This is a genomic window from Solitalea agri (assembly GCF_023914155.1).
GTDB classification, from domain to species: Bacteria; Bacteroidota; Bacteroidia; order Sphingobacteriales; family Sphingobacteriaceae; genus Solitalea; species Solitalea agri.
Map to the genome: position 1 here is coordinate 1 of NZ_JAMWYS010000003.1, position 57,671 is coordinate 57,671.

Genomic DNA, 57,671 nt, shown 5'->3' on the forward strand with positions numbered 1-57,671 from the left:
CTGTATTTTCCTCAAAATACATACTTATAAACTATAGGTAAAACTTATTTTTACACAGCCTCGCAAACGCGTGCGAAATATTGCATTGAGTTTTTATCCCGATTCTGTCACTCCAACAACACTATATCAACCACTGCTTTCCCCTGCATAATCAATTGCCGAACTGAAATAATATTGATACGGTTCTGTTACAATCAAAGCTTTCACTGGATTTTGATGCGCATAATCCAATTTTTGTTATATCTAAACTGTTTATATTTCAAATAACTTAAGCAGCAAAGTCTCTCAATTAGAGACTTTGCTAAACTTTAACTCATTTTAAAATACTTTTTTACATATTATTTATCACTAGGTTAAAAAATACAGCAAAATCATAGACATTATGAAAGCTATAAATCCACCTATTACAAAAGAAACTACCCAATAACTTTTATATCGTGCATTTTCATTACTATACCTCTTAATAATATCCAAAAATTTATTAGGACGTTCAATATTAAAGTATAATAGTATATAAATTAATAATGCTACTGCTAATAATAGTGGCATTGTCATTCCAATAATAGTTTTTGGAACATATTTATTTAAATTAACCAATCTTAGGAAAACAAGAGGACTTAAGAAATAAAAAAACAAAGAAGCAGAGACCATTAATACAGCAGAGACTATTGAATTCTCATATGGTTTTCCTCTTTTTAAAAAGAAGTGAAACAAATAAAAACAACTATATTTAATAAAGTTCATAAAATATTAGTTATAAATGGTTTGATTTAGGTATTCATTTTTTAAACCATCTAAAGCACCTGACATGTCTGCTACAGCGTAGATTCCTACCCCAACCATAAAGACTGGATTTACAATTGTTACAGCAGAGAAAAACACCCCTACACCAAAGTCTACCAAATCCCTTGTTTTTATTTCCTGTCCAGTTAAAGCTTTTGAAGCGAGAGCCGCACCACTAACTACAACTCCAGCCCAACCAAGTTTTTGAGAAAATTTTCCAAAACTACCATCAAAAATCTTTTTTGCAGCATATGCATCCGCAAGATTTAAAGTACGTCTAAAAGTTTGCCCAATTTCGTTATAAGTTGCAATTTGAACTCCACTTGCTATTAGACCGGTGGTGCCCAACAAAGCATTTGTAAAATTGACAAGGCCATTTATGTCGACTCCCTCGTAAGCATTATCGGTAACTAAGTTAAAAGTAGTATATAATAGCTCCCCATTTGTATCATACTGTTCTGTTTTTAATATATAATCATTCGCCCTTTTATTACTTTCAAACTCTGCAATAGCTTTTTCATGAATTAACTTCTCTCCTAAATCTAAGAATGACCTGGTTTCTCCATTTCCAAAGTCAACTCCAGCACCTAATTTCCTTAGTTTAGCCATGCGCATTAACAAGGAGTTGGATAGTCCACCGCCACTAGAACCCGATCCTTCTAATACTTCATTCATATAACGCCCAGTATCTCCAAACACCATAAACATCTCCTAGGAAATATACCCCGGAAATGCCCCAGCGAATAAGTCCTCCAAATGTTCCAATAGCTCCCATTGTCACATCAAGAGCAGCTTTACCTGTTACCCCCCAAGCTCGTGCGCGTTTGCAACGCGTGCGAAATAACTCCTTGAGTTTTTAACTCAATTCTACCCTTATTGATTTTATATTTATCAATCATCGGCAATAGGCAATTACCTTCGAGGTGGTTTTGTTGTTTTTACCCATCTTCAATAACAATTTAACAACATTGGTTATTTTCAGACTAAACATTCCCTTGTCGCGACAGCCACCGAAAAAAGTCGTTTAAAGCCATTCTCAAAAACTAATTTATTACAGAAATTAGAAAGAAAGAACGACTAAAATGAAAACAATTTTTGAACAGTCAACAAGAGATGAATTGATAAACAGAATAAATGCTATCAATGAGTACAGTACTCCTCAATGGGGTAAGATGAATGTTTATCAGATGTTTAAACACTGTACATTAGTTGAGGAAATGTTTTTACGCAACAAATACTATAAACGTGTTTTAATTGGACGAATTATTGGCCAAAAAGCGTTAAAGAACATGCTGAAAGATGACCAACCAATGATGCAGAATGCTCCTACGGCTGCAGATTTTAAAGTAATTGAAATTCAAGGAAATACTGAAGAAGAAAGAACCAAGTGGATCTCACTCATTAAAGAGTATGAACATTTTTCAAACCCCTTCTATGTGCATTGGTTCTTCGGAAAAATGACGCGGGAACAAATTGGATATTTTGTTTATAAACACTCTGATCATCATTTAAGACAGTTCAATAGTTGATTTAGAAATTTTCCTATCTGAATGCTATAACAATAACCTTACATAACTAACATAATTATCTACCATTACAATTTTATATTTTTGCTTCGCTCAATTTACTTCATTGATCATAAGAGGTAATTCAGCAATAACATTTATAAATAGTCCTTCATGAAAAAAATAACTTCTTTATTAACAGTTTGTATTATGCTTGCCTTGATTTCTTGTGGCAGCCAAAAGAAAAAAGAGCAGGAACAAGAAAAAAATCTTTTTTCTGAAAGTATGGCACTTCACGATGAGGTAATGCCTAAACAGGAAGAGCTTTTTTCGCTAAAAAACAAGATCAACACTTTAGGTACTAAGATGGACAGCCTGAAAAAGGCTAATCCAACACTCGATACTTCAGCATTAAGAACAACGATTACCGGAATATCCGCTAAAATTGATACCGCCAGCAATCACATGTCTGATTGGATGCATAATTTCACAAGCGACCTCGATGAAAAGTTTCAAAATAAATCGCACGAAGAAATTATGAACTACCTTAAAAAAGGTAAAGAAGACATCGAAAAAGTAAAACAAGAGTTTAATCAGTCAATTTCAGAAGCAAAACAATTCATAGATGAGCAAAAAATTAAATAACCTTTTCCTGCTAACTTTTTTTGCCTTATTATCAACTACAATTGCATGTAATACCAGCAATGAAAAGCTTCCTATTTTGGGTCGTCGTGAAGCAGTGAAAAAAGTAGTGAATGGCAAAGAGGTTATCGACACAGTTTATCAAAGTATTCAATCATTTCGTTTTGTAAACCAAGACAGCCAATGGGTTAGCAATGATACGTTTAAAGATAAAATCTATGTAGCTGACTTTTTCTTTACGTCGTGCCCTACAATTTGCCCTATCATGAAGAAGAATATGTTGGTGGTGTACAACAAGCTCAAAGGAAACCCTCATTTCGGTATTATCTCACACAGCATTGATCCTCGCCATGATTCGGTATCTGTATTGAAAAAATTTGCTCACAAGTTAGGGGTTGACGATACACAATGGAACTTTGTAACCGGAAACCGTGACTCTATTTATGCTTTGGCAGAAAACAGTTATTTAACTGTTGCCAAAGAAGATCAGAACGCTCCTGGAGGTATTGTGCATCAAGGCGCCTTTATCCTAATCGATAAAAATCGTCATATCAGAGGGGTTTATAATGGTACAAATACGGATGAAGTTGAAAAGATGATTCTCGACATTGAAAATCTTTTAAACGAAGACGAGAAAAAGTAGAACACTTCTGTTAAAATTTAAACTCCCGATGAAGAAAACAGCTTTTGTAGTACTGCTTTTATCAGCCTTTGTCGCTGGATTGGTAGCCTGTTCCAACCCTAAAGAGATAAAAGAAAAACAATATTATTCGGAAGGGTTGTATTTATACCAGAAATATTGCCAGAATTGTCATATGGATAACGGTCAGGGTTTAGGTCAGCTGATTCCACCTTTGGCTGCCTCTGATTATTTACAACAAAATACTTCAGAACTGGCCTGCATAATCAAAAACGGAAAAAAGGGTAAGATAACCGTTAATGGAAAAGAGTATGAAGGAATAATGCCCGCTAACAACTTAAGCACCATTGAGATAGCCGAAATTATCACCTACATTACTAATACATGGGGCAATAAACTTCCAACGTATTCTATAAAACAAGTGGAAGAAGACTTAAAAAAGTGCCCTTAATTTATAATTTTGCAATGCAAACTGGTCTGTCGCTAGTTCCCTTCTGATAACTATCGGAATGGGAAGAGAGGAAAGTCCGGGCAACATAGAGCATCCTGCTTCCTAACGGGAAGGACTTATCCTGACTAATAATCAGGATAGGGACAGAAAGTGCCACAGAGAATATACCGCCTTGTCCCGATAGCTATCGGGACGGGGTAAGGGTGAAAACGTGAGGTAAGAGCTCACGGCTTTGTCGGGCGATCGGCATCGCGGTAAACCTCAGGAGTTGAAAGACCAAATAAATCTCGATCTAGGAATTGCTCGTTCCTTGATGCTTTTAGCATCTGTCGGGAAGGGTAGGTTGCTAGAGCCAATTGGCGACGATTGGCCCAGATAAATGACAGATAATTCCGAAATGTATTTCGGAAGAAACAGAACCCGGCTTACACGTTTGCATTTTTTTATTTAAAACCCCACAATTATTATTTTGAATAGTTGTGGGGTTTTTTATATTTACCGTATGGCAAAACTACTAATCGTTGACGATGAGCGCAGTATACGTAATACCTTGCGCGAAATTCTTGAGTATGAGAACTACGAAGTTGATGATACCGACAACGGTATAACTGCCCTCGATCTAATTGCTAAAAACAACTATGACCTGGTTCTGTGTGACATCAAGATGAACAAAATGGACGGGTTGGAAGTGTTAACACGCTCTCAACAAACTAATCCCGATCTACCTTTTATCATGATTTCTGGGCACGGCACTGTGGAAACAGCTGTTGAAGCAAGTAAAAAAGGGGCCTTCGATTTTATCTCTAAACCTCCTGACCTTAACCGGTTACTTATTACAGTTAGAAATGCACTTGACCGTGGAGCCTTAGCCACAGAAACCCGGGTATTAAAGAAAAAAGTTTCTAAAACCCGCGAAATCCTGGGCTTTTCTCCTGCTATCCAAAAAATCAAAGAAACTATTGAAAGAGTTGCCCCTACAGATGCCCGTGTCTTAGTTACGGGTCCCAATGGTAGTGGTAAAGAGTTGGTAGCTCGCTGGGTCCATGAAAAAAGCAATCGCTCTGGCAGTGCAATTATTGAAGTTAACTGTGCTGCTATTCCGTCTGAACTGATAGAAAGCGAATTATTTGGTCACGAAAAAGGATCCTTTACTTCTGCTATTAAGCAACGTATCGGAAAGTTTGAGTCAGCGCATGGCGGAACACTTTTCCTGGACGAGATTGGTGATATGAGCCTCTCTGCGCAGGCCAAAGTGTTAAGGGCCTTACAGGAAAATAAAATTACCCGAGTAGGTGGCGAACGTGAAATTGAAGTGGATGTACGTGTAATTGCAGCAACCAACAAAGACCTTTTGAAAGAAATAGAAAAAGGCAATTTTCGTCTAGATCTTTATCACCGCTTAAGTGTAATTATTATCAATGTACCCCCATTAAAAGAGCGTAAAGGTGATATAAGTTTAATTGCAGAAAATTTCCTTGAAGAAATATGTGATGATTACGGAATGCCGGTTAAACAGCTAACTAAAGAAGCGTTAAAAGCTTTGGAAAGTTTGGAATGGTCCGGTAATATCCGTGAACTGCATAATATGATTGAGCGATTAATAATTATGAGTGATAAGGTAATCACGGATAAAGAAGTGCATCTTTTTTCTCACTCTCCTCAATCATCGGGAACAAAAGAGAAAGGTTTTGATTTTGAAAACTTTACCAAATTTCAGGAATTTAAAGACCATATCGAAAAGCAATTTATCAAGCATAAATTGGAAAAAAACAACTGGAATGTATCAAAAACTGCTGATGAAATAGATATACAACGAAGTCATTTGTATAGTAAAATAGAAAAATTCGGCCTTAAGCGGGAAGAAATTGGTGTTAATTGATTATCGATTTTCTAATTACTTAAATTAAAAAGCAGGGTAAATCTCTGCTTTTTTAATTACAAATCATCAATGTTTAGTTAGCACTATTGCTATTTTAGCAAAATAACAACCTTTTTCCTACAAATAATCAAAACAACCTAAAGGGTTAATTTTACAGCTCGATTTTTTAATGTTTAATAACTATTTTAAACTTTTAATTAAAAAAATTAAAAAAATTTGAAGTATAGCATAAAAATTAGCAATAATTCACAATAATACATTGCCATTTTGATATTCTTTTAATCGAAAGAAAAAGACATTCGCATTTCTCAATCTTATCTCCTAAAAAGCTTTTCGTCAACCATCTTTAAAAAAATAATTTTGCACTGATTAATGGCATATACATTGTGTCTCATTTTTGTTCTAAAAAGTTTTCAGATGGTCAACTTTTTACTGATTATCTGATATGAGTTCACCTTGCAACAACCTAATCCCTTAAAACTTTAGAATTATGTGTGGAATTATCGCTTATGTTGGACGCCAACAGGCACTACCTATTTTAATCAATGGTCTTAAACGCCTTGAATATCGTGGTTATGACAGCGCAGGCGTTGCTGTAATGAATCCGAATTTAACTATTTACAAGAAAAAAGGTAAAGTAATTAATCTTGAAGAGCACGCCTTAAATAATAAAATTGATAGTACAATCGGTATGGGGCATACTCGTTGGGCTACCCATGGAGAACCTTGTGACCGTAACTCACACCCTCATCTTTCGAATAAAAAGGATTTGGCCATTATTCATAACGGTATCATCGAAAACTATGCAACCTTAAAACAAGAATTACTAAGTAAAGGTCATGTTTTTGAAAGCGACACAGATAGCGAAGTGTTGATTCACTTCATTGAAGATATACAGGAAAACCTTGGATGCGCTTTAGAAGAGGCTGTTCGCATTGCTTTAACCAGAGTAACCGGCGCATATGCAATTGTGGTAATGTCTCAAAAGAATCCGGACATGCTAATTGCCGCCCGTAAAAGTTCACCATTAATTGTTGGTGTTGGAAAAGACGAATTCTTCCTGGCTTCTGATGCTACACCCATTATTCAATACACTAAACAGGTCGTATACCTTAAAGACTATGAAGTTGCTGTTATTAAGAACGGAAAACTTACTATTACTGATCTTCAAAACAATATACATGATGCATATATCAAAGAACTTGATATAGAATTAGCTGCAATTGAAAAAGGAAATTTTGAGCATTATATGCTGAAAGAAATCTTCGAGCAACCAAAAACAATTCTTGATTGTTTACGTGGTCGTTTATTGGCTGAAGAAGGTAAAGTTCGTTTAGGTGGTTTACGTGAGTACATTGATCAGTTATGTAATGCGAAACGCATCATTATTATAGCCTGTGGTACCTCTTTAAATGCAGGAATGGTTGCACGATACCTGTTCCAGGAAATCTGCAGAATTCCGGTTGAAGTGGAATATGCCTCTGAATTTAGATATGGCAGCCCGGTGGTTCGTGATGGTGATGTGGTAATTGCAATTTCGCAATCGGGTGAGACAGCTGATACACTTGTTGCTATTGAAAAAGCGAAGGAAATGGGCGCTATAATTTTAGGTATTTGTAATGTGGTAGGATCGTCAATCCCTCGCGCCTCTCATGCGGGTGTTTACACACATGCTGGAGCTGAAATTGGTGTTGCTAGTACAAAAGCGTTTACTGCTCAGCTTACAGTATTATATCTGATCGCCCTACAGGTTGCTAAAGAAAAAGGAACGCTGGATAACGATCGTTTCCGATTGTTATTAAATGAATTAGATAAAATTCCGGCAAAGGTTCAAACAATCTTAGACAATTCATATCTAACTCAATCACTGGCAAGTTTATATCTCGATGCTCAGAATATGATTTACCTTGGTCGTGGCTATAACTTCCCTATTGCCTTGGAAGGTGCATTAAAGATCAAGGAGATTAGTTACATTCATGCCGAAGGTTACCCGGCTGCTGAAATGAAACACGGTCCTATTGCTTTGATTGATGAGGAAATGCCAGTAGTATTCATAGCTACTAAAGACCACACTTATGAAAAGATCGTTTCTAACATTCAGGAAGTTAAGGCTCGAAAAGGAAAAGTGATTGCAATTGTAACTGAAGGTGATGAAATGGTTAAATCATTGGCAGATCATGTATTTGAAATTCCAGAAACTGATGAAATTTTAACTCCATTATTATCGGTAATTCCATTACAATTATTTGCTTATTATACAGGTGTATTGAGAGGATGTAATGTTGATCAGCCTCGAAATCTAGCTAAATCAGTAACCGTAGAATAAAAAACAGCTCTCTACTATGGCTTTGATCAGAAAAGATTCCATGCTGCAGCTTGGGCATAATTTCATTTCCGGTTCCCAGATTCCCGATGGAAAGGACGAGTACTACATTCGTTTTCAACAATCGGGAGGACAAAAATACCGTCAGCTTCGTCGCGATGAAATCCAACTGTTACAGGCTAATAATAATTTGTCCGACGATTGGACAAATATCTGGGTGACCAATAAGTTCAATCCTAGTTATGTACGCAACTGCAATTTCTATGGATTGATTCGAATTGGTGATCTGGAAGAATACTTTCTCGAATATCACGATATGCGTTACCCGGTTGGATTATATAATTCAACCATTGTTTCTTGTGATCTGGGCAACAACGTTTCCTTGAACAATGTCAGTTATGTTTCACATTACATTATAGGTAATGAAAGCATTTTATTCAATGTTCATGAACTGCAGGTTTCCAATCATGCCAAATTCGGCAATGGAATCGTAAAAGAAAGTGAAGATGAATCTATACGCATATGGCTGGAAATCTGCAATGAAAACGGGGGTCGAAAAATTCTACCTTTCGATGGCATGCTAACTAGTGATGCATTTTTATGGTCGAAATATAGAGACGATGAAGAGCTGATGCAGAAGTTGTTGGAAATTACACAGAATCAGTTTCCTTCAAATCGTGGCTATTATGGAACCATAGGTGAACAATGTGTTATCAAAAACTGCCAGATCATAAAAGACGTAATAGTTGGTGATGGAGCCTATATTAAAGGAGCAAATAAACTTAAAAACCTTACTATCAACAGTAACTTCGAAAGTTGTACCCAAATTGGTGAAGGTGTAGAATTGGTAAATGGTATAATAGGTTACGGTTGCAAAATATTTTATGGTGTTAAAGCTGTACGTTTCTCATTAGGAAATAACTCTTCGCTTAAATATGGTGCTCGTCTGATCAATTCAGTTTTAGGAGAAAACTCCACCATTTCATGTTGTGAGGTTTTGAATTGTTTGATCTACCCTGGACATGAACAACACCACAATAACTCATTTTTAATTGCGGCAACAGTTTTAGGTCAGAGTAATATTGCAGCGGGTGCCACCATTGGCTCTAACCATAACTCAAGAGCAAATGATGGAGAGATTGTTGCAGGCAGAGGCTTTTGGCCAGGCTTATGTGTTAGTTTAAAACATAACAGTAAGTTTGCGTCGTTTACACTTTTAGCAAAAGGTTCATATCCGGCTGAACTAAATATAGCACTCCCTTTCTCATTAGTCACAATTAATGAACGTGATCATTTGCTTCAAATAATTCCGGCTTATTGGTGGATGTATAATATGTATGCATTGGCCCGTAACTCATGGAAATATTTAGCGCGTGATGCCCGCAAAATTAAATACCAGGAATTTGAATTCGACTACCTCGCTCCTGATACCATCGAAGAAATTTTTACGGCGATAGAGCAACTTGAAATTTGGACAGGCATGGATCAATCTCGCAAAAAAGAGCTAAATGGCCAGGCGGGAAGTCCATTGAAAGAGATTGGCCGTTCATTCCTGTTAAATGCAGGTAAGAAGCTTAGTCAGATTGAAGTTTTAGGTGGAACGATTGAAGCTAGTAGTCGTAAGTCGATCATATTAAAACCAGGAGAAGCATACAGCTCGTATAGGGAAATGGTTCATTATTTTGCAATAAAAACATTGATACAATTTTCACGAACACATAAGCTTAGCAATTTGCAACAAATTATAGCACGCCTAGGTGAAACTAAACGTTGCAAATGGATAAATATGGGAGGACAACTAATAGCTGAGCACGATCTTTTGGAACTTAAAAACAAGATTAAAGAGGGTTCCATAAACAGTTGGAACAAGATCCATGATCATTATAATTATCTTCAACGATATTATGAACAGCGAAAAGCCGAGTATGCACTTGCTGCATTAAAAGATCTGCACCAGGTATATTCACTTGAACAAATTGAAAATAAATGGAACAGCTGGTTGGATTGGGCCATTGAAATTGCTGAAAAAGTTAAAGATCGGACGTTTGATTCACGCAACAAGGATTATATAAATGAATTCAGAAAACTACCATACGATAATGAAAAAGAGATGGAAATGGTGGTTGGAAGCATAAATGATAATGAGTTCATTAAAACAGTCCAAAACAATTATGTAAAATTTCTTGGACATGTTACTGAATACAAACTTGCGGTAAACGTTCTATAGTAATTGATTAAATATTAGACAGGCTGCGAAAATATGCGTTAAAAGCGTATTTTTGCAGCCTGTTGTTTTTTGGCGTATTTATAGACTTTAAAAAGCTTCCAAAACATAACAGTTGACTTTTAAATAACTTTTGAGTGAAGAACATTCGTAACTTCTGTATTATTGCCCATATTGATCATGGTAAAAGTACCCTGGCTGATCGTTTATTAGAATACACCAAAACCATCAGCGAGCGTGATGCCCAGGCACAGTTGCTCGATAATATGGATTTAGAAAGAGAACGTGGAATTACCATTAAAAGCCATGCAATTCAAATGGAATATAAAGTGGCAGGAGAAAATTATATCTTCAATTTGATTGATACTCCGGGCCACGTGGATTTTTCGTATGAAGTTTCTCGCTCAATTGCAGCCTGTGAAGGTGCTTTATTAATTGTAGATGCATCACAAGGAATTCAAGCCCAAACAATCTCAAATCTTTACTTAGCGCTAGAACATGATCTTCATATTATTCCTATTTTGAATAAAATGGATCTTCCTGGCGCCATGCCTGAAGAAGTTAAAGACCAAATTGTTGACTTAATTGGTTGTGATCGTGATGAAATTATTCCGGCTTCTGGTAAAACAGGATTAGGTGTTGATAAAATTATTGAAGCAATCGTTGAACGTATTCCTGCTCCTGTTGGTAATCCTGATGGTCCGCTTCAAGCCTTGATTTTTGATTCAGTTTTTAACTCATTCCGTGGTATTATCGCTTACTTTAAAGTACTCAACGGAGAAATTCGTAAAAACGATAAAGTAAAATTTGTTGCTACCGGTAAAGAATATATCGCTGACGAAGTTGGTACTTTAAAATTAAACCAAGAACCGAAGAGCGTTATTAAAACCGGGGATGTAGGTTATATCATTTCGGGTATTAAAGAAGCTCGAGAGGTGAAAGTTGGTGATACGATTACCAAAGTTGATAACCCGGGGGAAGCAATCATCGGTTTTGAAGAAGTAAAACCAATGGTATTTGCCGGCATTTACCCGGTTGATACTGAAGATTTTGAAGAGCTCCGAGAAGCAATGCACAAGCTTCAGTTAAATGATGCGTCCATTGTTTTCGAGCCTGAATCTTCAGCAGCCCTTGGATTTGGTTTCCGTTGTGGTTTCTTAGGAATGCTACACATGGAAATTATCCAGGAACGCTTAGAACGTGAATTCGGAATGACCGTAATCACCACAGTTCCCAACGTATCTTATAAAGCCTACATGACAAAAGGGAAAGAAGAAATTATTGTAAATAACCCTTCTGACCTGCCTGATCCGAGTAAGCTTGACCTTATTGAAGAGCCTTATATCAAAGCCAATATTATTACAAAATCCGACTTTGTTGGGCCTGTTTTATCGCTTTGTATTCAAAAGAGAGGAACAATTGTAAATCAGTCGTATTTGACCTCTGATCGTGTTGAATTGGTGTTTGAAATGCCTATGGGCGAAATTGTATTTGATTTCTATGACAAATTAAAAACAATTTCTAAAGGTTACGCCTCTTTCGATTATCATCAAATTGGTTATCGCCAGTCTGATTTAGTAAGAATGGACATTCGACTTAACGGTGATCCGGTTGATGCGTTATCGTCACTAATTCACCGAAGCAATGCGTATAACTTTGGTAAAAAGATTTGCGAAAAGTTAAAAGAGTTATTACCTCGTCAACAATTCGAAATTGCTATTCAGGCTTCAATTGGAGCTAAGGTTATTGCTCGCGAAACCGTAAAAGCAATGCGTAAGGATGTAACAGCTAAGTGTTACGGTGGTGATATTTCGCGGAAACGTAAACTATTGGAGAAACAAAAAGAAGGTAAGAAACGTATGCGCCAAGTTGGTTCAGTAGAAATTCCACAATCGGCGTTTATGGCAGTACTTAAATTAGATTAACCCCCTTACCCCCTAAAGGGGGAATTTAGGGTATTTATAACGATATAGAAAAGTCCCCTTTAGGGGATTTAGGGGTTCAAGAAATGCAATTACTCGACGGAAAATTAGTTTCTGAAAAACTAAAAAATGATATAGCTGCAGAAGCGGCTGATTTTACTGGAAAAACTGGTCGCCAACCTCATTTGGTTGCCGTTTTAGTAGGTAATGATGGAGCCAGCGAAACTTATGTTGCCAGCAAAATGAAGAACTGTGAAAAGGTTGGTTTTAAATCAACTCTGGTTCGATATGATGCTACTATTTCAGAAGCTGAATTACTAAAGAAAATTGATGAGTTGAACAATGACCAGGGTGTTGATGGTTTCATTGTTCAGTTACCATTACCTAAACATATCGACGCAGAAAAGGTTACAGAAGCCATTGATCACCGCAAAGATGTTGACGGCTTCCACCCTATTAACTTAGGTCGTATGCAGCGTAATTTACCTGCCTTTATTCCGGCAACGCCATACGGAATCTTATTAATGCTTCAGGAATATGGAATTGATACTACAGGTAAGTACTGTGTTGTAATTGGTCGCAGTAATATAGTAGGTTCACCTATGAGCATTTTAATGGCGCGTAACACTACACCAGGTAACTGTACCGTGACCATGGTGCATAGTAAAACTCCTGATATTACCGAATACACCAAAAAAGCAGATATTTTAATTGCTGCAATTGGTAAAGCCGAGTTTGTTACCGCTGATATGGTGAAAGAGGGAGCAATTGTAATTGATGTGGGAATAAATCGCGTTGAATCAAGTGAAACCAAATCAGGGTTTAAATTAAAAGGTGATGTTAAATTTGATGAAGTAGCTCCTAAAGCTTCTTTTATTACCCCGGTCCCCGGCGGTGTTGGTTTAATGACCATTGTGAGCTTACTGAAAAACACTTTGGCTGCCGCAAAAAAAGAGATCTATCAATAAAAATTGATTAAAAAAATAAACTGGAAAGCTGTGTTGTTAATAACTTCACAGCTTTTTTGTTTTATGAAAAACATCTTAGATAAGATCATCTGATTGTAATATCCCTACCTACTTTATAGAGAGATAGCTTCTGTATGGCCAAACATTCTTATCTTTGCGGCTCAAAAAAATTAAGGCATGTCGGTACTGGTACCAGAAGATGGAACATTATTACCCTTGATGGAGGAATTTTATACCATCCAGGGAGAAGGATTTAACACCGGAAAAGCGGCGTATTTTATACGTTTGGGCGGTTGCGACGTGGGTTGCCATTGGTGCGATGTAAAGGAATCATGGGATGCTGAACTTCACCCTTTAACCAAAGCTGATGTAATTGTGGACCATGCCTCCCAATATCCTTCAAAAGCAGTGGTTGTTACTGGAGGAGAGCCATTAATCTATAACCTGGAATACCTTACTAAAGAACTTCAAAATAAAGGAATCAAAACTTTTATAGAAACTTCAGGAGCTTACCCTCTTTCGGGAAGCTGGGATTGGATTTGCCTTTCGCCAAAAAAATTCAAAGCTCCCCGTCCAGATATTTTACCTGTGGCAGATGAACTAAAGGTAATTGTTTTTAATAAATCAGATTTTGAATGGGCAGAGCAATATGCTTTACAGGTATCAGAAAAATGTAAACTATATCTTCAGCCCGAGTGGAGTAAAGCCAAAGAAATGACCCCTCTTATTGTGGAATATGTAATGGCCAATCCGAAATGGGAAATTTCACTTCAAACGCATAAATATCTGAATATCCCATAAGTAATTAATAGTTACTTCTATAGAGTTTAACCACATTTTAAAAGCTTTAATTTCAATTTAAGTTTTAAAAGTTTTATCTTGTAACAACTTATTGACAAATGAAGCTTGAAACACATAAGTTGAAGCTATACTTAGCCGTATTCTTGTGCTTTGCTCAAATGATTGTAAATGCACAGGTTAAGTATTCAACCCAATCAAAACAAGCCATTAAATTTTACGAAGAGTCAGATACTTATCTGAATTCGAAAAACTATAATGGAGCCATAGAGGTTTTAAATAAAGCCATTGCTGCAGACAAATCATTTATCGATGCTTACCAGCGCTTAGGAGATATCTACCGCGTTATAAAGAATTATGAAAAAGCTAGGGAAAACTATCTGCAAGTAATAACCCTTTTTCCCGACTTTGCAAAGCAGGATTATTATTTTCTGGGAGAAATTGAAGTTAAAAAAGGCAATTACAGCTATGCTAAGAAATATCTTGAAAAATTCATGATGTATGCTGATAAACCTCAGCAATTCATCCCTCAGGCAAAGAAATACCAGGCAGATTGTAAATTCGCAATTGAAGCCCTAAAACATCCGGTACCTTTTACCCCTAAAAACTTAGGCGGAGCAATCAACACTAATGCAGACGAATACCTTCCTAGCCTAACAGCTGATGGCAAACAAATGATTTTTACCCGTAAAGCTAACAACAATGAAGACTTTTATACAAGCACATTCATAAACGATCAATGGACATCTGCAGTTAAGCTAAGTGGTAATATTAATACCCCATATCTAAACGAAGGAGCACAAAGCTTATCCTCTGACGGGCAATACCTTTTATTGACCATATGTAATGCTCCCGGAAGTTATGGTCGCTGCGACCTTTATTATTCTCGATTGGAAGGCACAGAATGGGCTGCGCCTGTAAATATTGGCGCACCCGTAAATACAGGAGCATGGGAATCACAGCCCTGCCTGGCCCCCGATGGAAGAACCCTTTATTTTGCCAGTGATCGTAAAGGAGGTTTAGGTAAGATAGATATTTGGAAATCGTATTTACAAGACAACGGCACCTGGAGTGAGCCAGAGAATTTAGGGCCGAATATCAACACTACAGAGGATGAGCAATCGCCATTTATTCACCCAGATAATGAAACACTTTATTTTAGCTCAAATGGCTGGCCGGGAATGGGTAACAGCGATATTTATATATCACGGAAAGATGAAAACGGCGCTTGGACGCTGGCTGAAAACGTGGGCTATCCTATAAATACCAATATGGATGATTTTTGTCTTGTTGTAACTGGCAATGGCAATAAAGGATACTTTTCTACTAATAATACTGCTGGAAAAGCCGGGCATGATCTTTACTCATTTGATATTCCTCAAAAATTAAAGCCTAAAGCATTAACTTTTATAAAAGGTTTTGTGTTTGATGAAAAGACAAAAGAAAAGTTAGATGCAGTTGTTGAAGTTCAGAATCTCAAAACAAGTAAAACAGTTTACCGATCTGTTTCAAATTCCGAATCTGGACAATTTTATGCTAGTTTACCACAAGGAAATCAATATGCAGTTAATGTTTCGCGTGAAGGTTATTTATTTTACTCCGGATATTTCTCAACGGTAGACGCCGATAACACAAATGTGGTTTGCTTAAAAGCTCCTTTGAAAGAAATTGCAGTTGGTGAAAAAATAGTACTGAAGAACATTTTTTTTGAAACAAATTCATTCAAATTAAGTTCTGAATCAATGATTGAATTACAAAAGGTAGTTGCTTTTATGAAGAGTAATGCACAAGTGGCAATTGAAATCTCTGGATATACTGATAATGTTGGCGATGATCAATCAAACCTGCTTCTATCAGAAAACAGAGCTAAAGTTGTTTATGGCTATTTATTGCGTTCAATACCTAATCCAAAACGGTTTACGTATAAAGGTTTTGGCGAAAACCAGCCAATAGATTCAAATGAAACACCGCAAGGAAAAGCCAATAACCGAAGAACAGAATTGAAAATAACTAGTATTCAATAACTTACACTAAAAATGTCAAACCAAAACTACTCAAATCACGCCCAATTGGTTAAAGGGTATCATGGATTATTATTTTTTCTCTTACTGGCCGGATTTATTGGCTCAATCATAAATCTGATAGAGTCATTTAATTCAAACGGAAATCTTTATAGTGCCTCATTAATTCTGTTACTATTCGTTTGTTCTTTTTTAGCTTTTTACTATTTAAGAGTATTCGCCCTACGTGCCCAAGATAGAGCTATTAGAGCAGAAGAAAACCTTCGCTATTTCGTTCTAACAGGCAAATTGTTGGATAATAAACTTCGTATGGGACAAATTATTGCACTTCGTTTTGCTCCTGATGATGAATTGATTGAATTGGCGAAAAGAGCTGTAAATGAAAAATTAAGCAATAAGCAGATTAAACAATCAATTAAAAACTGGAAAGCAGATTTTAACAGAGTTTAACATAAATGAAGGATAAAAAATTGATCGTTTTATTTGATGGCGTTTGCAACTTATGTAATAAATCGGTGCAGTTTATTATTAAAAATGACCCAAAAGGTAAATTTATGTTTGCTGCTCTACAATCAAATGCTGGGAAAAATTTGCTCAAAGAATTTAACCTTGATCAACAAGATTTAAACTCATTCATTTTGATAGATAATAACAAACCCCGATTGAGATCAACCGGGGTTTGTTATGTATTTAAAAATCTTAACGGATTTTTCCCTTTGCTCTATGTCCTTATAATTGTTCCAAAGGTTATTCGCGATTGGATCTATAATAAAATAGCCCAAAGCAGGTATAATTTATTTGGGAAGCAAGAACAATGCATGATTCCAACACCTGAATTAGCATCAAGGTTTATTAGTTAATTTCCAAGCTCTGATAAAAACTTGATTCGCATTAATTGAATCTCTTCTCTTGAATAATCATCCTCTCCTAATTCAGCAATTGCTAACTCAATCGAATCTTCCTCAGCTGTTTTAAAATAATCAAACACCTCATCCTGCCGTTCTTCATCAATTACATCATCGATGTAATAATCCAAATTGAGTTTTGTTCCTGATAACACTATACTCTCGATTTCCTGAATCAAACCCTGCATTCCCAATCCTTTTGATGAAGCAATATCGTCAAGAGGGATTTGCCTGTCTATGTTTTGGATAATGGATACTTTTAAACTTGATTTGTTTACGGTTGACTTAACCACCATATCTTGCGGGCGATCAATGTCATTATCTTCTACATATTGCTTGATCAAAGCCACAAATGGGGCACCGTAACGAATAGCTTTACCGTTACCAACCCCCGAAATTTGCTTCAATTCATCAAGATTTACAGGATATTGACTCGCCATTTCCTCCAAAGACGGATCCTGAAAAATAACAAATGGAGGAATATTCTTTTGCTTAGCTGTTTTTTTGCGAAGATCTTTCAGGTAACCAAGTAAAGTATCATCTAATGCACCTCCTCCGGCTTTGACCTCATTATCATCAGTAGCTTGAATCTTATCAAAATCATTATTTAAGATGAATTTTATTGAATAAGGCGCTTCGATAAACGATTTACCAAACTTAGTTAGCTTTAAAATACCATAGCTGTCGATATCTTTTAGTAAAAAGTTATGAATCACCGCTTGTCTAACCACCGATTTCCAGACTAAAACTCCCCGATCTTTTCCCGTGGCAAACTCTTCAAGTTTATCGTGACTAAAAGTGTTCATTTCAGCGTCTTCAAGACCAGCAAGAATGTTCACAATATGCTCGGCGTCAAAATTCTCTTTGAGTTTTTGAATAAGCTTTAATAATGTAAGAAGATCCTGTTCTGCTTCGAATCTTTCTTTCGGATGCCGACAGTTATCACACATGTTTGAACAACCGCTTTCATTAAAACTTTCTCCAAAATAATGAAGTATCTGTTTTCTCCTACATACTGAAGATTCGGCGTAGTCAATTACTTCATTCAATATTTGGGTGCCAATTTCGCGTTCCGAAACCGGCTTGTCTTTCATAAATTTGGCCAGCTTGTCGATATCTTTCTGATCGTAAAATGCAATACAATTACCTTCACCACCATCACGACCAGCTCGTCCTGTTTCCTGATAATAACCCTCCATGCTCTTAGGCATATCGTAGTGAATCACGAAACGAACATCGGGCTTATCGATTCCCATCCCAAAAGCGATTGTTGCAACAATCACTTGCACATCTTCCATTAAAAACTTGTCCTGTGTGGTAGCTCGTGTATTTGCATCTAATCCAGCGTGATAAGGAAGGGAAGGTATTCCGTTTATATTGAGTGTTTCTGCAACTTCTTCAACCTTTTTCCTACTGAGGCAATAAATAATACCACCTTTACCGTTTTGGGCTCGGATATATTTAATAATCTCTTTTAATTCATTCTTTTTAGGACGAATTTCATAATAAAGATTAGAGCGATTAAAAGAAGATTTAAAAACTACTGCATTTTGCATTTGCAGGTTTTTCTGTATGTCTTGCTGAACCTTAGGAGTTGCCGTAGCAGTTAAAGCAATGATTGGAATATTCTCACCTAATTGTCCGATAATTTGGCGAATTTTGCGGTATTCAGGTCTGAAATCATGACCCCATTCAGAAATACAGTGAGCTTCATCAACTGCGACAAAAGAAACTTTAATATCCCTTAAGAAATCAATATTATCTTGTTTTGAAAGAGATTCAGGGGCAACGTACAACAATTTTGTCTCACCAGATAAAACATCTTGTTTTACCTTGGCGGTTTCAGTTTTATTTAAAGATGAATTTAAAAAATGAGCAATGGTATCTGAACTTCCAAAAGCGCGCAGTTGGTCAACCTGGTTTTTCATTAATGCTATTAACGGCGATATTACGATGGCTGTGCCATCGCTCATTAACGCGGGTAGTTGGTAGCACATTGACTTACCCCCACCAGTAGGCATAATCACGAATGTATCATTCCCTGAAAGTATGCTGGTGATGATTGCTTCCTGCTCTCCTTTAAATTTTTCAAACCCAAAAAAATTCTGCAAGTTATCAAACAGCGACTTTTTAACCTCCATTATTCGAGAAAAAGTTAAGTAATATTATGGTTTGGATTAGTTTGCTAAATTAAAAATAACATAATTTTGCACATAATAAAACATCCCAATAGTTAAATCTTTAAACAATTGCAAGTATCGGATTCGGTTAAATGAATGCTTCAGATCGAAGCGGATGCTTTATTGATCCACAAACTTACACAAATAACAACTTCGAAACAATCCTTAATATCATTCTAACGTCATAAGATCATTCTGTGTTAATAACTAATGAGTTAGCATTAAATCTGTTGCTTTCAGTCAAATTAACAATTTCACAAAATCATCTAATATTCTGACTAAAAGATTAGTAAAACAAACCGCATTCAGGCCATTTCAATCTAGTAGATTTAAATATTTTGAATTATAAGAAGCTATACTTTATTATTTGGTAGAATAATGAAAACTTTTCTAACTTGCGCGCCATTGCAACTATGGTTTGCCTGATATACCATTGAAATTATTTCAAAATGGATATGCTGATTAACTATACAAACAATATTCTCACTAATTGATAATAAATAGCAGATACGTTTCTACTTACTCATCTTATGAAAGAAGGAATAGAGATCTGCCTTAAAATAGAATGGCAAATAGTAATCATTACATTGTAATTATGGCTGGCGGCGTTGGGAGCCGATTTTGGCCTGTTAGCAGAAGCAATTATCCTAAGCAGTTTATTGATATTCTCGGAACTGGTCAAACCTTAATTCAACAAACATTTAACCGGTTTAAAGAGATTTGCCCACCAGAAAACATCTATTTTGTTACCAATGAAAGCTACCGCTCCTTAATTAAAGAACAAATACCAGAAGCTATTAATGATAATATATTGGGCGAACCTGTAATGCGAAATACCGCACCATGTATAGCCTACGCTTGTCATAAAATTGCAAAGAAAAACCCTGATGCATGTATTGTAGTCGCACCTTCTGATCATTTAATATTACAAGAAGAAGCCTTTAAAGATGCTATTCGCGAATCTTTAAAATTAACTGAAGCAAACAATTTTCTGGTTACGTTAGGTATTGTTCCGAGCAGACCAGATACCGGATATGGTTATATTCAACACACTAGCACAAAGGTTGGTGAAAACTTCTATAAGGTAAAAACCTTTACCGAGAAACCAGACCTTGATCTTGCTAAAACATTTATTGCCAGTGGTGATTTTCTTTGGAATGCAGGCATTTTTGTTTGGAATGCAACTACCATTTTGAAAGCTTTTGAAAAGCATTTGCCCGAGGTAAATGAGATTTTTGCTGAAGGAAAAATATTTCTTAACACCAGTAAAGAACAGGATTTTATTAAAACAGCTTATACTCGCTGCAAAAATATATCTATCGATTATGGCGTGATGGAAAAAGCTGAAAATGTTTATGTACGACCAAGTGATTTTGGATGGAGTGACTTGGGTACCTGGGCATCAGTATATGAGGTAAAGAAAGAGAAAGATTATGTGGGCAATGTTGTTATTGATTCGAACAAGGTGATTATGTATGACTCTGCAAACTGTATAGTGAGAACACCAACTGATAAATTGGTGGTACTGCAAGGTTTGGATGGTTATATTGTTGTTGAATCTAACAATGTATTGATGATCTGCAAAAAATCAGAAGAACAGGAAGTAAAACAAATTGTTGCCGATATAAAGCAAAAATATGGAGAAAAATATCTCTAATAGCTAGCAAAAATTTTTCTAACCAAACAGCCGTTCAAATTATTTTTGAACGGCTGTTTGGTTTATATTCAGTTTGATATTAATTACATGTCAAATTTATCAAGCAGTTTAAGTAATGTGGCAAAGTCTTTCGGGTAATCAGCCTTTACTGTTAATATTTCGCCATTTAACAGCTTAAAGCTTACTTCATAGGCATGTAAAGCAAAACGGCGAATTAAAGGCTGCTCTACTTCATCTTTTGCCAACCTATAACCTTTTTTAAATTTCGAAAGCATAGGATATTTCCCCCCATACATTTCGTCAGCCACAATAGAGGCACGCTGGGTAGCCAAATGAATCCGGATTTGGTGCATACGTCCCGTTTTTGGAAGGCACTCAACCAAGGTGAAGTGCTTATAAAATTTTATAGCAGTAAAAACTGTTTCAGCTCTTTTACCTTCATATTTATCAATTACCACATTGCCTTTCCCAAGGTTAGCAATAGGAAGATCAACCAGCTTATTATCAAACGCATGAGTACCATCAATTACGGCATGATAAATCTTTTTCACTTCCCGATGTTCAAACTGCATTGATATTGAACGATATGCTTCAGGGGTTTTAGCAAAAATCAATGCGCCAGAAGTCTCTTTATCCAATCTGTGACAAATTTGCGCATCGTCCCAATATCCTTTGGCCATACGCAACATATTGATTTCGCCTCCTGTGCGTTCATCAACAGAAGCTACTAGCGGTGGTTTATTGATCACTATTACTTCGTCGTTTTCAAATAATATCAGGTCTTTAAAAGAAGGTATTTTCATGCAATAACTGTCGGTATTTTATATTTTTAAGCCGACAAAAGTACTAAAAAAGAAAATAGCTATCAGCACTTGACTTTTAGCTATTAGCAGAAGTGTTTAGAAAAAACTAATTCATGATTTCTTTTAACCCTTTCTTAGGGTAAAGCCAAAAGTAGTTCCAACACCAACGCTGCTCCTTACATTAATCGTTTGATTATGGGCTTCAATAATGTGCTTTACAATCGCCAGTCCAAGGCCTGTTCCGCCTTCCATTCTAGACCGACTTCTATCCACACGATAAAAACGCTCAAATAATCGAGCTAAATGCTCTGGCTCAACTCCTATCCCATTATCAGTAATTTCAACTAAAATGTTTTCATCCATATCATACAAACCAACGGTGGTAAAGCCTCCATTGTTACCATACTTAATTGAATTTGAAATTAGGTTAACGAGTACCTGACGAATACGGGATTTATCAGCTTCAACGATAAATGGAACATCTGAACCATCTTTAAAGCCAAAAGAGATGTTTTTATCATGGGCCATAAACTCCATCGAATCCAACACATCCTTCACTAAATCATAAATATCAAATGTTTCAGTTTCCATAGTCAGATAACCTGATTCAAGCTGGGATATTGATTCAAGATCTTCAACTAAAGCGGCTAAGCGATCAGTACTACGGGCTGCTTTGGATAGAAAATGAAGATTAACCTCCGGATCCTCCATGGCTCCATCCAATAAGGTGTTAATATACCCCTGGATATTAAAAATTGGCGTTTTAAGCTCGTGAGAAACATTCCCTAAAAATTCCTTCCTGAATGTTTCGTTCTGTCGAAGCTGTTCAATTTCAACTGCTTGATCTTGTGCCCAATCTAAAACATCTTTCGTAACACCAGCTATTGGATCATCACCCGAACTAAATAATGGAGGAAAAATGGGGTCGCTTTTACCAGTTTTTAAATGATGGATATTTTTATAGATCAGCTTAATCTTTCGATAAATGAAAAACTCTAAAGCGTATAAAGTAAGTACAAAGGATACGCCGAAGTTTAGTACTATTTCAATAATTACTTCAAGAAATGCTGATTTAAATAGTAGAGATATAAGTCCAACAACACACGATAAAATGGTAGCTGTTAAAAATGCGATGATACGAGGCGTTGGGTTTTTTATCATAGTTCAAATTTGTATCCTACCCCTTTTACGGTGGTTACGTATGAATCGCCTAACTTTTCTCGTAATTTTCTAATATGCACATCTATGGTACGATTTGTAACCACAACCGAGTCTTCCCAGATGTTTTTAAGAATAATTTCACGGGTATACACCTTGCCTGGTTTAGATGCCAAAAGGTATAAAAGTTCGAACTCTTTTTTTGCAAGAATAATTTTTTTCCCTTGTTGATAAACCACAAAGGCTTCACGATCAATTACGAGGTCACCAATTTCAAGCTTGTTTTCGTAATTCTCATCAGAATATACATTGCGACGTAAAATGGCATTAATACGGCTTATCAGTGCTCTTGGTTTAATTGGTTTAGCTATGTAATCGTCGGCACCAACATTAAATCCTGCAATTTCTGAATACTCTTCGCTACGGGCAGTTAAGAACACCATGAAGGTATTTTTAAACTCCGGCATGCTACGCATTAATCGGCAGGCTTCAATTCCATCCATTTTAGGCATCATTATATCCAAAATAATCAAATCGGGCATTACCTTTTTGGCAGTAGTTACGGCTTCTTGCCCGTTATTAGCTAAAAATACCTGGTATCCTTCTTTCTTTAAATTGTATTCAATTAATTCTAAAATATCTGGTTCGTCGTCAACAATTAGAATTTTCTGTTTCGGTGTTGTCATATCTGAATTTTCCATAAAAGTAAATTGCTAATTGAATGAATTTGTTAATCCTATATTAAGAATTTGTTAAGAAGTAAAAAAGAGTTAATATCAGATAGTTGTTAATTGAACAATTTCTTAAAAAAATCTTCCAATTGGTCTCCATGCAGGTTTTTAGCAATGATCTTACCTTCCTTATCCAATAAAAAATTAGAAGGAATAGCATCTACACCGTAAGATACAAGCGGTTCTGACTGCCATTTCTTCAAATCCGATACCTGAACCCAGTTCATTTGGTGGTCAGAAATGGCTTTCACCCAACGGTTCCTGTCATTATCGAGTGAAACACCATAAATTTCAAGACCTTTGGAATGATAAAACGAGTATAGTTTTTTCAGTTCAGGTATTTCTTCTATACACGGTTGACACCATGACGCCCAAAAGTCAATCAAAACATATTTTCCTTTTAATGATGACAAATCCACTTTATTTCCATTGATGTCAGCAAGCTGAATTTCAGGAGCCATAAAGCCTTCATTATTACCTATAGGCATCCCATTAGCGGCTCTCAACACAGTATCCTTTTCCTGTTTACCAGAAAATGAACAAGAACATAATAAGAACGATGAAATAATTAGCAGTGAAACAACAAAGCGCATGGGTCAAAAATAAAAAGACTTTCTGAGGTTTTATTCTCAGAAAGTCCTTTATCATTAAAAACAATTTTATTTATGCCTTTCAAGTCGATCAATTATCAATTGATTTGCCGATTTCGGATCAATTTTTCCTTTTGAAAGCTTCATCACATCACCCATAAACATTCCTATCAAATTCCTTTTGCCTTTATGATATTCTTTCACTTTATCAGGATATTTAGTAATAACCTGATCTATAAAACCGATCAATTCATCATCATCGCCTTCAATAAATACGCCTAGCTCATGGGCAAGTTGATCAATATCTTTTTCCGGGTGTTTTAATAACTCTGGAAAAACCTGCTGGTTTGCCACTGAGTTATTGATTCGTCCAGCATCAATTAAATTAATGATTGCCGCCAATTTACTAGGCTTTAGGATGAATTTATTAATTTCTATTCCCTGATCATTTAAGTATGATTTAACAGCTCCCATTATCCAGTTTGCTGCCGATTTATAATTTTCGGTGAATTTTATGACCTCTTCAAAATATTGAGCCAAGTATTTGTTGTCTGTTAAAACAATGGCATCATATTCAGGAAGGCCAAAATCTGTGGTATATTTTCTAATTAATTGTTCTGGCAATGCGGGCAATGCAGCTTTTACTCCATCAATATAACTATCTGTTAAAACTACTGGCAATAAATCAGGTTCAGGAAAATATCGGTAATCATTTGCCATCTCCTTGGTTCGCAACACAGATGTAACGCCGGTACTGGCATCAAAATTCAATGTATTCTGACTAATAGTACCTCCGGCCTCTAAAACATCAATTTGCCGTTTAAATTCGTACTCGATCGCTCGCTGAACATTTTTTATTGAGTTCATGTTCTTAACTTCACAACGAGTGCCATATACATTGCTTCCTTTAAGCCTTACAGAGATATTTGCATCACATCGCATACTGCCTTCTTCCATGTTACCATCGCATATATCCAGATAACGTAACAGTTTGCGCATTTCAGTAAGGTATAGTACAGCTTGCTCCGAACTGCGCATATCAGGTTCCGAAACAATTTCCAATAAAGGCACTCCTGCCCGGTTCAAATCAATACATGAATTAAAAGGATCCTGGTCGTGCATACTTTTACCTGCATCTTCCTCCATATGAATGTGATGTAACTGGATCTTCTTTTTTGAACCATCTTTCAAATTCACCTCTATGTAACCACCAACGCTTATAGGCTTAGCATCCTGACTAATCTGATAACCTTTGGGTAAATCGGCATAGAAGTAATTCTTTCGGTCGAAGGCATTGTAATTATTAATGGTTCCATTGGTTGCCAAACCTAGTTTTACCGCATATTCAACTACTTTTTCGTTTAGTTTAGGTAATGTACCTGGCAATCCAAGTGAAACTGGACTTATATTAGAATTTGGCTGAGCACCAAATGCAGCAGAGTCGGCACAAAATATTTTTGTATTGGTAGACAATTGCGCATGCACCTCTAAACCAACCACTAATTCATAATTATCGTAAACAGAGTTTCTCTTCATAGCTTTACGCAAAAATATAAGAATTTGTTAATTTCATACCATTTTATACCATTTGCAATCATTTTTATAACAATATCCGTACTTTATTAAATTTTTAAAGAAGAAAATATTCAGATAGAGCTATATAAAAGTTATTGTTAGCTTAAAGAAATATTTATATTGCAACAACAGAATTGCTAGAACCCTTAGATGCTTAGAAAGTTTTTTTCAAAATTACTCTCCATAATTGCTGGTGACAATAATAAATTCTCACTCGAAAACAGGATTTTTAACATTACTTGTATTGTTACCATCTTACTTGCTTTCGGTGCAATTGTTCTTAACCTGATAAATAATATTGACTGGCGGTTGAACATTATTATTATTATTACAGAAACCGGCATTATCATTCTTTATTATTTATCCAGGTTTAAACATAAATTCCAATCCACTGTAGTAGCCTTTATTTCATTGTGCTACATCGGTCTTGGAATTGGCTGGTTTTATAATAGTGGAAGTCAAGGCCCAGTCATTTACATCATCACCTTTTTCCTGATCGTTTTTATAAGTATTATCAATATTAGGTACAGGTCTTATTGGATCTTCTCTTGCGTTGCTTTCACTGTATCTCTTTTCGTAATTGAGTATTATCATCCCGAATGGGTTGACAATTACCAGTCGCGGGAGAACAGATTTATCGATTTAATAGGCACCTATTTACTAGTAATGATAAGTATTGTAACGGTGGTTTTGTCAATAAGAAATAACTATGAGTATGAACGAAAAAAAGCGCAGCGGCATAAGGAAGAGATTACGCTTCAAAACCAGCTCATCAGCCAGCAGTACAAAAATCTTGAAAATCAGGATCTTATCAAAATAAAAGTCTTTTCTATCATTTCACATGATTTGCGAGGCCCACTAACCTCCTTGCAAGGCTTACTCAACCTCTTCAATGAGAAATTAATTGGAACCGAAGAGTTTACTGAACTTTCAACTGAAATTACAGAACGGGTTCGTCACAATCTTCAACTGCTTGATAATTTACTTTATTGGTCGAACAGCCAAATGCTGGGACTAAAAGTTGAAGCCGTTGAAATTGTTTTCAATAACATGATGGACGAATTCCTTCATTTACTTAAGCCTGAAGCTGAAAGCAAACATATTATTATAGAAAACAATATTAATGGCGAAGTTTCAGCATATGCCGATATCAACATGGTTAAAGTGGTTATCAGAAACCTCCTATCAAATGCAATAAAATTTACCCGACCTTTTGGAAAAATTAAAATAAGCTGCAGAAATGATGGTGAAGCGGCTATTTTTTCGGTGGAAGATAATGGTGTAGGAATTAGTAGCGAAAACCAAATGAAGCTTTTCAGTATGGACCATTTCTCAACCAAAGGTACAGCCAATGAAATTGGGACCGGTTTAGGATTAATTCTTTGCAAAGACTTTATTGAACGTAATGGTGGAAAGATTTGGACCATCAGCGAACTAGGCAAAGGCAGTGTATTTAGCTTTTCGTTACCGCGTTTCAAAGTATTTCATTCTGAAATTAATTGATTAGAAAATGAAACTACTTAAAAGCTTTAAGTATGCATTTAACGGTTTAAAAGTTGGTTTCAGTACTGAAATCAATCTTAAAATTCATTTAGCTATTGCAGTTTGTGTGCTATTTGGCGGATTTATATATGAGCTAAATTCAATAGAATGGATAGTTATACTTCTTTGCATCGCACAGGTAATTGGCCTGGAATTAATAAACACAGCCATTGAAAAACTCGCTGATCGTGTAAGTGCTGAAACCGACCCTAAAATTGGTTTACTAAAAGATATTGCTGCCGGAGGTGTTTTATTCTCTGCACTCATTGCTGTTGTAATCGGCCTTATAATCTTTTTGCCGAAAATACTTTAAAGAACTCACTTACTAAATGAGGCCAACAAATCACTGCCTTTAAATAATTGTAGCTTCTCTCCTTTCATTTTAACATCAGTTGTTTCGGTTAATGCTTTGGAAAGAGCGTCTTCTACACCCATATCGGGACACATCATTTTTGTGCTGGCCAATGGGCCAAATTTCAATTTTCCTTCTTCAAACTTATAAGCACCGGTAAAATTATTGCAGCCCAGAGAGCCGCTCATTCGGCTATCGTCTTTGCTGAACTCTAAAAACGCTGGCTTACCCTTAGAAATATCCACTGGACTACCATTTTGCATCAACTGCGAAAGATTCCATTTGTTGCCAAAAAGCTGAGCAATATTCTCTGGCGTAATTAAACCTGAATTTTTCATGCTGCTACAATTAAACAACGTAAATGTGAGTAACAAGAAGAAAGAGAGTTTAGATTTCATGACTTAGGATTTAAAGTTTGTGCTATTAATTTAAGGATTTTGATTAGGAAAGATAGAAATGAAACAGCCCGATTTTTTATCGGGCTGCTATATTTTTAATTACTGAACATATTGTTTTGCCTTTTCAAGCGCTCGATCTAAACCGGTAACATCTTTACCCCCGGCAGTTGCATAGAAAGGTTGCCCCCCTCCACCACCTTGGATCTCTTTACCTAATTCTCGAACAATTTGAGAAGCATTTAATTTTTTATCCTGAACCAGGTTATCGGAAATAATAACGGAAATACTTGGCTTACCATCAATTTCGGCACCGATGATTAAGAACAAATCATTTAGTTTTTCACGCATCTCGAATGACAAATTTTTGATTGCCTCTGCAGAAGGAATATCAACCTTAGCGGCGATAAAATTCACCCCATTAATTGCTTGCACTTTTTTAGCCAAATCATCTTTAAGCATCGAGGCTTTTTGAATGATCATTTGCTCCAGCTCCTTGCGCAAGCGGTTATTTTCTTCTAAAACCGATTCTAAACCTTTAACAACATCTTTAGGGTTTTTCAATAAAGTTTTCACTTCATTTACAATTGCCTGCTGTTGATTATATAACTCTTCAGCTTTAGTTGCAGTGATAGCCTCAATACGACGAACACCTGCTGCAACAGCACTTTCAGCTACAATTTTAAACGAGCCAATTTGGCCGGTTGCTGGGACATGAATACCACCGCAAAGCTCTTTCGAATAACTTGAGTCGAACGTAATTACACGTACAAAATCACCGTATTTTTCACCGAACAAGGCAGTTACACCCGAATCAATTGCTTGTTGGAAAGGAACTTTACGCTGCTCATCCAGTTTTACATTCTCTCGAATTTTCTCATTCACAATTTTCTCAATGGCTGCAATTTCTTCGTCGGTAACTTTAGCAAAATGTGAAAAGTCGAAACGCAAATACTCTTCGTTTACCAATGAACCTTTTTGATTTACGTGATCTCCTAACACACGTTTTAACGCGGCGTGCAGTAAGTGAGTTGCAGAGTGATTATTCGCTGTATCGCGACGTTTGTCAGTGTCAACTTTAGCGGTAAAGGCCTTTGTTAAATCTTCCGGTAACTCATCAGTAAAGTGAACAATCAGGTTATTTTCTTTCTTGGTATCGTTAATACGAACCAATTCATTTGCATTTTCTAAAACACCGGTATCACCAACCTGACCTCCACCTTCGGCATAAAAAGGAGTTTTATCCAATACCAATTGAAACTGCTCTTTCCCCTTAGCCTTGATCTTACGATATTTTAAAATATGAACTTCCGATTCTAATTGATCATAGCCCAAGAATTCAGTTTCTTTATCAGTTCCAACTAACACCCAATCGCCAGTATCGATAGCAGTAGCCGCACGTGAACGTTCTTTTTGTTGAGCTAAAGCCTTATTGAAGCCTTCCATGTCAACGTTTAGCTTACTTTCACGAGCTAATAATTGCGTTAAATCGATAGGGAAACCATAGGTATCATAAAGTTCAAACGCAAATTCACCATCAATTTTTACAACTTCATTTTTTGCATCTATAAACTGACCATGTTCATTTTTATTCAAATTATATAGATGAGTAATTCTAAATTTGTAATCTTCAAACCTGTCGATTCCTTTAGCTAGTGTTCTTAAAAACGAAGCTTCCTCTTCTTTCACCACTTTTTCAACAAATGATTTTTGCTCTTTCAATTCATTGAAAACACCATCAAACTGTTCAGCCAAAAGAGCAACTAATTTATATAAGAAAGGTTCTTTTAAGTTTAAGAAGGTATAAGCATAACGCACTGCACGACGCAAAATACGACGAATTACATATCCAGCTCCGGTATTTGAAGGCAATTGACCATCTGTAATAGTAAAGGCAATAGCACGAATATGGTCAGCCATAACACGCATGGCAATATCTGTTTTCTCATCCTTGCCGTAAGCAATTCCACATTGAGATGCAATGAACTGAATCATTGGTTGGAACACATCAGTATCGTAGTTTGAGCGCTTACCTTGCAAAGCCATACACAAACGTTCAAAGCCCATTCCGGTATCAACGTGTTGTGCAGGAAGCTTTTCTAAGGAACCATCGGCTTTACGGTTAAACTCCATAAATACGTTGTTCCAGATTTCTACCACTTGAGGATGGTCGTTATTTACCAACTCTTTACCATCTTTTTGGGAACGTTCTTCTTCAGTTCTTAAATCGATATGAATTTCAGAACATGGGCCACACGGACCTTGATCGCCCATTTCCCAGAAATTATCTTTCTTATTTCCGTAAAGAATGCGATCCTCAGCAATGTATTTCTTCCAGATTTCTTTTGCGTCATTATCAGGCGCTAAGTTTTCTTTGGAATCACCTTCAAAAACAGTCACATATAAACGGTCTTTAGGTAGTTTGTAAACATCCGTTAACAATTCCCAGGCCCACTCAATTGCTTCTTTTTTGAAATAATCGCCAAAACTCCAGTTGCCGAGCATTTCAAACATGGTATGGTGATAAGTATCAATACCTACTTCTTCCAAATCATTATGCTTACCCGAAACACGCAAACATTTTTGAGTATCGGCGACACGTGAAAATTTAATAGGAGAAACACCCAGGAAAATATCTTTAAAAGGCGCCATTCCTGAATTGATAAACATCAACGTTGGATCGTTTTTCACCACTAAAGGTGCCGAAGGAACTATTTTATGTCCTTTGCTCTCAAAAAAATCTAAAAATGCTTTGCGAATAGATCTGGAATCCATGAAATAAAAGTTTATACTTTAAACCGAAAGAACAGATAGGCAAGACATTAATTTTGCGAATCAGCGGGTTTGCGGCTTTAAAAATGAGTGTCAAAAATAAGCGTTTGATTTGGAAGGCAAAAAGAAAATAGTGTAAATCAGCTAATATCTGCACCAAAAGAATTAATTAAATTGGATGAATGGACCCAAGCATTACTATTCAAACCTATCAACCTCAGTTTCAATCGCAGATTGTACAATTAATACTTAACATCCAGCAAAACGAATTCGGCATTCCGATAACGGCCGAAGACCAACCTGATTTATTTATAATCACTGATTTTTACCAGAAAGGAGGCGGTAACTTTTGGGTTGCTACAAATGAACAAAAAGATGTTGTGGGAACAATCGCCTTAATTAAAGCTGATGAACAAATTGGCGCCATACGCAAAATGTTCGTACACACCGATTATAGAGGTAGTATATATGGCATTGCTAGTAAATTATTGGTAGAATTGGAAAACTGGGCTTTAAACAAAGGTTTAAGCGATCTTTATCTAGGCACCATTGATTTGCTGAAGGGAGCCATTAAATTTTACACAAAAAATGGCTTCAAACTCATTGAAGTTGACCAATTACCAGCATCTTTTCCAAGAATGAAAGTAGATACACTCTTTTATCATAAAAAGATTACTCTTTAAAAACTGCTTATTGATTAATAAAACGCAGGGTTTTACATTTATCTAATTAAGAAAAATAATAAATCTTTACTAACTACACAGTTGGTGTAACTAATAAATTTATAATTCGTAAAAAAAAGAGAGCCAAACCAATTAAGTCTGCCAAGTCTCAAACTTAAGTGCTCACATTTAATTTTTCATTCAACACTTATGATTTGCCTTGTTTATGGCGAAAAAGGTTAAGTATTTCTATAATTCAAGTACGCTGAAATACGAAAAGGTGGAGCTTTCATTTAGCAAAAAGCTGCTTCGTGTTTTAGGGTATCTCGCTACCGTTTCCGTGTTTTCAGTGGTAACTGTTACCATTGCGTACAATATTTTGGATTCTCCAAAGGAGAAAAAATTAAAACGAGATATCGCTCAATTAGGTTTGCAGTACGACATTTTGCACAAACGGATGAAACAACTTGATGGAGTTGTTACTGATTTGCAGGAACGCGACAATAATATTTACCGCGTAATCTTTGAATCGGAGCCAATTACTTCAGATGAGTGGCAAACGAACTTCGCTGGTATAAATCGTTATAAAGCGCTTGAATCGTCGAACTATGCGTCATTAATAATTGAAACTACCCGAAAACTCGACGAGCTTTCAAAAAAGATGTATGTTCAATCTAAATCATACGACTACTTGGTTAAAGAAGTAAGAAATAAAGATAAAATGCTTGCTTCTGTACCGGCAATACAACCTGTGTCTAATAAAGATCTAACCAGAATGGCTTCGGGATATGGATATCGCATCCACCCTATTTATAAAACTCGTAAATTTCATGCGGGTATGGACTTTACTTCACCAAGCGGCACACCAATTTATGCTACCGGCGACGGCGTTGTAACCAAAGCAGGCGCCCAAAGAGGTTATGGAAATGAGGTAGAGATTAATCATGGATATGGCTATTCAACGCTTTATGGACATATGAGCAGAGTTGCCGCCAAAATAGGCCGCAGGGTTAAACGCGGTGAAGTTATTGGTTATGTGGGTAGTACTGGAGCTTCAACAGGTCCACATTGTCATTACGAGGTACATAAAAATGGCCTGCCAGTTAACCCGATTAACTTTTACTTTAACGATTTAAGTCCTGCCGAATACGAAAAAATGTTAGAACTATCATCTAGAAACAATCAATCTTTCGACTAACATGCCTTATAAAGAACGTGAAATAAAAAAACTCTATTACACCATTGGTGAAGTGGCCGACATGTTCAATGTTAGCACATCACACATCAGGTTTTGGGAAAAAGAGTTTGATGTACTTCAGCCTAAGAAAAACAAAAAAGGTAATCGCTTATTTTCTCCAGAAGACATTGAAAACCTTAAAATTATCTACCATTTAGTTAAAGAAAAGGGTTATACCTTGCAAGGAGCCAAAGATTACCTGAAAGGCAACAGAAATATTGAAGCCGATAAACAAAAGGTTATTGACTCATTAACGAACCTAAAATCGTTTTTACTTCAGTTAAAAGACGAGTTAAAATAAAGACCTGATTTTATAAAACATTGAAATTGAGCTAAAAAGACTTGTTTTTTTGGAGATTTTTTGTAACTTGGATATTACATTAACATCTTCCTCTTTTTACATGATCAGAAAAATCATCTGGGTGCTTTGTCCCTGTATCTCAATTGCGCAAAGGTATAAGGACAAAGCTTTTTTTATGGGGTCTTATACAGTACTTTAAGTGTTTTTATCTCACCAATTTGTTTAACAATAGATTTATTTCTCTCTTGCCATTTAGGTCTTAATTTAGGGCACTTTATCTCACTTTTATCTCACTTTTTATCTCACTTTTCACCTCTAAGAATACCCTTTAAAACGTTCATTAGCGTCATAAAAATGGGTAAAATTTATATCAACTCAAAGAGGTTTTATCTCACTTTTTAGAAAAAGTAGAATCATACCAATCTTGATTAATTTGAAAAAAGAGTGATTTCTTCTACGAAAGCTAAAATCTTTGACTTTTAAACTAAAATTAGAAGTTTTATTTAAGGTTTCTATCTTAGAAAAGTTGACCTAAATTTAAATACCCACAGAACAAAGAAGTTTATTTTATTGAAGTTATCCTTTGATACAAATCGCCTTTGCTGTATTTCACCATCAACACCTTTAACGCTATTTAAAATAAGCAGACAACCCTCTACTATTGTGATCGAAAACTTAAAACCCACAAACCAGTTTGCCTTTTTTATAATTAATAATTATATCAATTGAATACACGATAATAATTTTAACTAATATTTAAAAAAATTTGAACGACCGAGCTTTTTTGAATTATTTTGAGGTTATAAATTTCCAACATTATTACATCAAAATTTAATGCTGAAAGCTAAAAATAACCTCCCAAATAATACTCAACAGAAGAGAGAAAACAAAAGCTATTCATTAAGCGCTTACAGCTTTCCTACTACAGTTGATCGCCGTTTTATTGTAATGAACGAAGCAGAAAACGCCAACCCAATATCTACCCATATTTTTGCTCCTTAAGAACTAACAAGTAACTAAACAAACTATGCTAATATCTGATCCAAAAAACCTACCCTAAAAAAAAGTAAATGAGGAGTAATTGTAAAGTATGAATTTTGAAGAAAAATTAATAATCATCGATTTATTTGACAATATTAAAAGGGATATATCTTTTTTTTATTGTAAAGCCGATATAGATAAGGTAAAGGAATCAGTTTATCTTTCGTCAGCTTTAGAAAAAGATGAAGTACTTATAAATTATCCAGGATTTCCTGGGATGAGCATTAATGCCATTATCGAAATCGTAGCCAAACAGAAAATTTACTACATTGACACTGCAAAAAAAATTGAAAACCAGTTAATTAACATTTATTCTAAATACGGAGACGACTTATTCTTAATAGAAAAAACAGATGCATTATTAGAATTTATAAATGACATCTGCATACTTAACGGCCAATTAAAGAAAGATATGTATGATGATATTGCTAATAGAGCATTAAAAGAATACTCTCCATTGATAATCAGAACATTAGTGGATTTTATTAAAGATCGAAAATCTAAAAAAAACGGTCTTGAAGAACGCCAATTTAAATTTACGGAGTCAAAGCTACTAAAATGGAAAGGCGATAAAAATGTCCTTATTCATGTTTTTGCTCAATTAAAAAATTCAACAATCTATGGCACAAACATTTCAATGTTAGAGAGTTCCTTTGAAGATATTGCATGTATGTTAAAAGATAATTTTGATTGCTATTGGAATGTAGATGTAAATGAAATTATTAAAACATTGAAGGAAATGAGCAATGAGCCTTTAAGTGTTCACAAAGAGTTTATCAGAATTGGTAATACTAAAGTCCTTAAGTGGAACGGTGACAAAAATGTGCTTGCGCACGTTTTTGCCACGTTAAAAGACAAACTTATTAGCAGCAGCCCTAAAATTACAATGTTGGGCAGTTCCTATGAAGATATTGCGGCAATGCTAAGGAATAATTTTGATTGCTATAATGATACTACAATTTCAACAATTGTTACAACATTAAAAAAATCAATGACCAATGAACCTAAAAACAAATTGGAGTTAATCATTTAAGAATAAATACGTTCAGCTTAAGCATCTATTAATAAACCACTTAACATAAATGAATATATACCCGGGTATCTACTCGGGTATTTTATAAAAGTTAAGTTAATCCGTGTTTTGCATAAACTAACACATAAGTTTATGCAACAAGTGATTCTTACATCAATACCCCTTAATCAACTTTGCGCTGTTTTAGCAGAACATCTTCGCACAGAGTTTGCCAATCTTGAAATCAATCCACCCCAAGACCGTTTATTAACCTTTGATGAAGCAGCCGAAATCCTTTCGGTATCAAAGGTTACGCTTACCGAATGGCGTAAGCGTGGCATTATGCCTTATCAAAAGATAGGTAAACGAGTTTATTTCAAACAGTCTGATCTTCTTACTGTCGGTGAGGTTAAATTTAAAGGTAAACGTTCATGAGCTTTAAATCTAAAACCTTAATGTGTTCAACAAGGGTAGTCACTGCCTATTTAATGAGGGTCATAAACCGCAAATTTGGAGCTAAAGCTCTCATTAGGTCAAGCAATTTGTCAGACCTCGAATGCATCTTTCGAAAAGAGTTGTTAACCAAAATCATCCATGAAGCTAATTTCCATAACATAAAAGTTGGAGGACGGAATGAATAAACATAACCCACAATTTGACTTTGCAGGATTCGGAATTGATTCTGATGCGCTTAAAAGCGAAGATGAACAGCTAATCAACCAATTCAAAGATGCCGAAAAGGAAAGAGAAAATATTTTCCCTGTCAATGTATTCCCATTGCCTATTCAACAAATCATATTATCAACCAATGAAAGCTTAAGTTTTCCAATTGATTTTATTGGAGCATCCCTGCTCTTTGCTTCATCGGTTGCTATAGGTAATACCCATAAAGTCGAAATAAAAAACGGGTTTCAGGAGAGTGCCGTTTTGTACCTGGCTATTGTAGCACGCGCTGGGACGAATAAAAGTCATCCGTTAACCTTTGCATTGAATCCTTTAGTTGAACAGGATAAAATATCTTACCGGCAATACGAACAGGAAAGGCTTGATTATGAACAGGTTGTAAACCTGTCAAAAAAGGAAAAAGAAAAGCAAGCCATTGACGGGCCAATAAAACCGGTTTGGCGAAAATTTCTTTTATCGGACTTTACTCCAGAAGCCCTTGCTGAGGTGCATAAATTCAACAAAAGAGGGATTGGGGTTTACGTGGATGAATTAGCAGGTTGGTTTAAGAATTTCAACCGATACAATAAAGGCAGTGAAATGGAATTTTGGTTGAGTGCCTGGAATAGCAAACCCATAAACATTGATCGTAAAACAGGCGAACCAGTGTTTATCCCTTTGCCGTTTATTTCAGTGGCAGGAACAATTCAAAACGGATTACTGAATGAGCTTGCAAAAAATAGTCGTACACAAAATGGTTTTATAGATAGAATCCTTTTTGTAATCCCTGATAACATCCAAAAGCCATATTGGAGTGAAACCGAATTAAACCCCATCATCGAGAAGAATTGGAAGGCTATCATTTCAAGCCTTATGAATTTGCCAATTAATTTAGATGAAACTTTCAGTCCTATCCCTGAAGTATTGCGTTTTACGCCTCAAGCAAAAGAGCTGTTATTTGATTGGCAACGTAATAATGCTGATCAATGCAATGATGCCGAGTTTGAAGCAATAAGCGGAATTTACAGTAAACTGGAAATGTATGTTGTTCGGTTAGCCTTAATTCTTGAAATGATGCGTTGGGCTTGCAATGAAGGTGATAAGCAATTTGTAGGTATTGAATCCATGCAAGGGGCTATTCAACTGATTGAGTATTTTAAAAAATCTGCAGTTAAGGCTTATTCAATTATATCAAATATCAACCCATTGGATAAGTTTTCATCCGATAAACATGCCTTATTTAATGCATTGCCAGACACTTTTAAAACTGAAGAAGGTTTGAAACTTGCAATAAATATGGGAATACCCGAAAGAACTTTTAAGCGATTTTTAAATGAGCAGGAACTATTCAATCGGAGAAGCCGGGGCGAATATGAAAAGATTATTTAACGAAAAAGCACTTGGCATTTTGGCACTTATGGCACTACTAGTAAAAATAGTTACCGATTTTGAAATTAATGCCATTAGTGCCAAAATGCCAATAGTAGTTACAAAAATGAATCAGGATAAATATAAGTATGAGTTTGATAAAAATCGTTCAAGGGTTGAACAATGTCCATGCGGCAAAAGCAACAAGGACGTCAAATTTGCACCTTATGTTGATTATGAAGATAAAGGACATTGCTTTTCTTGCGGTAAAACCTTTAGACTGGAATTATCAAATATTGGGCAATGGAACTCATGGCAATCAACGCAATCCCTAACATTTCTGGTTAAAAAACAATCTCTAATCGATTTTATACCACCCACCATATTTCAAGAGCTGCTAATCAATGGAAATGACCTTTACAATCAAAATAACTTTATCCAATGGTTGGGGAATGAACAGCGAGGTAAATTCGCCTTTGACAGTCAAACAATAGAGAAACTCATTGAAATCTATTTTTTAGGCAATTCAAGAATTAATAAACACAAAGGCTGGGTATTGTTCCCTTATATTGATATTCAAGGCAGGGTAAGAGATATAAAAGCGATGGATTACAATTCATTTACTGGCAAACGTATTAAAGAGCCTTATCCTAAATGCTTGTTTATTGGAAAAGAAGTATTGAACAATCCGAATGCAAATACAGAGCGTTGTTTTTTCGGTGAGCATCTTTTAAAGGGTAACAAGAAACCGGTAAAGATTTTTGAGAGTGAAGCTTCAGCTGTTTACGCTGCCGCATTTTACCCTGAATATGTATGTCTGGCCACAGGAGGTAAATATGGTTGTAAATGGACTAAAAAGGATATATGTACTGTGCTACAGGGTCGACAAATAATCCTCTATCCTGATATAGATGGTCATGAAAGCTGGGAAGAAATCGCGGATATCTTGCGCGGGTATGGATTAAATGTTCAAGTTTCACAGATTATAAAAAACAGTGCCATTAAGTATGCCGAACAACATGGCATAGACTACAGCGAATTAGTAAATCAGAAATATGACTTAAGGGATTTTTTGAAGGATAAAGACCTTAAAGACTTCATTAAACCTGCAACCAACTCGCATTTAATCGAACATTTTGTTGCTGACCAGGCATCAGTTGAGATAGATGCTCTTCCATTACGAGAAGAATTAGGTCTTGAAACAGAGCTTCATCCATCTGAGCCCCCATTAAATAAGGCAACGGGTCGTTTAGCCATTTTGGAAAATGAGTATTTAAAGCTTAAAACAAGAGACATTAAACAATTGGAGTTTATATGTCGTCTGTTTGATAAATATAAGCGAATTGGGGCAAGCAAAGCAGAGTTGGACGATCTGGAATGTTTGATTAAAAAATAAATCCGTATTTAACCTTAGACTAACGTTTTTTTAAAACTGAACCTTATGAACAATTCCTTTGATAATATCTCTGATGTTAGTTCAATCATAATTCAAACCATTTTAGCAACACGTAATCTTAATCGTGAACTTCGCAAAGAGTATAAAAACGGCACTAAACAAGGCTATCTGGCCATTTATGTACTATTCAGCCTCTATAAAAGGCAAGGTGCTTCTTGTTATGACTTACAAAAAACGCTTCATGCTCATTACTATGATGTACAGCGGGCCTTGGATTGTTTACTGAAACAAAATCTTATTTCCATTGAAGTAATTAAGATTAAAGCTTCAAACCAGAAAATTGTTAAGTCGCAGAAATTATACTCTTTGACTGGAAAAGGCAAGAGTTTGATTAATGAATTAATAGATAGAGTATATTGTTCTATATTATAAAAATCAGTGTTCCCTGAAGTGACACTGTGTAAATATACTTAATGTGAATAACCTTCTTAATACCCAAGATATGGTCCGGATTTCTAATATAAATAAGGTTGGAGATGCAAATCCTATAATTCTATCAAGCATAAAACAGCCCCTTGACAATGCCCATGTAAACATTTCGGTCTGCCTTAGACTATAAATTGGGCTCAAGATTACACAGTTTTTTGTTTTAGGCTTTTAAATTAACACACGAATTTTGTTACAAATTTGATAAAAAAGAAAAAATAGTATTATTTTGTAACATCATTAACAGACTTAAATAACAAACCAACAACTATGACAACGGGCGCAATTCTAAAAGCATTCCGTGAGAGGAATAATCTTTCACAGGAGACAGTAGCTTCTTTTCTAGGAATAAGGCGTGAAATGTTGAGTTATTATGAAAATGATAGTAGAGAAGCCCCACTTGATGTCTTAGAAAAATTGGCGGATTTATACGGTGCCGACCTTGCAGATTTTTTTGAAACAGATAATGATCAGATCCAAGCCAATATTGCTTTTGCTTTCAGAGCCGATGGTATTCATGAAAGTGATTTTTACCAAATATCTCAATTTAGAAAGGTGGTTAAAAACTACTTTAAGATTTTAGAATTGGAACTAACGCATGATTAATGATTATCACCTTCAGATAGAAGCATCACAGTTTAGATTAACTCATGGAATTGGTGCGAGTGAGCCTATTCGGCTAAAAAGTTGGCTACCTAAACTTGGAGTTGTTGCTTTATTCAAGCCATTGAGCGATAATTTCTCAGGCATGGCGGTAAAACAGGGGGATCAAAAGTTTATCATCGTAAATTCAGAACACCGTTTGAGCAAACAACATTTTACGGTAGCCCATGAGCTGTACCACCTATTCATACAAAAAGATTTTATTGCTGAAGTAAGTCATGCTGGCCGGTTCGACAAGAAGGATAAAACAGAGTACGCGGCAGATTGGTTTGCCGCTTATTTATTAATGCCTGAAGATGGCATACTTTCCTTAATACCGAAGGAAGAACTTTCAAAAAATAAGATCTCTCTATCAACCTTAATAAAAATAGAACAATATTTCGCTTGCAGTAGAACTGCATTATTAATCAGATTAGAGAGACTGGGGTTAATCGACTACCGAAAGTATGAGGCTTATACCAAAAATGTTATTGCTAGTGCTGTAATGCTTGGCTATGATGATACTTTATACAAAAAAGGCAACGCCAACCTTGTTATAGGAGACTATGGATCAAGGGCTAAAAACTTGTTTGACAAAGGTGTTATATCAGAATCACATTTCATTAGTTTGATGAATGATATTGGTGTAGATATTCCCAGGATAACTAATGACAATGAGCAAGAATAGCCAAGAGCCCAAAATACTTTTGGATTCAGACGTTGTAAGACACTTTATCAATGGAGGACAAATCTTGACACTGTCTAAAATTTTTCCTAACCGTTTTGTGATGCTTGATAAAGTAAAGGCTGAATTATGCAGGAGCAAAAGCATCGAAACTCAGGTTATCAATTTTCTTAGTATGACTAAAGTGCCTGTAGTACCTTTCCCTGCCCAACGAGAAATAATAGTTGAGTATGCTCAATTAATGAAAAAGTTTGGAGAAGGTGAGAGTGCATGCATGGCAGTTGCAAGGCACCAAAAACAATTTATTGCAAGCAGTAACCTGAAAGATATTAGTGCTTATTGTTCGCTACATGGCATTCATTACCTGACCACAATGGATATATTACTGGAAGCTTACAATAAGTCTATTTTCACTAAAGCTGAGTGTGATACATTTATTTTGGAGGTAAAATCGAAAGGGAGTATTCTACCTTGCAATACTCTGGATGAGTTTATTGATCTACAAAAGAAAAACAAAAAAATTTAAGTACGGGTTTTGTTGCCTTTTAAGTAGTATCATTTCTAATTCTGATATTAGAATTTATAATATTAGAATTAAAGTAAAATGATAATTAATTTAATGTATTTTCCTCTAATTTCTCCAAAATTTAATCTTCAGCGTTATTTTAAGTATTTCCTAAATGCACTTACAATTTGAAAAATTAAATACGATATTAAAATTCGATGAAAATAATCAAGAAATGTTGTCATTCCATCAAAGTCCTTGTTGCCAAAAATATCTGATAATCGTCTAATAGGATTAAGCAGCGCCCAAAAAGCACCATTATTTTCACATAATAAATCATAAGATTTATCTAAGTCGTTAAAGCTTTTTGCTGGTAAGAAGATAAATTCCCCAGTTTGCATTAACGTGATTCCAACAAAAAACAAAATATTAATTAATAAAAGTAAACCCATAGGTTTAAGCCAGTTTACTCCATATTCATTTGATTTATTAAACCACATCATTATTTTATCCCCAACCCTATTTCCAAATTCATAACATTTGAGTTCCTCTTTAAGACTTTTCATTTCATTGGATTTAAAAAATAAAGCTTGAATAAAATTGCCTTGCTTTTCTGAAGCATATTTAAGCTGCCTAAAAACTTCGCGATTTGATTTAATTCTAGACCATTTTTTTCTATCGATTTGCTTTTTCAGTTTTTGATTCTTATCCTCTACAATCAGATATTCAGTATATTTTTCATAAGGATTCAACTGTTCAATGTTAAACCACTCTACATCTGAAAATATAATATCTGTTAATTGACTGTGCTTAATAATTACAGTTTCAAATTGTCTAAAACTTACGTTAAGAAGAATTGTTTTCCCTAGAATTGTTTTATCGATAGAAAATTTAGAACCAGATTTTTTTAAAGATCGAAAATCCGTAAATGACAATTGACCAAGATTTGTAAAACGGTCAATATTTACACTAAAAGAGGAGCAATTATTAAAACTAATATTTGAGGAAGAATTAGTACCTTTTACGGTTAGTTCAAATATATTAGCATTTTCTATTGATATATTACCTTTTGAAAGAGAGCTGCAATCTAAGGTCAACTTATTTGGAGATATATTTTTCCCCAAAATATCTTTTGCAGTTTTAAATGCAAAGCCTGCTTGAAAATCACAGTCTTTCAGATTAATATGTTCAATATCGGCTTTTATTTTATTTCCGGAATCATCCGTTTCAATTAATACGCCTTTTTTAAAGGTAGTGCCATAAATAAAATAGTTTTCACTAGCTGGACAAGCCTTTATTTTTAATTCATCTTCGAATACCCCATAGTTTGTGGTTATGTGCTTTACTGTGTTAGCCCATAAATATTGGTCTTTAAAAAAAGTTGAGTCAATAAAGCTGAAACCATCACCGGTACAACCAAAATATCTTCCTTTACCAAGAATGGTACTATTACTTATTTTTAATCCTAAGCGAGTGTTTAAATAAGTAATATCCACCTCAAAAAGTTTGCTTTCAACAAAATCCAGTGAGTCGATTTTGGCTTTTTCAATTACAAAATAATTGTTAACCGTGGAGTTGCTTAATTTAAACGATCTTTCAAATTCACAGTTAATAATTTTAATGTTTTTGATCTCGGTACATTCTTCAAACAAGATACTCGAATTATCTGGATTAAATTTATCATCTATTTTATCCGCTCTAGATTCATCAAACAAAATCCATGCATTAAAACTGCAATTAATAAATCTTATACCCCTTTTTAGATCAACTGATTTGAATAACACTCCTTCTTGGAATATGCAATCACGAAAAACTACACCCTCGCAATGATAGTTTGTTGTATCGATCCTTACCTCCGTTGCAAACTCCTTATCAGAAATTTCCGGGTATTTATTACCTTTTAATAAAGAATAAAAAGTTTTAATGGTTGACTTATTATATTTTTTAGATATTTTTTGAGAAGGAAGACTTTGTGTATTCAACTTTTAATAATGCTTTTATGATTAATAACTAATTTCATTTGCCATCATTTCTGCTTGCTTTAAAACTGTTTCGGTAGCTAGCATTTGCATGTCGGGTGGGTACCCAAATTTTCTTAATATCCGTTTTACTGCTACTTTGAGTTTGGCTTTTACGCTTTCTTTAATTGTCCAATCAATAGAGGCGTTTTGTTTGATGGTTTCTGTTAAAACAACAGCTAGTTCCCTTAATTTGTCTTGTTGCATTAAATCACGGGCGCTATCATTTTTGGCTACGGCTTGATAAAAGGCGTATTCAAAATCGGTTAGACCCATACGTTGAGGACCTTCCTGTACATTTACTACTTCTTTACTGAGCTTAATGAGTTCATCAATAACCTCGGCAGCAGTCAGGATTTTGTTATGATATCTTTTAATGGAATTCTCCAGCATTTCCATTAAGGTCTTTCCTTCTACCAGGTTCCGTTTGGCTACGGCTTTTATTTCATCATTCAAGAGTTTTTTCAGAACCTCCAAGGCAATGTTTTTATGCTCCATGTCTTTCAGTTCCATCAGAAAATCTTCTGATAGAATAGATATATCCGGTTTTTTAATACCTGCTGCATCAAACACATCGATTACCTGTTCAGAAACCAAAGCTTTATCAATTACCTGGCGGATGGTAGTTTCAATTTCTTCGTCTGTTTTACCGGAACCTGTACCATCAAATTTAGCCAAACGGGCTTTTACCGCCTGAAAAAAAGCAATCTCATCTACAGCATCCTGTGCCTGTTCGTGAGGCATGGCGATGGCCAGGGCTTTACTTAAAACGGTGACTTCGTTGATATACCGTTTTTTACCATCTTCCAAACCCAAAATATGGTCTTCGGCACCTAATATTAAAGAAAGCTTGCGTGAGGTATCTGCCTCAAAGTATTCTTCATAAGCAAAGCCATGAAATAGTTGAGAGACTACTTCTAATTTTTCGAGCATGAGTTGAACAGCTTGTTCCTGTGCGGTTGTAGGATCACCTTTGCCGCCTGCACTTGAATAGAAGGAAAGCGCCTTTTTCAAATCGGAAGCAATACCAAGGTAATCAACAATTAACCCTCCCGGTTTGTCTTTATACACCCGATTAACCCGGGCAATGGCCTGCATCAAATTGTGACCTTGCATGGGTTTATCGATATACAAGGTGTGCATGCTCGGAGCATCAAAGCCGGTTAGCCACATATCGCGAACGATCACCAGTTTTAATGGATCATCGGGCGATTTCATTCGTTCGGCTAAGTTTCTTCGCTGTTCTTTGGTGGTATGATGTTTAGCAATTTTAGGCCCGTCAGAAGAGGCAGAGGTCATCACGACTTTGATGGATCCCTGACCTAACTCATCAGAATGCCATTCGGGTTTTAAAGCAATAATGGCCTCGTACAATTCGGCCGCAATTCTCCGACTCATGGCCACTATCATCCCTTTACCCTCAAAAACCGATTGTCGTTGTTCAAAATGCGAGACAATGTCTCTGGCGATATTTTTTATTCGATTTTCACTTCCAATCAATGCTTCCAGTTGGGTCCATTTGGCTTTGGCTTTTTGATTATTGGTCAAATCTTCCTGGTCGAGTTCTTCATCTAGTTCATCCACCAACTTTTTACCTTCATCACTAAGGCTAACCTTTGCCAAACGACTTTCATAAAAAATACGAACCGTTGCACCGTCCTCTACCGCTTGCGCGATATCGTAGATATCTACATAGTTACCGAACACAGCAGGGGTGTTAACATCCGTATTTTCTATAGGAGTGCCTGTAAAACCGAGATAAGTAGCGTTGGGTAAGGCATCGCGCATGTACTTGGCAAAACCATAAACCGTTTTCTTACCAATCACATTTCCGCTTTCATCTTTATCATCTATTGTTTTTGCCCTGAAACCGTATTGAGTACGATGGGCCTCATCGGCTATTACAATGATGTTTTTACGATCTGAAAGCAATTCATATACATTTCCTTCTTCAGGCTGGAACTTTTGAATAGTGGTGAATACCACCCCGCCAGAAGCAACTTTTAGTAAATCTTTCAGTTGATTACGATCTTCGGCCTGAACCGGTTCTTGACGAAGTAACTGTTTGGATGCGGCAAAAGTATCAAACAGTTGGTCGTCTAAATCATTACGATCGGTAATTACCAACACCGTTGGATTGTCTAAAGCCAAAACAATTTTACCTGTATAAAATACCATTGACAATGATTTCCCGCTACCTTGGGTATGCCATACCACCCCACCCTTTCTATCTCCAATGGGTTGTTTGATTACTGAACGTAATCCGTAGCTCTCTGGATCTTCCATTACCAAATTTTCTATCGATTTGGTATAGCCAGAAGCACGGAGTGTAGATTCAACAGCTCTGTTTACTGCATAATACTGGTGATAGGCTGCTAATTTTTTAACGGTGGAAATGGTAGCAATACCGGTTTTGGGATCCTCTCTTTTTGATTTTTCAAAAACAATGAAATGACGGATCAGGTCGATCAAGGTTTTTTTGTTCAGCATACCTTGAATCAAGGTTTCTAATTGGCTTACCAAGTGGGAGGCTTCGGCTTTACCGTCTGCTGATTTCCAGGTCATATAGCGACTGAAACTTGCAGAGAGTGAACCTGCTTTGGCTTCTAAACCATCGGAAATGATATTGAACCCATTATATGTAAATAGGCCAGGTATTTGACTTTTATATGTTTCGATTTGCCTGAATGCCGAATTAACGGTTGCACTTTCATCTGCAGCATTTTTTAACTCCAGTACCACCAAGGGGATGCCATTAACGAATAAAATTACATCCGGGCGTTTGTTATGGCCGTTTTCAATAATGGTAAATTGATTAGCTACTACAAATTCATTGTTATGAGGATTTTTAAAATCAATAAGCCAAACCCGATCACCACGATCATCTCCATCTACGCGAACAGAAACCGGAACACCTTCGGTTAGTAAACGATGAAAAGTTTCATTGTTTACCAGGGTTTCGGGAGATGCAATTCGTTGAGTTTCTTTTATGGCATCAAATTGTGCATCAACCGGAATTGAAGGGTTAATTTTCCTTAACGCATTTTCCAAACGATTTAACAGTAAAACCTGTTCAAAGCTTTCGCGTTCCGGGGTTTCGCTATCTGGCGCAATATCGGGCGCATAAATGTATTCATAGCCCAATGATTCAAGGCGTTCAATGGCTAATAGTTCGATGTGGTTTTCGGTGATGCGGGTCATTTTTTTTATAAGGTCAATTGTTAATCGAATTTCCCCCAAATATTAGCAGATGTGGAGTCGTAAAAAATATATTCTCGACCCTTTGAAGTGAACTCACTTTGCCAAGCATTAATTTTTCCAATTATTTTTTTGTTTTCTATTTTGTCAGAATTCCCATAAAGACTAATAAATATTCGTTTCAAACCTTGATTGGAATTAACAATATCAAAAACATGGTCGTCTTCATCTCTTAAAGAGTGTCCAAAGATAAAAAGATCACCCTTGATACTTTTTAAACTCGAAAATGACCTGGAAAGGTAACCGTTTTCCTTAATCCTCTTTAACTTATGTTCAGTTGTACCCTCAGAAATGAATACAGGAAATTTGCTATTGTCAATGGACTCTCTAACTTGCTGCCCAATTGTTTTATTACCATTTCTCCAAGTGTACTTTTGTATCAAAGACTTGTCATCCTTGAATATATGCATAGCTCCGTGTAGATAATAAAGATTTTGCTGATGCTCTCTACCAATTTCCCACGTGACCATTGAATCGTCATCCCAATTTGTTCTAAACCCATCATCACAAATAAGTTTGGTTGCTTCGTGATCTAAGAAATGCATATATACCCAATAGAGTAGTAAATCATAATTAAACGAATACTTTCTGCCTTCCTCAAAATGTTGTAAAAATTCAAAACAACTTTTGTATTGATTTTCTGTAATCCATGTTGGGTTCTCTGGATGTGAGTTAGATATTACACTAATAAGCAATTCCTTGAGCTTTTCAGCATCTTCGTATACTTTATTGTAGATCAGCTTATGCGAATCATAATAATTTAAAACTATTAAGCTCTCAGTGAGCTTTAAAACAACAAATTCAAAGTCAGATGTATTGAATTTAGCGAATATTGCTTTTAGTTTAGGGTCTGTTATTTTTTCAGCCAGTTTTTTGTAATTAAAAATATTAGGGAATAAATCAACGCTAAAACCGTTTCCTAAAATTAAATGCTTCTTAGAAGAAGCCATTTTTATGCATTGATCAAATTGTAATATATCTGCCATCTAATTTTGTTTGTTCAAGTCCACCCCCACTTCCCCACTCATCAACTTCGGCAATAAAGTATCCCGAAGGGCAGTGAGGGTGCGGATTTGGGTTTGGTTTTTTAAAATTTTGTTTGCATATACTTCCCAATGGATATTGAATAATTCTACTATATCATTTGATGGAATTGGCGTATTGATATTTTGAAAATCGTTTTTGTTAATAATGGGCATTGTAGTGCCTCCAAACGCAATATTTCTAATATTCTGATATTGACTCTTTATATGCTCAAATACATAACCTATATATTTTTTATCTCGAATGATTATCGAATTTAATTGCTGGTTTGTAATACATGGCTGTGATGAAATTGTTACTTTACCCATATCGGAGCCAATACATGTAACCAAAATCGAGTCTTGTGGTAACTGTAAAGATTTTAATTTACTCCATCCCACTTCTGATAAACCTCTTGTTGGCTGGTTTGTAAACATGCCAAAATCTTTAAAATCCGTTGGTGTAACAAAGTGATATTTATCTCCCCAATAATTAGGATTCTCTTTACTTGGAGTTTTACCTGTAATCACTTTACCAAAGTCACCTAAGATTCCCATTTCCCACTCCTCCTTTGCTTCCTCCACAAACCATTGTCTAAACAGAGTTTCGGCCATTTTTTCGAGGGTGGCATTTTGGCGGTGAAGTAGGTCTATTTTATCATTAATTTTCCAAAGAATAGTTGCAATATTATTTCTTTCCTCCTCCGATGGACAAAGAAATTCATATGATTCAACTGCATCTTTTGTAATCATTTTAACAGTTGAACCTTTTGAACAGGAATTAATATGATTTCGATAATCTTCAGTCCTTAATAACCAAAATAGGAATTCATTATTTACGGTTGAATCATTTTCTATCTTGTAAAGATTTGTTCCAACTATAACTCTTTTTCCATCCAAGAATTTGGGGACGAATGCAGGAGCTCCAAGAATTGGCAAATTATCTGACTGTTGACGAGTTGCTAAAACTATATCTTGTGGCTTTACTAAAAAGGAATCGGGTGTATCACCTTCATATAGTCTAGCTCCTGAATGAAGAAAAATATCGCTAAAGGAAACACATCCCATTCCGAGTAATAAAGTTGAACCTTTTCCAATAAACTCTCCCTTATACGAAAATCCACCTTTTATTGAAATTATATCTCCTAGTTTAGTTTTAACCCAAACACTCATTGATTTTAATCTTTAAGAGGTTAGCGGAAATAATTTCATTCAGTTGGGCTTCTTCCTTTAATTGCGCTTCCAATTCAGCTTTTAGAACGCTAAAGCGCTCGTTAAAATCAAAGTCTTCTTCATCATCAGGCAAGCCTACATAGCGCCCCGGTGTAAGCACGTAATCAAGTTCTTTTACTTTGCTTATTGGAACGGAAGCGCAAAAACCGGCAATGTCCTCGTAATTGCCATCCGGGTTGCGCCAGCTGTGGTAAGTGCCCGCAATTTTCTGGATGTCGTCGTGCGAAAGTTCACGTGTACGGCGGTTTATTAAATAACCCAGGTTGCGGGCATCAATAAATAATATTTCATTACTTCTATTTCTAAACTTACCATTGGAACGATCACGGCTCATGAACCATAAAGCGGCCGGTATTTGGGTATTCAAAAACAGTTTGGCAGGCAAGTTTACTATGCAATCAATTAAGCCGGCTTCAATTAAGGCTTTGCGAATGTCTCCCTCTCCACTAGTTTTAGAAGTCAGTGCACCTTTTGATAATACAACGCCCGCTTGTCCGGTTGGAGCTAAGTGATAAATAAAATGCTGCAGCCAGGCAAAGTTGGCATTACCCGTTGGAGGTGTACCGTATTGCCAACGGCCATCGGTACGCATTAAGTCACCGCCCCAGTCGCTTACGTTAAAAGGAGGATTGGCAATAATGTAATCGGCTTTCAGGTCTTTGTGGGCATCGTTCAAAAAAGAACCTTCGTTGTTCCATTTCACTTGTGAGCTGTCAATGCCTCGGATGGCAAGGTTCATTTTTGCTAGTCGCCAGGTGGTTTGGTTGCTTTCTTGTCCGTAAATAGAAATGTCATTCACTCTTCCCTGGTGGTCTTCCACAAACTTTTCAGATTGTACAAACATACCGCCAGAGCCACAACAAGGGTCAAACACCCGGCCTTTGTAAGGTTCCAGCATTTCAACCAACAATTCAACCACACTGCGCGGAGTGTAGAACTGTCCACCCTTTTTACCTTCGGCCAGTGCAAATTCACCAAGGAAATACTCAAACACATGGCCCAAAACGTCGGCGCTTCTTGCTTTGGCACTGCCTAAGGCAATGTTTCCAACCAAATCAATGAGTTCACCCAAACTGGTTGGGTCGAGATTTTGGCGGCCATATACTTTAGGTAATACACCTTTTAGGGAAGCATTTTCCTTTTCAATGGCATCCATGGCTTCATCCACAAACTTGCCTATTTCGGGCTGCTTTGCTTTTGAAACCAGGAAGGCCCAACGGGCATCTTGTGGTACGAAGAATACGTTTTCAGCTTTGTATTCTTCTTTGTCTTCAGGGTCGGCACCTTCAGCCGCCTCGGCTACCAATTTTGCATATAGTTCTTCAAATGCATCAGAAATATATTTGAGGAAGATCAATCCTAAAACAATGTGTTTGTATTCAGCCGCGTCAATATTTTTCCGAAGCTTGTCGGCTGTTTTCCAAAGCTGTTTTTCTAAAGGTTCTTCAGTGGTTTCTTTTTTTGATTTCGCCATTCTAATATCACTTAATCCTAGCCGGCAAAATAGTGAAAACAGGGGAAATTTATCAAGATGTTAATCAGGTTTACTGACGTTTGCAAGCTCATAAGTAGGATTTGCAAATTGAAAAAATGGCTAATGGTGATCAGAAAGACTTTTAAAGCCCTAATAAATTTATCAACAAAAACCAATTTCGGAAGAAATCGACAAAATAATGAGTTTTGTAAAACATAACTGGCACTTGGCACTAATGGCACTTGTGGCATTAGTGCCTTAAAGAACATGACATTCACAGGGGAAGTAAAGTTTAAGAAACTTCACTAGGACGTACAGGGACAGTTGAAGCAATAAACTCAGTCAAACCTTCTTTCGAAAGGATGAACCTTGAGGCCCCTTCCAGAAGTAAGAAGTCATGCCGTACCGCAAATCCCTTAGGACTTCCGAAATCACTCCATATTTTTCGATTATTAAAAAAATTAATTTTAATTTTTTTTCAGAGGTCAAACAGTGGAATGATTACTATTAACAGGGGGCTTCTGATTTGCATCCCCCAAACGTATTTCGCAAACCGGGTGGGTAGTTTTTTTCATCTTAAAAATCGGTCTCAAACAATAACGGCAAACTCAAATCAAACTAATTTTCAGTCAATCATAATTGAACGAACTTTCTTACAGACACTTAAGAAATATAAGCTTATAGAAAGTGGGTAGCAACTTTTGAAATTTGAGACACCTTTTCAATCAAGGGTATAATAACCCTATTTTAAAGAAAAGTGTCTCAAATTCTATAAAGTTCTTCGCTCAACTTTCATTTCATCTTCCGATAATCTTAATTTCTTAAGATATTCCATTGTGGTTGAAAATGATGAATGCCTGCACAGATTTCTAATGATATTCATACGATTTGGATAATTATCTCCCATATGGTTCCAAAGATGAATAACCCCGGTATGTTTAAAGCTATATAAGCCCTTATTTTGTCCCTCCAACTTGAACTCTTTAAGCACTTTTTCTAAACGATAATAAAACAAACCACGAGTTACGCTTACATGAGATGGCTGCCCTTTTTTAGAAAAAAGGTACATATTAGGATCATATTGATTCAGATTTAACTTTTTTAAGGATTGAACCAATTGATCCGGAACATGAAGGATTGCTTTCTTTTTAACCTTTTGAACTTCAGGGCTTAAATGCAGTTCATTCTTATTGAGGTCGAACATTCCAACTTTTAATTTTATCACCTCGAAAGGCCTTAAAAATAGATAATAGATGAACTGACAATATAAAAGCAGATAAGGATCTGAACCTCGCATATTGGGAATTATTTTATCCAAATCCTCATCAGTAAAAGGCTCATTACCTTCAATATCAACTATGAATTTCAATCTAAAATTTGAAATATCGTTCTTGATAAAACCCTTTTGATAAAAGTACCTAAACAGCAACTTTACCTTTATAAAGAAATTCTTTTTGCTCTGCTCCTTCCAATCCTTATTAAACCGAATCCATTCTAATAGATCAATGTTAATATTCCTCTGCTCAAAACTATTTAAAGGTTCATCTACTAAGCCATAGGCTTCACAGTATTCGGTAAAATAAGACAGGTAACGTTTATAAGTGTTATATGTGCTATTATTATTCTTTACCCCTGTTTTCTTCTCATTATCCAATTTAGCTTTTAAGTGAGGGGTTAAAAACTCATCGATGGCAGCTGAAATAGTCAGATTTGAATTTCTCTTTGCTTTCACTGAAGAGGTGACAGCACTTAAGGATATTAAACCATTTTCAAGGTCTGATTGAAGCTGAAGTCTTACGGTCTCCCCTTCCAACTTCCTCTCTTCTCTTGTTTTTAAACGATTGATATTTCCGTACTCCTTCCTTTGCACCCACTTGCTTGTGAGTTCATCCTTCAATTTATATTCAACATACCAACGTTCTTTAAGGGTTCTTTTGATCTTTAATACCGGAGGGGTAAATAGAACAGACATCAAGTTTATCTCATTTTTTATCTCAGTTTGATAAAAAACAGGGTTTAAAGCATGAATAAGGCTCTTTTTACATGATCAGAAAAATCATCTGGGTGCTTTGTCCCTGTATCTCAATTGCGCAAAGGTATAAGGACAAAGCTTTTTTTATAGGGGCCTATTTTTCCATTAACTTTAACTTTAGATAGACAATGGAAATCCTTATTTGCATTTTAAAAACCATTGCAGGATATTTTATTCTGATGTTTGTAGGTACAAATCTTCTTGGCATTGTAGTGAGAGGTATTTTACCGACCTATAAAGAGAAAAGTGAAGAACCTGCAAAAGCTCTTGACGAAAGATCTGGTGGAGGCATTGTAGTAACTATCATTTTTTCTTTGCTAAGTCTAGCGTTTCTTTACGTTCTTTATCATTATTGGAACTGGGGAATCACATTGGCTGGACTAATATTGATGTTAACGAGGTTGCCAGACTTACTTTTTGAAATGAGAATTGGAAGAAAGATCAGTTCTAAAAACATACCAAAGAGGCCAATCGATACTATTTGCACAATCCTTTCATGGGCTGCATTTCCTTTGATATTTTACGCTCTTTGCTACATAAAATAATATTTTAATAATCGAAAGATTACGAATACACTTAAGTATGAGATTCAGGAGATTAACTTTATTACACTTAAAATTAGCTATTTAAATATTTAAACTTTTAGAATGTTCACTTCTAAAAGTTTACAACAATTCCCTAAATTTATTTCCCATACCAACACCATTCCTGAAGCGTTAGCATTATATCATTTCCAGCATTACAAGCACCATTTATTCCATCATTTAAATTCTGATTCCTACAAAAACACTTGCTAATTAAATGCTTTTGTTTACACCTCAAATAAAATCTTAGAATTTAATTTAAATAAAAATCCAAACTTATGAACACGCTTAAAATCTTTATGCTAGCATTGCTGGTCGCAATGATATTTGGCTGTGATAAATCAGAAGAACCTGTTATCACGAACCAATTGGATAAAGCTGTTGATTGTACACCGAAAAACAGAAGTTCTACTTATGACATTATGGGGATGGGGCCGTTCGATGATTATCCATATAAGGTTGGTAAAATGACTATCACCCATGATAAGAAATATTTAACAATTAATTTTCAATTAGAATTTGAACCTGTGGGCTTTTGGCATCCTCGGGTTTTCATTGGAGATTTATCAAAAATGCCAACTTCATTCGAAAACTTCCCCTACCAAAAAGACTATGATGTAGATAACATTTGTTCTTTTATTAAAAAATGGAAAATCCAATTTCCATTAAAACACTATAAAAAAGGAGATACTATTTATATCGTTACTTTGCTAAAACTTGAAATCAATTGGTTCCAAGTGCCTGGTCATGGTGGCATTTTTCCTGATGATTGCAATAATGAAGACCTTTTTGAAGCATGGATAGGAGACGAATTGGTTTATCCACAGCCGGGGCCACACTATATTTCATATGTTTTCACTAAATAAATTTAATGTTTAGTTCGACTTAAAGGGACAAAGAATTGTTTCATACCTCAAAAAAGGTAAAACCGAAGATTCTTTGTCCCAATAAAGTTCTTCTCTCTACTTTCATTTCATCCTCCGATAATCTTAATTTCTTAAGATATCCATTGTGGTTGAAAATGAAATTACCCAGTTTATCCAAAACCCGTAATACCTAACTCCAAAATTGTACTTTGTACTTCTAAAATTGTACTTCCTACTTTATACTTCCCTTGCATTTTTCCCCTTCCGTAAAGATATCCTTGTAATAGTTACTTTTTTTAACAATATTTAGAATACATCTAATTCACAATTAATTATCTCTCATAGAGATAAAACGTTAACACTACCTAAAATCTATTTTTATGCTCAAAAAACTCTTTTTGGGTACGTTGCTCGTATGCGTTGGTGTGGTTAATTTATCTGCACAAAATTCATTTTATGGGGCACGTATTGGCGCTATGGCGAATGCCGGTTGTGCAATGAGTGATACCTGGAACATTTCGGGAAATCCTGCAGCATTCAACAATATCCGTTCGTTTACTGCCTCTTTGGGTTATTTAAATCAATTTTCTTCATCTGCGTTTAGCACAAAAGCAGGTGTTATAGGTTTCCCTGTAAAATCGAATTTTTTCGGACTGAGTTTTAACTCCTTTGGTGAAGACCCATACCATGAAACAACTGCCGGTTTAAGTTACGGACGAACATTTGGAAACAATTTTTCCATTGGATTGAAGTTTAATTACCATTCCATTTCAATTGCTAACTATGGTGATGCGTCGACATACTCGGTAGAAGTTGGTTTAATGACTAAGGTGATGACCAATCTCACCTTAGCTACTCATATTATAAATCCGAGCCGATCTGATTTTGGAGAAGAGCTTCAAAACCCGTTATTGACCATTTTTCGGTTCGGCGCCCGATATGATTTATCAGATAAAACCTTTATTATTTCTGAGTTAGAAAAACCTCTTTCAAATGCTCCAACCTTTAAAACAGGTTTAGAATACAGTGTTTTTACCCAATTGGCTTTAAGAGGGGGAATTTCAACGCATCCGTTCCAACAGTATTTTGGAGCTGGTTTCATTACCCATCACTTGCAAATTAACCTGGCCGCTTCGGTCCATCCAGATCTTGGCTATTCCCCACAAATGTCGATTGGATATGAATTCTAAATGGTTTTCACTCGTTTTGATTTTTTTACTTCTAGCTAAATTCGCCATAGCGCAAAAGGAGATTGATCCTGTTGTAGAAAATATTATTGAGGCTATAGCTAGTAGTACCGATAATGAAGATTTAGACATAAGCGACCTTACCCAACAACTATATGCTTATTATCATCATCCTTTAAACCTAAATTCTGCAAGTGTCAGTGAGCTAGAATCTTTGTATTTATTGAATGATTTGCAAATTGAAGCTTTAAAAAAGCATATAGAACAATTTGGCCCATTGATCGATTTTGCCGAGTTGCAGACTATTTCCCTATTTGATAAAACAACTTTATTAAAGCTAAAACCCTTTGTAAGGGTTTCCGACCCTTCATCACATGGTAAACTAACTCTTTCAAACGGAGAAAATGAATTTATCATTAGAGTCTCTCAGAATTTGGAATTATCAAGAGGCTTTAAAGAGCATATTTACGCAGGTGACAGGCTTCGCATTTATAGCAGATATACTTACAACAGTTCAGACAAAGTCAGTTTAACACTTTTAGGAGAAAAAGATCCTGGGGAACAATTTCTGCAGGGAAATCAGAAATATGGTTTTGACTTTTATTCAGCGAGTTTAAGCTTTCGCAATTGGGGTAAACTTAAACAGTTAATCATTGGTGATTACTGTTTGCAGTTTGGTCAGGGGCTGATAATGTGGACTGGCTATGGAATAGGTAAAAGCGCATTAGTTAATTCAATGGTAAGAAATGGCATTGGACCAAAAACGTTCCGCTCAACTACCGAAAATGGCTATTTCAGAGGGCTATCCGGAAATTTTTTACTCACAAAAAGAATCAGCCTCTCTCCTTTCGTTTCTTACCGAAATTTAGATGCAAATGTGATAGCAAATGATTCCACAAGCGAGATTACAGTTTCAGCTTTACAAACCACCGGATTTCATCGGTCGGCTACAGAAATTACTGATAAACAAAGCTTAAAAGAGTTTTTGTATGGAGGTAATTTGCTTATCGAGCCGTTAAAAAGGCTTAAACTCTCACTAACCGCCTATCATCAGCAATTCGACAAATTATTAGAAAAGAACCCGGAGCTTTACAATCAATTCGATTTCAAAGGAAGATCACAAACCGTTTACTCAATAGCTTATCAGTTGAGTTTAAATCGATTTTACTTTTTTGGTGAGGAAAGTAAGGTTGTTGATGGAGGCATGGGGTTTATTACTGGTATGATGATGAGTGTTACACCCAAAGCCACACTAACAATTGTTCACCGACATTTTGATAAAAACTTTCATTCATTTTATTCACAGGCCATTGGTGAAGCATCTACAAACACAAATGAACAAGGCTTTTATTCAGGCATCACCGTAAATTTTTCTCCTAAAATCACAATTAATTGCTTTGCGGATGTGTTCAAATTCCCATGGTTACGGTATCGTGTTGATGCTCCATCAAAGGGAAATGAATTCTTCGGTATGCTAACTTATTCACCTTCAAAAAAACTAAACATGGATGTTCGTTTTATGCGCCAGCAAAAAGAGATCAATTTATCAAATGAAGAAGTAACAATTAGGCCAATTGCAGAAACCATAAAAAACAATTATCGTTTTACTTCTAGTTACAGTTTAAACGAATACATTGCTATCGGCAATCGAATAGATCTGGTGAATTATAGCAATGGAATTGCAAAACCAGAGACCGGAATGGCTCTTTCAGTAAATTTTGCTATCCAAAACCGGTCTAAACGTTTAGGCTTAGATAGCAGATTCACCCTTTTTGATACCGACTCTTATAACGCCCGAATTTATGCTGCGGAGAAAGATGTTTTGTATGCCTATTCGTATGCTATGTATCAGGATACAGGAACCCGTTTTTATATAAACATCAAGGCTGTTCCTTTAAAACCGCTAAGTTTCTGGATGCGATACAGCGTCTACTCCTACCGAAATAAAGATGAATTGGGTTCTGGTTACGATGTGATCAAAGGAAGCCAAAAGTCGGAAGTGAAAGTTCAAATACGATTAACCTTTTAAACGATGAGCAGTTTCCGTTTACAAACCAGGCAGTTAACCTTCGTTCGTATTTTAATTCCTTTTATCGCAGGAATAATTGTTGGATGTTTATGGCAACTTGATTCCTTAGTCTATTGGTTATTGCTGTTGTTAGGTGTATCAATTTTAATCTTAACAACGCATTTAAACAGAACCATAAACAAAACCAAATGGCGAAAATATAAAGGTCTGTTCATCAACCTATCTTTTATACTTATTGGTTTTTGTTGTTCGGGATTACATAACGAACTCAATCATAAAACTCATTTTAAAAACTCAAGTGACGATTATTTCATAATACAAATTGATGAGCCACCGATCAGGAAGGGAGCTAATCTTAAATTTAAAGCCGAAGTGATTTATGCAGTAAAAAACTCTGCTCAAAAATCTGTAAGCGGAAACTTACTGGTTACACTTAACACTAAAAATGAGCTTAAATACGGACAACTGCTACTCATTTCTAACAAAATAAATGCGATAAATCCTCCTCAAAATCCATATGAATTTGATTACAGAAGATACCTGTATTTCAAAAACATTCACTTTCAAACCTATTTGAAAACCAATGAATATCGACTTATCAAATCGGACGCTAAGTTCAGCGTTTTAACATGGGCAATTGCTATGAGGGAGAAATGTGTTCAGGTATTTAACAGATATATCCCCTCACATGAAAATGCTTCAATTACAGCAGCCTTCCTTTTGGGTTACCGTGCCGATTTAAGTTCGGATGTTGTTACTTCATTTACCAATACCGGTACATTGCATATCCTATCGGTTTCAGGATTACATGTTACCATCATTTTCCTTGTGATTAATACATTACTCTCATTTTTAGACCGGATAAAACATGGGAAGTTAATTAAGACCATTTTAGTTTTACTATTGATATGGCTTTATGCTTTAATCACTGGCATGTCGCCGGCAGTTTGCCGCTCTGCTTTTATGATAAGCGTTGTAGCCGTGGCACAGGGCTTTAACCGCTATACCAATATTTACAATACGATAGCAGTTTCGGTTTTCTTCCTACTATTACTCGATCCATATTTATTATTCGATGTGGGTTTTCAGCTTTCATACATAGCTGTTTGGGGCATTATTTATTTCCAGCCTAAGATTTACAAATGGTTTTATAC

The 57,671-nt window shown here is 35.8% G+C and carries 48 protein-coding genes and 1 other RNA gene (1 of these 49 running past the window's edge); 34 read left to right on the forward strand and 15 right to left on the reverse strand.

Annotated features, from left to right (window positions below; genetic code table 11):
- Nucleotides 1-750: 750 nt before the first annotated feature.
- A complete protein-coding gene (locus NF867_RS00390; protein WP_252585481.1) occupies nucleotides 751-1,458 on the reverse strand; it encodes a hypothetical protein in 708 nt (235 codons plus the stop codon).
- A 407-nt stretch (nucleotides 1,459-1,865) separates the two neighbouring features.
- Between NF867_RS00390 and NF867_RS00395 the strand changes: the two genes are divergently transcribed.
- The 14 genes from NF867_RS00395 to NF867_RS00460 all read left to right on the forward strand — a co-directional run bounded on the left by NF867_RS00395 (nucleotide 1,866) and on the right by NF867_RS00460 (nucleotide 17,016).
- Nucleotides 1,866-2,312, forward strand: a complete 447-nt coding sequence (locus NF867_RS00395; protein ID WP_252585485.1) for a DUF1569 domain-containing protein — start codon at nucleotides 1,866-1,868, stop codon at nucleotides 2,310-2,312.
- 150 nt (nucleotides 2,313-2,462) lie between these two features.
- The gene (locus tag NF867_RS00400; RefSeq protein WP_252585486.1) at nucleotides 2,463-2,933 is read left to right on the forward strand and encodes a hypothetical protein; all 471 of its coding nucleotides are present in this window, start codon (nucleotides 2,463-2,465) and stop codon (nucleotides 2,931-2,933) included.
- The gene (locus tag NF867_RS00405; RefSeq protein WP_252585489.1) at nucleotides 2,914-3,573 is read left to right on the forward strand and encodes an SCO family protein; all 660 of its coding nucleotides are present in this window, start codon (nucleotides 2,914-2,916) and stop codon (nucleotides 3,571-3,573) included. The genes NF867_RS00400 and NF867_RS00405 overlap by 20 nt, the downstream gene beginning before the upstream one ends.
- 28 nt (nucleotides 3,574-3,601) lie before the next feature.
- Entirely contained in the window at nucleotides 3,602-4,021 is a 420-nt protein-coding gene (locus NF867_RS00410) for a c-type cytochrome (RefSeq protein ID WP_252585490.1), read from the forward strand.
- Nucleotides 4,022-4,034: 13 nt separating this feature from the next.
- An RNA gene (gene rnpB, locus NF867_RS00415) (RNase P RNA component class A) lies at nucleotides 4,035-4,465 on the forward strand.
- Between the two features lie 58 nt (nucleotides 4,466-4,523).
- A complete protein-coding gene (locus NF867_RS00420; RefSeq protein WP_252585494.1) occupies nucleotides 4,524-5,900 on the forward strand; it encodes a sigma-54-dependent transcriptional regulator in 1,377 nt (458 codons plus the stop codon).
- A gap of 490 nt (nucleotides 5,901-6,390) precedes the next feature.
- Complete coding sequence (gene glmS / locus NF867_RS00425) at nucleotides 6,391-8,226, forward strand: glutamine--fructose-6-phosphate transaminase (isomerizing) (protein ID WP_252585495.1); 1,836 nt, start codon at nucleotides 6,391-6,393, stop codon at nucleotides 8,224-8,226.
- 16 nt (nucleotides 8,227-8,242) lie between these two features.
- The gene (locus NF867_RS00430; RefSeq protein WP_252585496.1) at nucleotides 8,243-10,450 is read left to right on the forward strand and encodes a DUF4954 family protein; all 2,208 of its coding nucleotides are present in this window, start codon (nucleotides 8,243-8,245) and stop codon (nucleotides 10,448-10,450) included.
- 134 nt (nucleotides 10,451-10,584) lie between these two features.
- On the forward strand, nucleotides 10,585-12,372 hold the full coding sequence (gene lepA, locus NF867_RS00435; protein ID WP_252585501.1) for a translation elongation factor 4: 1,788 nt from the start codon (nucleotides 10,585-10,587) through the stop codon (nucleotides 12,370-12,372).
- Between the two features lie 83 nt (nucleotides 12,373-12,455).
- The gene (locus NF867_RS00440) at nucleotides 12,456-13,337 is read left to right on the forward strand and encodes a bifunctional 5,10-methylenetetrahydrofolate dehydrogenase/5,10-methenyltetrahydrofolate cyclohydrolase (protein WP_252585502.1); all 882 of its coding nucleotides are present in this window, start codon (nucleotides 12,456-12,458) and stop codon (nucleotides 13,335-13,337) included.
- Nucleotides 13,338-13,514: 177 nt separating this feature from the next.
- Nucleotides 13,515-14,138 carry a 7-carboxy-7-deazaguanine synthase QueE gene (locus NF867_RS00445; RefSeq protein WP_252585503.1) on the forward strand — a complete coding sequence of 208 codons (624 nt, stop codon included), beginning with the start codon at nucleotides 13,515-13,517 and terminating at the stop codon, nucleotides 14,136-14,138.
- 98 nt (nucleotides 14,139-14,236) lie between these two features.
- Nucleotides 14,237-16,159 (forward strand): OmpA family protein, encoded by a 1,923-nt coding sequence (locus NF867_RS00450; protein ID WP_252585504.1) that lies wholly within the window; start codon nucleotides 14,237-14,239, stop codon nucleotides 16,157-16,159.
- A 12-nt stretch (nucleotides 16,160-16,171) separates the two neighbouring features.
- Nucleotides 16,172-16,606: a DUF6526 family protein gene (locus NF867_RS00455; RefSeq protein WP_252585506.1), complete on the forward strand. Its 435-nt coding sequence runs from the start codon at nucleotides 16,172-16,174 to the stop codon at nucleotides 16,604-16,606.
- 5 nt (nucleotides 16,607-16,611) lie between these two features.
- On the forward strand, nucleotides 16,612-17,016 hold the full coding sequence (locus tag NF867_RS00460) for a thiol-disulfide oxidoreductase DCC family protein (RefSeq protein WP_252585508.1): 405 nt from the start codon (nucleotides 16,612-16,614) through the stop codon (nucleotides 17,014-17,016).
- Here NF867_RS00460 and recQ read toward each other — a convergent pair.
- Nucleotides 17,013-19,202 (reverse strand): DNA helicase RecQ, encoded by a 2,190-nt coding sequence (recQ, locus tag NF867_RS00465; RefSeq protein WP_252585510.1) that lies wholly within the window; start codon nucleotides 19,200-19,202, stop codon nucleotides 17,013-17,015. The two genes, NF867_RS00460 and recQ, sit on opposite strands and share 4 nt — an antisense overlap.
- 604 nt (nucleotides 19,203-19,806) lie before the next feature.
- On the opposite strand from recQ, the gene NF867_RS00470 reads away from it, so the two are divergent.
- Complete coding sequence (locus NF867_RS00470; RefSeq protein ID WP_252585512.1) at nucleotides 19,807-20,898, forward strand: mannose-1-phosphate guanylyltransferase; 1,092 nt, start codon at nucleotides 19,807-19,809, stop codon at nucleotides 20,896-20,898.
- An 83-nt stretch (nucleotides 20,899-20,981) separates the two neighbouring features.
- On the opposite strand, the gene NF867_RS00475 is transcribed toward NF867_RS00470, so the two are convergent.
- The 5 genes from NF867_RS00475 to gatB all read right to left on the reverse strand — a co-directional run bounded on the left by NF867_RS00475 (nucleotide 20,982) and on the right by gatB (nucleotide 25,716).
- Nucleotides 20,982-21,701, reverse strand: a complete 720-nt coding sequence (locus NF867_RS00475) for an RluA family pseudouridine synthase (protein WP_252585514.1) — start codon at nucleotides 21,699-21,701, stop codon at nucleotides 20,982-20,984.
- Nucleotides 21,702-21,824: 123 nt separating this feature from the next.
- Nucleotides 21,825-22,862: a sensor histidine kinase gene (locus tag NF867_RS00480; RefSeq protein ID WP_252585516.1), complete on the reverse strand. Its 1,038-nt coding sequence runs from the start codon at nucleotides 22,860-22,862 to the stop codon at nucleotides 21,825-21,827.
- Nucleotides 22,859-23,545 carry a response regulator transcription factor gene (locus NF867_RS00485; RefSeq protein ID WP_252585739.1) on the reverse strand — a complete coding sequence of 229 codons (687 nt, stop codon included), beginning with the start codon at nucleotides 23,543-23,545 and terminating at the stop codon, nucleotides 22,859-22,861. Before NF867_RS00485 ends, NF867_RS00480 begins: the two co-directional genes overlap by 4 nt.
- 101 nt (nucleotides 23,546-23,646) lie before the next feature.
- Nucleotides 23,647-24,183 carry a TlpA family protein disulfide reductase gene (locus NF867_RS00490; RefSeq protein WP_252585518.1) on the reverse strand — a complete coding sequence of 179 codons (537 nt, stop codon included), beginning with the start codon at nucleotides 24,181-24,183 and terminating at the stop codon, nucleotides 23,647-23,649.
- A gap of 66 nt (nucleotides 24,184-24,249) precedes the next feature.
- Nucleotides 24,250-25,716: an Asp-tRNA(Asn)/Glu-tRNA(Gln) amidotransferase subunit GatB gene (gene gatB, locus NF867_RS00495; RefSeq protein WP_252585519.1), complete on the reverse strand. Its 1,467-nt coding sequence runs from the start codon at nucleotides 25,714-25,716 to the stop codon at nucleotides 24,250-24,252.
- Between the two features lie 189 nt (nucleotides 25,717-25,905).
- On the opposite strand from gatB, the gene NF867_RS00500 reads away from it, so the two are divergent.
- A complete protein-coding gene (locus NF867_RS00500) occupies nucleotides 25,906-27,258 on the forward strand; it encodes a sensor histidine kinase (RefSeq protein WP_252585520.1) in 1,353 nt (450 codons plus the stop codon).
- Nucleotides 27,259-27,265: 7 nt separating this feature from the next.
- Nucleotides 27,266-27,610: a diacylglycerol kinase family protein gene (locus NF867_RS00505; protein ID WP_252585522.1), complete on the forward strand. Its 345-nt coding sequence runs from the start codon at nucleotides 27,266-27,268 to the stop codon at nucleotides 27,608-27,610.
- A 5-nt stretch (nucleotides 27,611-27,615) separates the two neighbouring features.
- Here NF867_RS00505 and NF867_RS00510 read toward each other — a convergent pair whose 3' ends face one another.
- Nucleotides 27,616-28,047, reverse strand: a complete 432-nt coding sequence (locus NF867_RS00510; protein WP_252585524.1) for an META domain-containing protein — start codon at nucleotides 28,045-28,047, stop codon at nucleotides 27,616-27,618.
- A 99-nt stretch (nucleotides 28,048-28,146) separates the two neighbouring features.
- A complete protein-coding gene (alaS, locus tag NF867_RS00515) occupies nucleotides 28,147-30,819 on the reverse strand; it encodes an alanine--tRNA ligase (RefSeq protein ID WP_252585526.1) in 2,673 nt (890 codons plus the stop codon).
- Between the two features lie 179 nt (nucleotides 30,820-30,998).
- Here alaS and NF867_RS00520 point away from each other — a divergent pair, with 179 nt between their 5' ends.
- From NF867_RS00520 to NF867_RS00575, 12 genes are all read left to right on the forward strand, one after another.
- Nucleotides 30,999-31,499 carry a GNAT family N-acetyltransferase gene (locus NF867_RS00520; RefSeq protein ID WP_252585528.1) on the forward strand — a complete coding sequence of 167 codons (501 nt, stop codon included), beginning with the start codon at nucleotides 30,999-31,001 and terminating at the stop codon, nucleotides 31,497-31,499.
- 205 nt (nucleotides 31,500-31,704) lie between these two features.
- Complete coding sequence (locus NF867_RS00525) at nucleotides 31,705-32,676, forward strand: M23 family metallopeptidase (protein WP_252585530.1); 972 nt, start codon at nucleotides 31,705-31,707, stop codon at nucleotides 32,674-32,676.
- 1 nt (nucleotide 32,677) lies between these two features.
- On the forward strand, nucleotides 32,678-33,016 hold the full coding sequence (locus NF867_RS00530) for a MerR family transcriptional regulator (RefSeq protein ID WP_252585532.1): 339 nt from the start codon (nucleotides 32,678-32,680) through the stop codon (nucleotides 33,014-33,016).
- A gap of 834 nt (nucleotides 33,017-33,850) precedes the next feature.
- Nucleotides 33,851-34,018, forward strand: a complete 168-nt coding sequence (locus NF867_RS00535; RefSeq protein ID WP_252585534.1) for a hypothetical protein — start codon at nucleotides 33,851-33,853, stop codon at nucleotides 34,016-34,018.
- An 88-nt stretch (nucleotides 34,019-34,106) separates the two neighbouring features.
- Complete coding sequence (locus NF867_RS00540; protein WP_252585536.1) at nucleotides 34,107-35,090, forward strand: hypothetical protein; 984 nt, start codon at nucleotides 34,107-34,109, stop codon at nucleotides 35,088-35,090.
- Between the two features lie 132 nt (nucleotides 35,091-35,222).
- Nucleotides 35,223-35,504 (forward strand): helix-turn-helix domain-containing protein, encoded by a 282-nt coding sequence (locus tag NF867_RS00545; RefSeq protein ID WP_252585537.1) that lies wholly within the window; start codon nucleotides 35,223-35,225, stop codon nucleotides 35,502-35,504.
- 198 nt (nucleotides 35,505-35,702) lie between these two features.
- On the forward strand, nucleotides 35,703-37,121 hold the full coding sequence (locus tag NF867_RS00550) for a YfjI family protein (protein ID WP_252585539.1): 1,419 nt from the start codon (nucleotides 35,703-35,705) through the stop codon (nucleotides 37,119-37,121).
- On the forward strand, nucleotides 37,105-38,496 hold the full coding sequence (locus tag NF867_RS00555; RefSeq protein WP_252585542.1) for a DUF6371 domain-containing protein: 1,392 nt from the start codon (nucleotides 37,105-37,107) through the stop codon (nucleotides 38,494-38,496). Before NF867_RS00550 ends, NF867_RS00555 begins: the two co-directional genes overlap by 17 nt.
- A gap of 45 nt (nucleotides 38,497-38,541) precedes the next feature.
- Nucleotides 38,542-38,928, forward strand: coding sequence for a hypothetical protein (locus NF867_RS00560; RefSeq protein WP_252585543.1), 387 nt, complete (start codon nucleotides 38,542-38,544; stop codon nucleotides 38,926-38,928).
- A gap of 324 nt (nucleotides 38,929-39,252) precedes the next feature.
- Nucleotides 39,253-39,588 (forward strand): helix-turn-helix domain-containing protein, encoded by a 336-nt coding sequence (locus NF867_RS00565; protein ID WP_252585545.1) that lies wholly within the window; start codon nucleotides 39,253-39,255, stop codon nucleotides 39,586-39,588.
- Nucleotides 39,581-40,312, forward strand: coding sequence for an ImmA/IrrE family metallo-endopeptidase (locus tag NF867_RS00570; RefSeq protein ID WP_252585547.1), 732 nt, complete (start codon nucleotides 39,581-39,583; stop codon nucleotides 40,310-40,312). Before NF867_RS00565 ends, NF867_RS00570 begins: the two co-directional genes overlap by 8 nt.
- The gene (locus NF867_RS00575) at nucleotides 40,299-40,835 is read left to right on the forward strand and encodes a hypothetical protein (protein WP_252585548.1); all 537 of its coding nucleotides are present in this window, start codon (nucleotides 40,299-40,301) and stop codon (nucleotides 40,833-40,835) included. Before NF867_RS00570 ends, NF867_RS00575 begins: the two co-directional genes overlap by 14 nt.
- A 134-nt stretch (nucleotides 40,836-40,969) precedes the next feature.
- On the opposite strand, the gene NF867_RS00580 is transcribed toward NF867_RS00575, so the two are convergent.
- The 6 genes from NF867_RS00580 to NF867_RS00605 all read right to left on the reverse strand — a co-directional run bounded on the left by NF867_RS00580 (nucleotide 40,970) and on the right by NF867_RS00605 (nucleotide 51,791).
- Nucleotides 40,970-42,796 carry a hypothetical protein gene (locus tag NF867_RS00580; protein ID WP_252585549.1) on the reverse strand — a complete coding sequence of 609 codons (1,827 nt, stop codon included), beginning with the start codon at nucleotides 42,794-42,796 and terminating at the stop codon, nucleotides 40,970-40,972.
- Between the two features lie 21 nt (nucleotides 42,797-42,817).
- Entirely contained in the window at nucleotides 42,818-46,033 is a 3,216-nt protein-coding gene (locus NF867_RS00585) for a type I restriction endonuclease subunit R (protein WP_252585550.1), read from the reverse strand.
- 20 nt (nucleotides 46,034-46,053) lie between these two features.
- A complete protein-coding gene (locus tag NF867_RS00590; protein WP_252585551.1) occupies nucleotides 46,054-47,076 on the reverse strand; it encodes a DUF4917 family protein in 1,023 nt (340 codons plus the stop codon).
- Nucleotides 47,077-48,285: a restriction endonuclease subunit S gene (locus tag NF867_RS00595; RefSeq protein ID WP_252585552.1), complete on the reverse strand. Its 1,209-nt coding sequence runs from the start codon at nucleotides 48,283-48,285 to the stop codon at nucleotides 47,077-47,079.
- A complete protein-coding gene (locus NF867_RS00600; protein WP_252585553.1) occupies nucleotides 48,269-49,819 on the reverse strand; it encodes a type I restriction-modification system subunit M in 1,551 nt (516 codons plus the stop codon). The genes NF867_RS00595 and NF867_RS00600 overlap by 17 nt, the downstream gene beginning before the upstream one ends.
- 769 nt (nucleotides 49,820-50,588) lie before the next feature.
- Nucleotides 50,589-51,791: a tyrosine-type recombinase/integrase gene (locus NF867_RS00605; protein WP_252585555.1), complete on the reverse strand. Its 1,203-nt coding sequence runs from the start codon at nucleotides 51,789-51,791 to the stop codon at nucleotides 50,589-50,591.
- A gap of 188 nt (nucleotides 51,792-51,979) precedes the next feature.
- On the opposite strand from NF867_RS00605, the gene NF867_RS00610 reads away from it, so the two are divergent.
- The 5 genes from NF867_RS00610 to NF867_RS00630 form a co-directional block, all read left to right on the forward strand.
- Nucleotides 51,980-52,396 carry a hypothetical protein gene (locus tag NF867_RS00610; RefSeq protein WP_252585556.1) on the forward strand — a complete coding sequence of 139 codons (417 nt, stop codon included), beginning with the start codon at nucleotides 51,980-51,982 and terminating at the stop codon, nucleotides 52,394-52,396.
- 317 nt (nucleotides 52,397-52,713) lie between these two features.
- On the forward strand, nucleotides 52,714-53,301 hold the full coding sequence (locus tag NF867_RS00615) for an SH3 domain-containing protein (protein WP_252585557.1): 588 nt from the start codon (nucleotides 52,714-52,716) through the stop codon (nucleotides 53,299-53,301).
- 380 nt (nucleotides 53,302-53,681) lie between these two features.
- Nucleotides 53,682-54,491, forward strand: a complete 810-nt coding sequence (locus NF867_RS00620) for a PorV/PorQ family protein (protein WP_252585558.1) — start codon at nucleotides 53,682-53,684, stop codon at nucleotides 54,489-54,491.
- On the forward strand, nucleotides 54,481-56,517 hold the full coding sequence (locus NF867_RS00625) for a helix-hairpin-helix domain-containing protein (RefSeq protein ID WP_252585559.1): 2,037 nt from the start codon (nucleotides 54,481-54,483) through the stop codon (nucleotides 56,515-56,517). Before NF867_RS00620 ends, NF867_RS00625 begins: the two co-directional genes overlap by 11 nt.
- 3 nt (nucleotides 56,518-56,520) lie before the next feature.
- On the forward strand, nucleotides 56,521-57,671 hold the 5' portion of the coding sequence (locus tag NF867_RS00630; RefSeq protein WP_252585561.1) for a ComEC/Rec2 family competence protein. It continues 940 nt past the right edge of the window; the window shows 1,151 of its 2,091 coding nt (coding positions 1-1,151); its start codon is at nucleotides 56,521-56,523; the stop codon falls past the right edge of the window.

Coding starts and splice junctions, on each gene's coding strand:
- NF867_RS00620 (WP_252585558.1), top strand. CDS start 53,682: ATGCTCAAAAAACTCTTTTTGGGTACGTTGCTCGTATGCGTTGGTGTG.
- NF867_RS00575 (WP_252585548.1), top strand. CDS start 40,299: ATGAGCAAGAATAGCCAAGAGCCCAAAATACTTTTGGATTCAGACGTT.
- NF867_RS00560 (WP_252585543.1), top strand. CDS start 38,542: ATGAACAATTCCTTTGATAATATCTCTGATGTTAGTTCAATCATAATT.
- NF867_RS00555 (WP_252585542.1), top strand. CDS start 37,105: ATGAAAAGATTATTTAACGAAAAAGCACTTGGCATTTTGGCACTTATG.
- NF867_RS00390 (WP_252585481.1), bottom strand. CDS start 1,458: ATGAATGAAGTATTAGAAGGATCGGGTTCTAGTGGCGGTGGACTATCC.
- NF867_RS00455 (WP_252585506.1), top strand. CDS start 16,172: ATGTCAAACCAAAACTACTCAAATCACGCCCAATTGGTTAAAGGGTAT.
- NF867_RS00590 (WP_252585551.1), bottom strand. CDS start 47,076: ATGGCAGATATATTACAATTTGATCAATGCATAAAAATGGCTTCTTCT.
- NF867_RS00565 (WP_252585545.1), top strand. CDS start 39,253: ATGACAACGGGCGCAATTCTAAAAGCATTCCGTGAGAGGAATAATCTT.
- NF867_RS00605 (WP_252585555.1), bottom strand. CDS start 51,791: ATGTCTGTTCTATTTACCCCTCCGGTATTAAAGATCAAAAGAACCCTT.
- NF867_RS00610 (WP_252585556.1), top strand. CDS start 51,980: ATGGAAATCCTTATTTGCATTTTAAAAACCATTGCAGGATATTTTATT.
- NF867_RS00530 (WP_252585532.1), top strand. CDS start 32,678: ATGCCTTATAAAGAACGTGAAATAAAAAAACTCTATTACACCATTGGT.
- NF867_RS00595 (WP_252585552.1), bottom strand. CDS start 48,285: ATGAGTGTTTGGGTTAAAACTAAACTAGGAGATATAATTTCAATAAAA.
- NF867_RS00405 (WP_252585489.1), top strand. CDS start 2,914: ATGAGCAAAAAATTAAATAACCTTTTCCTGCTAACTTTTTTTGCCTTA.
- NF867_RS00525 (WP_252585530.1), top strand. CDS start 31,705: ATGGCGAAAAAGGTTAAGTATTTCTATAATTCAAGTACGCTGAAATAC.
- NF867_RS00540 (WP_252585536.1), top strand. CDS start 34,107: ATGAATTTTGAAGAAAAATTAATAATCATCGATTTATTTGACAATATT.
- NF867_RS00520 (WP_252585528.1), top strand. CDS start 30,999: ATGGACCCAAGCATTACTATTCAAACCTATCAACCTCAGTTTCAATCG.
- NF867_RS00400 (WP_252585486.1), top strand. CDS start 2,463: ATGAAAAAAATAACTTCTTTATTAACAGTTTGTATTATGCTTGCCTTG.
- NF867_RS00625 (WP_252585559.1), top strand. CDS start 54,481: ATGAATTCTAAATGGTTTTCACTCGTTTTGATTTTTTTACTTCTAGCT.
- NF867_RS00585 (WP_252585550.1), bottom strand. CDS start 46,033: ATGACCCGCATCACCGAAAACCACATCGAACTATTAGCCATTGAACGC.
- NF867_RS00535 (WP_252585534.1), top strand. CDS start 33,851: ATGCTGAAAGCTAAAAATAACCTCCCAAATAATACTCAACAGAAGAGA.
- NF867_RS00430 (WP_252585496.1), top strand. CDS start 8,243: ATGGCTTTGATCAGAAAAGATTCCATGCTGCAGCTTGGGCATAATTTC.
- NF867_RS00490 (WP_252585518.1), bottom strand. CDS start 24,183: ATGCGCTTTGTTGTTTCACTGCTAATTATTTCATCGTTCTTATTATGT.
- NF867_RS00510 (WP_252585524.1), bottom strand. CDS start 28,047: ATGAAATCTAAACTCTCTTTCTTCTTGTTACTCACATTTACGTTGTTT.
- gatB (WP_252585519.1), bottom strand. CDS start 25,716: ATGAAGAGAAACTCTGTTTACGATAATTATGAATTAGTGGTTGGTTTA.
- alaS (WP_252585526.1), bottom strand. CDS start 30,819: ATGGATTCCAGATCTATTCGCAAAGCATTTTTAGATTTTTTTGAGAGC.
- NF867_RS00480 (WP_252585516.1), bottom strand. CDS start 22,862: ATGATAAAAAACCCAACGCCTCGTATCATCGCATTTTTAACAGCTACC.
- NF867_RS00445 (WP_252585503.1), top strand. CDS start 13,515: ATGTCGGTACTGGTACCAGAAGATGGAACATTATTACCCTTGATGGAG.
- NF867_RS00420 (WP_252585494.1), top strand. CDS start 4,524: ATGGCAAAACTACTAATCGTTGACGATGAGCGCAGTATACGTAATACC.
- NF867_RS00550 (WP_252585539.1), top strand. CDS start 35,703: ATGAATAAACATAACCCACAATTTGACTTTGCAGGATTCGGAATTGAT.
- NF867_RS00470 (WP_252585512.1), top strand. CDS start 19,807: ATGGCAAATAGTAATCATTACATTGTAATTATGGCTGGCGGCGTTGGG.
- NF867_RS00615 (WP_252585557.1), top strand. CDS start 52,714: ATGAACACGCTTAAAATCTTTATGCTAGCATTGCTGGTCGCAATGATA.
- NF867_RS00545 (WP_252585537.1), top strand. CDS start 35,223: ATGCAACAAGTGATTCTTACATCAATACCCCTTAATCAACTTTGCGCT.
- NF867_RS00410 (WP_252585490.1), top strand. CDS start 3,602: ATGAAGAAAACAGCTTTTGTAGTACTGCTTTTATCAGCCTTTGTCGCT.
- NF867_RS00500 (WP_252585520.1), top strand. CDS start 25,906: ATGCTTAGAAAGTTTTTTTCAAAATTACTCTCCATAATTGCTGGTGAC.
- glmS (WP_252585495.1), top strand. CDS start 6,391: ATGTGTGGAATTATCGCTTATGTTGGACGCCAACAGGCACTACCTATT.
- NF867_RS00505 (WP_252585522.1), top strand. CDS start 27,266: ATGAAACTACTTAAAAGCTTTAAGTATGCATTTAACGGTTTAAAAGTT.
- NF867_RS00485 (WP_252585739.1), bottom strand. CDS start 23,545: ATGACAACACCGAAACAGAAAATTCTAATTGTTGACGACGAACCAGAT.
- NF867_RS00395 (WP_252585485.1), top strand. CDS start 1,866: ATGAAAACAATTTTTGAACAGTCAACAAGAGATGAATTGATAAACAGA.
- NF867_RS00570 (WP_252585547.1), top strand. CDS start 39,581: ATGATTAATGATTATCACCTTCAGATAGAAGCATCACAGTTTAGATTA.
- NF867_RS00475 (WP_252585514.1), bottom strand. CDS start 21,701: ATGAAAATACCTTCTTTTAAAGACCTGATATTATTTGAAAACGACGAA.
- NF867_RS00460 (WP_252585508.1), top strand. CDS start 16,612: ATGAAGGATAAAAAATTGATCGTTTTATTTGATGGCGTTTGCAACTTA.
- NF867_RS00600 (WP_252585553.1), bottom strand. CDS start 49,819: ATGGCGAAATCAAAAAAAGAAACCACTGAAGAACCTTTAGAAAAACAG.
- recQ (WP_252585510.1), bottom strand. CDS start 19,202: ATGGAGGTTAAAAAGTCGCTGTTTGATAACTTGCAGAATTTTTTTGGG.
- NF867_RS00450 (WP_252585504.1), top strand. CDS start 14,237: ATGAAGCTTGAAACACATAAGTTGAAGCTATACTTAGCCGTATTCTTG.
- NF867_RS00440 (WP_252585502.1), top strand. CDS start 12,456: ATGCAATTACTCGACGGAAAATTAGTTTCTGAAAAACTAAAAAATGAT.